The organism is Anaerobiospirillum succiniciproducens DSM 6400 (assembly GCF_000482845.1).
In the GTDB taxonomy this organism is placed as follows: Bacteria; Pseudomonadota; Gammaproteobacteria; order Enterobacterales; family Succinivibrionaceae; genus Anaerobiospirillum; species Anaerobiospirillum succiniciproducens.
The window spans coordinates 1-57671 of the sequence record NZ_AXWV01000001.1 but is presented as its reverse complement, the minus strand read 5'-3'; the positions used below and the strand labels follow the sequence as shown (position 1 = coordinate 57671).

The 57671-nt window shown below is 44.2% G+C and carries 36 protein-coding genes and 2 pseudogenes (1 of these 38 running past the window's edge); 22 read left to right on the top strand and 16 right to left on the bottom strand.

Features of this window, described 5'->3' with window-relative positions:
• Positions 1-245 carry the beginning of a bifunctional folylpolyglutamate synthase/dihydrofolate synthase gene (locus H524_RS0100210; protein ID WP_027938786.1) on the bottom strand. The gene continues 1603 nt to the left of window position 1, outside the view, so the window shows 245 of its 1848 coding nt (coding positions 1-245); its start codon is at positions 243-245; its stop codon lies off the left edge, out of view.
• A gap of 784 nt (positions 246-1029) precedes the next feature.
• Positions 1030-1875 (bottom strand): annotated as a pseudogene (gene accD, locus H524_RS13385) (acetyl-CoA carboxylase, carboxyltransferase subunit beta); the annotation flags it as partial.
• A 531-nt stretch (positions 1876-2406) separates the two neighbouring features.
• Between accD and H524_RS0100200 the strand changes: the two are divergent.
• Positions 2407-3357 (top strand): toxin-antitoxin system YwqK family antitoxin, encoded by a 951-nt coding sequence (locus H524_RS0100200; RefSeq protein ID WP_027938785.1) that lies wholly within the window; start codon positions 2407-2409, stop codon positions 3355-3357.
• A gap of 456 nt (positions 3358-3813) precedes the next feature.
• On the opposite strand, the gene H524_RS0100195 is transcribed toward H524_RS0100200, so the two are convergent.
• On the bottom strand, positions 3814-4746 hold the full coding sequence (locus H524_RS0100195; RefSeq protein ID WP_052338814.1) for an endonuclease/exonuclease/phosphatase family protein: 933 nt from the start codon (positions 4744-4746) through the stop codon (positions 3814-3816).
• A gap of 433 nt (positions 4747-5179) precedes the next feature.
• Here H524_RS0100195 and H524_RS0100190 point away from each other — a divergent pair, with 433 nt between their 5' ends.
• Entirely contained in the window at positions 5180-6181 is a 1002-nt protein-coding gene (locus tag H524_RS0100190) for a GNAT family N-acetyltransferase (RefSeq protein ID WP_027938783.1), read from the top strand.
• Positions 6182-6420: 239 nt separating this feature from the next.
• On the opposite strand, the gene H524_RS13380 is transcribed toward H524_RS0100190, so the two are convergent.
• From H524_RS13380 to prmC, 4 genes are all read right to left on the bottom strand, one after another.
• The gene (locus tag H524_RS13380) at positions 6421-7758 is read right to left on the bottom strand and encodes an MFS transporter (protein WP_084281554.1); all 1338 of its coding nucleotides are present in this window, start codon (positions 7756-7758) and stop codon (positions 6421-6423) included.
• Between the two features lie 333 nt (positions 7759-8091).
• Positions 8092-9051, bottom strand: a complete 960-nt coding sequence (locus H524_RS0100180; protein ID WP_027938782.1) for a hypothetical protein — start codon at positions 9049-9051, stop codon at positions 8092-8094.
• A gap of 569 nt (positions 9052-9620) precedes the next feature.
• Positions 9621-10472: a 3-deoxy-8-phosphooctulonate synthase gene (kdsA, locus tag H524_RS0100175; protein ID WP_027938781.1), complete on the bottom strand. Its 852-nt coding sequence runs from the start codon at positions 10470-10472 to the stop codon at positions 9621-9623.
• A gap of 332 nt (positions 10473-10804) precedes the next feature.
• Entirely contained in the window at positions 10805-11683 is an 879-nt protein-coding gene (prmC, locus tag H524_RS0100170) for a peptide chain release factor N(5)-glutamine methyltransferase (RefSeq protein ID WP_027938780.1), read from the bottom strand.
• Positions 11684-12350: 667 nt separating this feature from the next.
• Here prmC and H524_RS17195 point away from each other — a divergent pair.
• The 7 genes from H524_RS17195 (at position 12351) to H524_RS0100130 (ending at position 20410) form a co-directional block, all read left to right on the top strand.
• Positions 12351-12512, top strand: coding sequence for a hypothetical protein (locus tag H524_RS17195; RefSeq protein WP_156907489.1), 162 nt, complete (start codon positions 12351-12353; stop codon positions 12510-12512).
• 953 nt (positions 12513-13465) lie between these two features.
• Complete coding sequence (locus H524_RS0100155; protein ID WP_027938779.1) at positions 13466-14434, top strand: flagellin N-terminal helical domain-containing protein; 969 nt, start codon at positions 13466-13468, stop codon at positions 14432-14434.
• A gap of 18 nt (positions 14435-14452) precedes the next feature.
• The gene (locus tag H524_RS0100150; RefSeq protein ID WP_027938778.1) at positions 14453-15442 is read left to right on the top strand and encodes a flagellin N-terminal helical domain-containing protein; all 990 of its coding nucleotides are present in this window, start codon (positions 14453-14455) and stop codon (positions 15440-15442) included.
• A gap of 18 nt (positions 15443-15460) precedes the next feature.
• Entirely contained in the window at positions 15461-16447 is a 987-nt protein-coding gene (locus H524_RS0100145) for a flagellin N-terminal helical domain-containing protein (RefSeq protein ID WP_027938777.1), read from the top strand.
• A 17-nt stretch (positions 16448-16464) separates the two neighbouring features.
• Complete coding sequence (locus tag H524_RS0100140; RefSeq protein ID WP_027938776.1) at positions 16465-17412, top strand: flagellin N-terminal helical domain-containing protein; 948 nt, start codon at positions 16465-16467, stop codon at positions 17410-17412.
• 311 nt (positions 17413-17723) lie between these two features.
• Positions 17724-18818 (top strand): peptide chain release factor 1, encoded by a 1095-nt coding sequence (gene prfA / locus H524_RS0100135; protein ID WP_027938775.1) that lies wholly within the window; start codon positions 17724-17726, stop codon positions 18816-18818.
• Positions 18819-19105: 287 nt separating this feature from the next.
• Positions 19106-20410 (top strand): ATP-grasp domain-containing protein, encoded by a 1305-nt coding sequence (locus H524_RS0100130; protein WP_169726104.1) that lies wholly within the window; start codon positions 19106-19108, stop codon positions 20408-20410.
• Positions 20411-20892: 482 nt separating this feature from the next.
• On the opposite strand, the gene nhaA is transcribed toward H524_RS0100130, so the two are convergent.
• Positions 20893-24906 (bottom strand): Na+/H+ antiporter NhaA, encoded by a 4014-nt coding sequence (gene nhaA / locus H524_RS16955; protein WP_084281553.1) that lies wholly within the window; start codon positions 24904-24906, stop codon positions 20893-20895.
• 1798 nt (positions 24907-26704) lie between these two features.
• Here nhaA and H524_RS16130 point away from each other — a divergent pair.
• Together H524_RS16130 and H524_RS17395 are read left to right on the top strand one after the other, a co-directional pair.
• Positions 26705-28432: a DUF4910 domain-containing protein gene (locus tag H524_RS16130; protein WP_052338813.1), complete on the top strand. Its 1728-nt coding sequence runs from the start codon at positions 26705-26707 to the stop codon at positions 28430-28432.
• A 429-nt stretch (positions 28433-28861) separates the two neighbouring features.
• Complete coding sequence (locus H524_RS17395; RefSeq protein ID WP_052338812.1) at positions 28862-30583, top strand: DUF4910 domain-containing protein; 1722 nt, start codon at positions 28862-28864, stop codon at positions 30581-30583.
• Between the two features lie 465 nt (positions 30584-31048).
• On the opposite strand, the gene phoA is transcribed toward H524_RS17395, so the two are convergent.
• The 3 genes from phoA to H524_RS0100090 all read right to left on the bottom strand — a co-directional run bounded on the left by phoA (position 31049) and on the right by H524_RS0100090 (position 35570).
• On the bottom strand, positions 31049-32500 hold the full coding sequence (gene phoA / locus H524_RS0100100) for an alkaline phosphatase (RefSeq protein WP_027938772.1): 1452 nt from the start codon (positions 32498-32500) through the stop codon (positions 31049-31051).
• A 725-nt stretch (positions 32501-33225) separates the two neighbouring features.
• On the bottom strand, positions 33226-34242 hold the full coding sequence (locus tag H524_RS0100095) for a ribokinase (RefSeq protein ID WP_084281552.1): 1017 nt from the start codon (positions 34240-34242) through the stop codon (positions 33226-33228).
• Positions 34243-34472: 230 nt separating this feature from the next.
• Positions 34473-35570 carry a flagellar hook-basal body complex protein gene (locus tag H524_RS0100090; RefSeq protein ID WP_027938770.1) on the bottom strand — a complete coding sequence of 366 codons (1098 nt, stop codon included), beginning with the start codon at positions 35568-35570 and terminating at the stop codon, positions 34473-34475.
• Positions 35571-36169: 599 nt separating this feature from the next.
• Here H524_RS0100090 and H524_RS16120 point away from each other — a divergent pair.
• Positions 36170-36889, top strand: a complete 720-nt coding sequence (locus H524_RS16120; RefSeq protein ID WP_052338811.1) for a tetratricopeptide repeat protein — start codon at positions 36170-36172, stop codon at positions 36887-36889.
• Positions 36890-36966: 77 nt separating this feature from the next.
• Here H524_RS16120 and H524_RS0100080 read toward each other — a convergent pair whose 3' ends face one another.
• The gene (locus tag H524_RS0100080; RefSeq protein WP_084281551.1) at positions 36967-37446 is read right to left on the bottom strand and encodes a DUF412 family protein; all 480 of its coding nucleotides are present in this window, start codon (positions 37444-37446) and stop codon (positions 36967-36969) included.
• Positions 37447-38264: 818 nt separating this feature from the next.
• On the opposite strand from H524_RS0100080, the gene pta reads away from it, so the two are divergent.
• Positions 38265-40289 (top strand): phosphate acetyltransferase, encoded by a 2025-nt coding sequence (gene pta, locus H524_RS0100075; protein ID WP_027938768.1) that lies wholly within the window; start codon positions 38265-38267, stop codon positions 40287-40289.
• Positions 40290-41110: 821 nt separating this feature from the next.
• The gene (locus tag H524_RS0100070) at positions 41111-41983 is read left to right on the top strand and encodes an NAD-dependent epimerase/dehydratase family protein (protein WP_027938767.1); all 873 of its coding nucleotides are present in this window, start codon (positions 41111-41113) and stop codon (positions 41981-41983) included.
• Between the two features lie 284 nt (positions 41984-42267).
• Here the strand turns inward: H524_RS0100070 and H524_RS16115 are convergent, their stop codons facing one another.
• Positions 42268-43578 carry an SDR family NAD(P)-dependent oxidoreductase gene (locus tag H524_RS16115; protein WP_052338810.1) on the bottom strand — a complete coding sequence of 437 codons (1311 nt, stop codon included), beginning with the start codon at positions 43576-43578 and terminating at the stop codon, positions 42268-42270.
• 821 nt (positions 43579-44399) lie between these two features.
• On the opposite strand from H524_RS16115, the gene H524_RS0100060 reads away from it, so the two are divergent.
• From H524_RS0100060 to H524_RS0100050, 3 genes are all read left to right on the top strand, one after another.
• Entirely contained in the window at positions 44400-44708 is a 309-nt protein-coding gene (locus H524_RS0100060) for a hypothetical protein (protein WP_027938765.1), read from the top strand.
• Between the two features lie 103 nt (positions 44709-44811).
• The gene (locus tag H524_RS16110; RefSeq protein WP_027938764.1) at positions 44812-46428 is read left to right on the top strand and encodes a threonine/serine exporter family protein; all 1617 of its coding nucleotides are present in this window, start codon (positions 44812-44814) and stop codon (positions 46426-46428) included.
• Positions 46429-46606: 178 nt separating this feature from the next.
• A complete protein-coding gene (locus H524_RS0100050; RefSeq protein ID WP_027938763.1) occupies positions 46607-47107 on the top strand; it encodes a threonine/serine exporter family protein in 501 nt (166 codons plus the stop codon).
• An 89-nt stretch (positions 47108-47196) separates the two neighbouring features.
• Here H524_RS0100050 and H524_RS16105 read toward each other — a convergent pair whose 3' ends face one another.
• The 3 genes from H524_RS16105 to hpt all read right to left on the bottom strand — a co-directional run bounded on the left by H524_RS16105 (position 47197) and on the right by hpt (position 50941).
• On the bottom strand, positions 47197-48027 hold the full coding sequence (locus tag H524_RS16105) for a formyltransferase family protein (RefSeq protein WP_052338809.1): 831 nt from the start codon (positions 48025-48027) through the stop codon (positions 47197-47199).
• A gap of 234 nt (positions 48028-48261) precedes the next feature.
• Positions 48262-50406 carry a S16 family serine protease gene (locus H524_RS16100; RefSeq protein ID WP_052338808.1) on the bottom strand — a complete coding sequence of 715 codons (2145 nt, stop codon included), beginning with the start codon at positions 50404-50406 and terminating at the stop codon, positions 48262-48264.
• On the bottom strand, positions 50393-50941 hold the full coding sequence (gene hpt / locus H524_RS0100035; protein ID WP_027938762.1) for a hypoxanthine phosphoribosyltransferase: 549 nt from the start codon (positions 50939-50941) through the stop codon (positions 50393-50395). Before hpt ends, H524_RS16100 begins: the two co-directional genes overlap by 14 nt.
• Positions 50942-51727: 786 nt before the next feature.
• Between hpt and H524_RS16095 the strand changes: the two genes are divergently transcribed.
• From H524_RS16095 to H524_RS0100005, 5 genes and pseudogenes are all read left to right on the top strand, one after another.
• Positions 51728-52867, top strand: coding sequence for an alpha/beta hydrolase (locus H524_RS16095; protein ID WP_052338807.1), 1140 nt, complete (start codon positions 51728-51730; stop codon positions 52865-52867).
• Between the two features lie 441 nt (positions 52868-53308).
• Positions 53309-54274, top strand: a complete 966-nt coding sequence (locus H524_RS0100020; RefSeq protein ID WP_027938761.1) for a flagellin N-terminal helical domain-containing protein — start codon at positions 53309-53311, stop codon at positions 54272-54274.
• A gap of 200 nt (positions 54275-54474) precedes the next feature.
• Complete coding sequence (locus tag H524_RS0100015; RefSeq protein ID WP_027938760.1) at positions 54475-55467, top strand: flagellin N-terminal helical domain-containing protein; 993 nt, start codon at positions 54475-54477, stop codon at positions 55465-55467.
• Positions 55468-55667: 200 nt separating this feature from the next.
• The gene (locus tag H524_RS0100010) at positions 55668-56669 is read left to right on the top strand and encodes a flagellin N-terminal helical domain-containing protein (protein ID WP_027938759.1); all 1002 of its coding nucleotides are present in this window, start codon (positions 55668-55670) and stop codon (positions 56667-56669) included.
• Positions 56670-56864: 195 nt separating this feature from the next.
• Positions 56865-57273 (top strand): annotated as a pseudogene (locus H524_RS0100005) (flagellin N-terminal helical domain-containing protein); the annotation flags it as partial.
• Positions 57274-57671: the final 398 nt, after the last annotated feature.

The following is a 57671-nucleotide window of genomic DNA, read 5'->3' as shown; positions in this document are numbered from 1 at the left end:
CCGCCTACAGTAACAATTGAGGTCTCGCTAACGATTAAGTCCTCAAAGAGGTGCATACGCATGGCCACTTCACGAATACGATCATGGCCTAAGCTCATGCAATTTGGATCAATGGCATTAAGGTAGTCTTCCCATGCCTTGATATCCCAGTTGCTACAGGTGCTATGAGCTTGCTTTAGTGCATCGAGCAATGCTTTGGCATCACGCTGAGCGACATCACCACCGATAGTTTCATACTGAATCATACGCAACCCCTAAAAAATGACATAAATGCCGGCAAGCAAAAATAAACACCATGTGCCCAATGTTGGTAGCCATCAAGCACGTACCTAAACCTATACTTGTAGGCTGAGCACACCCAGCCAATTAAACAGCAAACATCTGTCCTAGTGCGTTATAGACTACGCATTTGGGACTATGCAAACGCGCTACTTTACGCGTAAGCGGTCATAACGCATTGCGTGCTGCGCGTGGTCAGCCATGCTAATGCATGGCGTCCTTAGCAATACGCATTGTGCGCTGCTCGTTATCAGCTGTGATAACGCATTTCGCGCTGATCATGGTCAGCTGTGATAACGCATGGCGTGCTGTTCTCTGTGCATTAGCACTGCTATCTGCGCGTTGTGGGAATTTAGCCTAAAAAAAGCAGTGTTAACTCATTGAGGATAACACTATTTAAGCCATTAGAACTTAACTATGGCCATAGCTCTATTGTGCCGTGACTTTGTTAAGTTTTGTAGGCTAAAACAAAAAGAGCCGCATAATCTGCAGCTCCTTAGTGACTGCACTGTCGCAGTCTAATGATAATTAGTTTAAGAACAAATTATCTTAGTCTTTCTTGCTTTCACGACGACGTGACTTGCTTGGCTTGTCATCAGACTTTTGTGCATCGTCTGCATCAGCCTTAGCTACAGCGTTACTCTTCTTGTCGCTCTTCTTAGCATCAACACTCTCAACGCTTAAAGCTGCAGGAGCTTCAGTAATCTGAGAGTCGGCCTTAACAAAATTAGAGCCATTTAAGGTGTAGCCCATCATCTTAGCGATGAGATCAGAGATTTGATCACGCATGTCCTTACGGGCAACAATCATATCGATAGCACCCTTTTCAAGTAAGAACTCAGCGCGTTGGAAGCCCTCTGGTAACTTCTCACGTACGGTCTGCTCAATTACTCGAGGACCAGCAAAGCCGATAAGAGCATTAGGCTCAGCGATATTTACATCGCCTAACATAGCTAAGGAAGCTGATACACCACCCATGGTTGGGTCAGACATTACAGAGATGAATGGCAGATGTGCATCGTTCATCTTAGCGATAACAGCAGAGGTCTTTGCCATTTGCATTAAGGAGAGTAAGGACTCCTGCATACGAGCACCACCGGAGGTGGAGAAGCAGATAAGAGCACGGTTCTCATTAATACACTCATGAGCTGCTTGGCAAAAACGTGCACCAACAACTGAGCCCATGGAGCCTGCCATGAAGTTGAACTCAAAGGCACAAACAATAACAGGGATACCCTTTAAAGTGCCTTTCTCAACAACAATAGCATCCTTCTCGCCAGTGGCTTTCTGAGCTGAGGTATAACGCTCCTTGTAACGCTTTAAATCCTTGAAGTGTAAAACGTCATGCGGCTCAAAGTTTGCGCCGATCTCTTCACGATTACCCTCGTCCAGGAATGCATTAATGCGAGCACGAGCCTTAAAGCGCATGTGATGACCGCACTTTGGGCACACATTGAGATTACGCTCCAGCTCTGAGCGATACAGCACTTGTTCACAGGAGTCACACTTAGTCCAAACTCCTTCAGGGATCTCGTGCTTGCTATTGCTGTTAAATAACCCCTTGGCACCTTTGGCAATTTCATCCATCCAGCCCATAAAAAGCTACCCTCTTTTCTGACCTAAGATCTGGTCTACATGCAACCTAGATAGTCTAAAAGTAATTGAGACACTTAATTAAGCTTCTACTTGTGCTTAACTTTGTCTTTTAGACAGCAAATAGTTTGCAAGGTGAATTGAGTTACCGACGTACTGTGGTAACAGAATACTTTAAGACAGCCACATAAATACCGTCTTTAAGGTGCTCTATCTTCTGATTTACATCAGGACTTACCTAATTTAGGCACTAGCACCTAACAAATTGCAAACACTGATTATATACAAAACCGAGTAAAAGCGCACCTATTGTGCAACATGCACGACAAAAGCTGATAAACAAGCCATTTTGACAAGGCCTTTCAACCAAGGACAGGCAAGACGGCATCTGGCGCACAAATTCAACACATATCACTCAAGGTTGCGCTGTGATTGTGACAAACTAAGTGTCATTATCATCCATTTTTTACAAGTTTAGGCAAAGCTCTTATGTGGCTGTGTCAGTAACAACTCATTTTTTGTAAGGTTGAGACTATGCAAAAACTCTATTTAGCAGGCGCTGCTGCACTATTAGTCATTGGTATTAGCTCAACTGTGGCCTATAACTATCGCTATCATCTGTACGACTTATTACCCTCAACTGATGAAAGTGAGCTTACTAATACTGATGGGATCATCTACGATAAAAATGGCAAGTTGTTCACTGGCCGTGTTAAGGACTCTACCGACACAGGTTATAGCATCTACAGCTACAAGGATGGCGATTTAGATGGCCTCAATGTCGTGTTTAGCGAGGGTAAACTCCGTGAAATTGGCCATTGGGTGGATGGTAAGCAAAATGGCCTGTTTGAATCATGGAATCAAGAAGGCATCCTCATTGACCATGGTACATTCAAAGACGGTGAGCGTGATGGCCAAACCGTGCAGTACTATCCTGATAGTGGCACTTTAAGAGTTAAAGCTCAGTACAAGGCTGGCAAACTAAATGGTATGGTTGAGCAATACTATCCATCTGGCAAATTGCAGTTTAAGCACAACTTTGTCGACAATCAGCTGCACGGCACCGCTCTTGATTATTACGAAAACGGAGTGCTCAAAAGTAAGGTTAACTTTGAGCTTGGAGTGCAAAATGGCCCGTACCAAACTTTCTCTGAAAGTGGCAAGCCACTTGAAGAAGGCTCCATTCAAGATGGTAAGCGTCATGGCCACTATAAGACATACTTCCCTGACTCAGACAAGGTTGCTATGGAAGCAAACTTTAAGCTTGGTAACTTGGACGGACAGATGATTAGGTACCGTCCTGATGGCGCTAAGGTCGTACAAAACTACGTCAATGGCAAGCCTGATGGATATCAAAAAAACTACAGTCCTGATGGCAGACTCATGGGCGAAGTTGAGATGAAAGATGGTCGACCAACAGGCAGATTTAAACTCTATGACCAACAGGGCAATCTTGTAGAAGAATCAGAAGGCATCAAGAACTAAGATAGAGACCTTTTAGAGAATACCGAATACGAAATCATCATCGATGATGCTCCGAGTGAGCGCTCGATTAGTAGCATCTAGTGAGAGCACGATTAGTATCGATGACGCATCGAGCGACAGCTCGATTAGTAACGATGATGCTTCGAGTGACAGCTCAATTAGTATTCATGAGCTTGATGAGGGTAAGTGACTTATCGCTAGATGTGCTATTAGATGCAAGAGCCCTGATTGTCGCCAATGCTGCAGCATAAATGCGAGCACGTCATTATGCCCGTTCTGATGATGGATGATCTTCAAGTTTAGAGTACGCTGATGGGCGCGGGGAGCGTTTATTTGTTTGTTATTTTTGTGGGTGTATGAAGTAAGAAGGCAGCCGAAGCTGCCTTAAATCGTCTAAGGGAAAAGATATTAAGGGTGAGGCACATAAGTCCCTTGTGCTTATGTGCCTGTGAAGTATTACCTCTCGATGAGCTGTAAATCGGCAACTACAGGGCGATGGTCAGAGATGGAGGCCCAGTTAATCTTGTTTTCTTTTGAGGTAGGCACGTGTACAGTGCGAATATGCCATCTTTGACCGCGCGAGGTGAAGATATGGTCCAGATCAGCCATTGGATTTAAGGCTGGCCAAGTGCGCATCTTGTAGGCCTCTTTATCCACCACCGGATCCCAGTAACGCTGCAGTTCAGCGATGTTTTCTGAGTTGTAAGTATCGTTGAAGTCGCCAGCTAAAATCTTAACTTTGGTAGTGAAGCTTTCGATATTCTTTAAGGTGATATTCGCAACAGCTAAGTCATTAAGTCTGGTGATTTGGCGACGCTGCAGTACGTGATCTTCCTTGTAGTCAAGATGAGTATTCATCATCACTACAGGGCTATCAAAACGTGGATGGTCAATTTCACAAATCAGCACAATACGTGGCTCATCTACACCCTCTTGGCCGTTAGGTAGATTAACTACCTCAAAATTCTTAATCGGGTGCTTAGATAGAATAGCCATACCATACTCGCCACCATCAAAATCCATGGTCTTGGCAAAGGCATATTCCATATTTAATTCTTTGGCGATAAATGCAGCCTGATCTAAATTGCCTGAGCGTACAGTGTTTCTATCCACTTCATTAAGGCATATCACATCTGCCTTTAAGGACTTAACGGCCTTAACTACATCCTCAACTGAAGAGAGCATAGCTGCGCCAATATTGTATGTAGCTACACGAATACTTGGCTTTTTCGAGGTGTAGATCTTATCGGTAATGCCCATCTTGGCTGATGCAATTACAGGAGCTGCCGCCTGGCTATCACCAATATCCTGAGCAAAAGCACTAGCAGAGCATAACGATGCCGCCACGAATGTTGATACTAAAAGTTTTGAAAGCTTGCTAAGTTTCATACCACACAACCTTGAAGTCTTTTTAGCTCGACAAAGCAACACCCATGTCGCTTTAGCTTAGCTATAACCACCTTTAGGCAAATGGACTACACAAAGAAGATCGTTAAGTGCTTTTGCAGTATCGCCTTGCAATATTAATTTGCTCTTTAGCTACCTGCTTTTGCCTAAGTAATGGCATCAGGTTAGGTCTATAGGCGCTTTATGTCCTTGGCTCTCATCACAGATTTGTATTGAGCTAACTTACATCTGTGGCAAAACTGTATACTAGGTCACAACAAGCAGTGCCGCCAAAGGCCCATGTATCTAGGGCTGAAAGCTCTTTTGCACTGAAAATGTACACGCATTGCTAATAGCTATGTACAAGGTAGAAAATTACTCACAGTAACTTAGAATTTATGAGCTGTTATTAAGATTTCACACAGTTAGGTATCACATGTCTGAACTAGATCTAGATAAGTTTCTAGTATCCATCGAGCACTATGATCACTCACGTCATTTTGACAAGGTGTTCTGTTTAGCTTGTGAATACCTCTCATCTTTTCGCATCTACAGCTCCTCAAGCCTCTACTACAATGGCGCAAGTTCATGTAAGCACCCACATAACACCTGCGTACAAGCGAACAGCTCACGGCAGCAAACTGATAGCTCATACAGGCAAGACAGTCTCTTAAGCTGCAGCAACTGTGATGCACCTCTTGAGCAAGCTAGCACGTGTCTGCAATTGTGTGAGCAGTGCTTTGACTCTGAGCAAGCTTACTTAGTCATCAAACAGTCTCAAGAAATCTGTGAGCGCTTGGTTAAGCATTGCACGGCAATGCCAGTAGCATCTGAGATCTCAGACAACGCCAAGCTTAATGCGCTCATTGATGCCGAGCTTAAGCCTCTCTATTGTCAAGAGAGCAGTGATAAGCGCATCCCTCGCAAGCTGCTGCGCGAAATCCTTGCTCACATCATCCATTTACTCACTGCTGGCCATTGTCTTCTGGCCACTGTAAGTCCTTTAGCAAAGTCTACAAACGGCACCGCCGAGCATTTATCAAGCTCAGTAGTTGGTCTACTGCACTATGAGACAGGCAATTACAGCAAAAACCCTGCATTGCTTTTAGATCAAAGTGGTAGTGATTTTGATTGCAGCTCTCCTCATATAAACAGCTATTGCTATATATCTAAGGTCTTCGTGCGCCCCGTATGCCGCCGCCAAGGTATTGCAACTGAGCTCATCCATGCCGCTGGCGACTATTGTGCACAGCAAAACTCAAGAGAATCCCAAAATCCTAGGCAAGCAAAAACACTGCTCTTCCTCGATACCATCCGTACTTTTGCCCCTGCTATCAGTCTCTACGCATCGCTATCTTTTAAGCACTTGCCTGCCACGCTGCTTCCTGACAACTTTGCATTTGACTCGAGCAAAATGTACCTCTACACCCTACGCTAGCCCATGACATGCTATGGCATAGCATGGCATGGCAAGGCGATGCAAGGCACGATTAGGCATAGCATTGAAATGTATGCAAAAGATCTAGCTGTCATTGCAATGCATGGGGTGTTCTAGAGCAATTAACAACAGCATAATGCAAAAGAGCGTGGCATTAAGACCAACTGTGTCCAAACTGCCACGCTCTTGAAGTGAGCTAAACTGCCTGCATAGTTGAGCAAGCAAGTAAGTGTCTCAAACTAACTTTTATCATGCTTACTGAGCTTTTCTTGCTCGGCAAGTTCGGCATATTCAGCGGCACGTGCTGCATGGTACTCACTGAGCGCCTGATTGGACATACCAAAATCATGAGAAGGTGCTGCAGTTGATGGAGCCATGGAGATACCGTCTTGATTGTTCTCGTCATCTTCTACCTCTTTGAGGTCAGCAAAGTAGCTCTCGTGCTTTGTGAAATATAAGAACAGAGCATAAGCACCAATGGCGGCTAATACGGCACCGAAAATGGTGACATAAGCAATGCTCATATCGTAATCAAAAGGCACACCACCGACATAAGCGCCCATAGCATTGCCAAGATTAAAGGCTGCCTGAACCATAGATGCGCCTAAGAGGAGACCGCCTGGCGCACAGCGTAAGATCGATACCTGCTCTGGTGATGAAATCGCAAAGAGCATACCTGCAGCTAAGCACACCAAGATAATACAGGCCACTGGATTGGTACCAAAGGCGCTGATAGCGAGCAAAATGAAAATGGTCATAAACTGGCAGACAAAAGCTACCTTGCCTGGAGTATAGCGATCGCACAGACGACCAGAGACTAAGTTAGCAATCACCATGGATACACCCATAGCCGCCATAATCACAGACACACTTTGTAGTGGCAGCATAGCATAGTCAGTTAAGATTGGGCTGATGTATGAGTGCATACAGAAGATACCGGCATTACCAAACATGGTTGCTGCCAGCACTAACCACGGAGCAGGATGTCTTAAGAACAAAAACTGTCCTTTAAGTCCGGTATCTTTAACCTTGCCTACATCTCGAATCCACAGTATGGCTGAGAGTAATACGAGAAGACCCCATACAGTCACGATGTAGAAGATGCTGCGCCAAGACATGGAATGAGCTAAGGCTGTTCCTAATGGCACACCAAAGATATTTGCCACCGTCATACCTGCCACCATGATGGCTACTGCTGAGGTTCCTTTACCCTTAGCTGCAAGGCGCTGCGCAATGATAGAGCCCACTCCAAAATATGCACCATGAGGCAGGCCAGCAATAAAACGAGCACCGAGCATAGTCTCAAAGGTTGGAGCAAAGGCTGTGAGCACATTGCCTAAGATATGCACCAAGATAAGAGAAATTAAGATGCTCTTAAGCTTCATCTTGCGCATCACAATAGTGACAAAAGCACCCACCGCCACGCCCACAGCATAGGCTGAGATAGCATGACCACTTTGCGCAATTGAGACATCAAAGTCTTTAGCCCAATAAGGTAACAATCCCATAGCTACATATTCGGCAATACCTAAACCTAAAGTGCCGAACGACAAAGCAATTAAGCCTTTGATGACCATAGCGCCTCTCCATTACTAAACAAGGCAACAAGCATAGACCAAAGCCATACAGAAACTACTTAGCTAGTCCATGTGAAAGACTAATGCGGCCTATTGTACATGAGTGCTGGACTCAAATTATCTACTCAAATGCTAGCGTTATTAACAATCTGAGCCTTGCTAACACACTTGTTTACTATCAAAAAGCGCTTGGGGCTCTATCCAATCACGTTTTAAGCAATACCTCTAGCAAGCGCTCGTGCAAGTGATTTTTGTTCCTGCCAAAACGAACAACGCCCCAAGAGTTAGACCCTTGAGGCGCTGCTTTAAAATTTGCTATGCCTTCGTCAAATGCTATTTCTTAGCCTTAGACTCAGTAGCTGCTTCAGTGTTCTGCGGCTGCTCAACAATGGCTGGGCCTACAGAGCGTACTGAAACTTCCCAGATGTATGGCTGACCAAACTCTAAAGAAGAAGTACGCCATAATGGCTGCTCATCTTGTAAGTTGGTATCAAATACGAGCTTAACGTGATCGCCCTCAACGAGGCCTGCAGTTAAGATCTTCATCTGAGGATTTAAGTTCTCGAAGTTCAGCTCCTCGTGGTAGAAGCCTAAAACATTACCATCACGGTCAATGCGCTTAGTCAGGATACGAGCAGAGGTGTTATCACCAATCTTCATGCCGTCCTTCTTAGCACCGTGCTCTAAGAAAATACGATAGCCGCCGTGAGTACCGAAAGCTGGATCAGTAAACTTCTCTACACCTTCAACTGCAGCAACTTCCTTAAAGAACTCCTCAGAGTCAATTAAGTTCATTTGATACTGAGTAGCCTCAGCAACAGCACCGGCATCGTATAAAGCGTGTGGCTTAAAGGTACAAGCAACACCTTCCTTAGAGTAAACAACAGGACGCTCCATGTCGCAGTACTTAGCAACAAAGACTAAGGAACGGGCTTCGTTTAAGGCATTCTGGTTAGCCAGTAACTGAGCCTGAGCCTCTTTTTCCTTAGCAGAAGTCTTTTTCTTATCTTTGCTGTTGTTCTGTGGAGCCTCATCTAAGATTGGCTGTGGCACATAAGCAACAGTATCACCAAGTACGCACTTTACATTGTTAACGTCCATGGTGAAGCAAACGTGGTTACGATCTTTGATATCGGAGGCGGTGGTTACTAACTTAGTAGAATCCTGAGCCTCAACAGCAGTTACAGCGGCTGCACCTGATGCGTTGGAATCATTGCAGGCGGTTAACATTAAAGTAGCGCATAATGCTGAGAAGAGTGCTGTTTTGCTAAAAGGACTGTGGTTAGTAAGCATATTGATGCTCCGATTGTTCAATATTGTATTGTAGCTTTGACACCACACACATGGTTGAAAGCTTATAAATTACGGCTTATAGCGTTATGCTCAGTGCTTAGATAACTACGTAAGTTAGCACTTGGCAACGTATAGCAAGGTCTGTTTGATGAACTTGCGATTTAGCTATAGCAAAAAAAATTGGTTACTTAAGTAAGGTGCAATGCCTTTACCTGTGAGCTAAAAACTCTCAAGCATATGGCAATTTTATGGGCACCTAAAATTGTAGAGTGTGCATTATAGCTACATTTTGTATGCTATGCACTTAGTAACTAAACATGATCCACAATGATCAGCTCAATGACCAAGGACACTAATGCCACAAGGTGCAAAGCATGTCCTTGCCCAGGTGAGCAGGCATTATTAGTGTGAGTTGGCATGATTAGTGTGAGCAGGCATGATTAGTGTGAACGATGCCTTTTGGCAGGTGCTCATACTATCAAAACTTAGATAGTGAAAAATTAGGATATATCCTTAAGTTGAGAGCACCTGCGCTCTTAAGCTATTGCGGCTTAAGCTAAAGAGCTTGCTTATTCAATTACTAAATTAGCTTGAGACTTAATGAGCTTATCGAGCTCAGCAATTTGAGCAATGAATGGCTCAAGTAAATCTAATGGCAGAGCGCTTGGGCCATCGCACTTAGCCTGAGCAGGATCTGGATGAGCCTCTAAGAATAAAGCTGCAATCTTAAGAGCAACACCAGACTTGGCAAGCTCTAAAGACTGAGAACGACGACCGCCAGAGGCTTTAGCATCAGCTGCACGGCACTGCAGTGAGTGGGTAACATCAAACACTAAAGGAGCGTTGTTGCTGACCTTCTTCATCACGCCAAAACCGAGCATGTCAACTACGAGATTGTCATAACCAAACTGGCTACCACGCTCGCAGATCATGATTTGATTGTTATTGGCCTCTTCAAACTTTTCAATAACATTGGCAACTTGTGCTGGAGCCATAAACTGTGGCTTCTTTACATTAATTGGCTTGCCAGTTACTGCCATGGCGTTAACTAAGTCAGTTTGACGAGCTAAGAAAGCAGGAAGCTGCAGAATATCAACGTAAGAAGCAACCTCTTTGCACTGATATGGCTCGTGAACATCGGTAATGATTGGGACATTAAATTCCTGCTTTAAACGCTTGAAGATCAACATACCCGCATCAAGACCAGGACCACGGTAAGAGTGGTTAGAAGAACGATTAGCCTTATCAAAGCTTGCCTTGAAGACATAGTTGAGACCGTACTTTTCACACACTTGCATGAACTTTTCGCAAGTACGAGCTGCTAAGTCGTAGTCCTCAAGTACATTAAGACCGCCAATGATAGTCAATGGAAGCTCATTACCGATCTCAAAAGAACCAACCTTAATCTTCTCAAGTGTCATATCAAACCACCAAATTGCTCAATCTTACGCATGACTCTAGCCTCAAGCTCATAAATAGCAAAAGGCACTCAAGCGCAGGCTAAGAATTTTTAGCCACTGCCACAGAGGCGTATTAACTAGTTTTCAGTATCTATGCTGAAAGCTAAAACAGCTATTTTAACCTAAACTCTCACCATTTTCCTGATCTTTTGCCTATTGAGTTCACCTCATCCTAAATACTCGTAACTAGACCGCATAAAATGCTCAAATTATCAGCCATATAGCCATATCCATACAGACCATTTAGGCCAACTACCGCCTAAGATACTGCAGTTATCAGTAACTACTTAATCTTATGAGGCCCATTTACCAAAGGTTATACGGTCATTACCGCCGTAGTCTTTTGCTGAGGCTACTTCGCTGTAGCCAAGATCTGTCATGATCTTTTGTACTGCTGCAGCTTGATTGTAGCCGTGCTCAAAGATCAAGAAACCGCCTTTATTTAAATGCTCGCGAGCTTCACTTGCAATCAGCCTAATATCATCCAATCCATCTTTGCCTGATACCAAAGCACTCAACGGCTCAAAGCGAACATCGCCCGCACTTAAATGCGGATCATTTTCTTCGATATATGGCGGGTTCGATACAATCAAATCAAAGGAATGGCATACAGCAAAGTTAGTATCCTCAGAGGCAACTTTGTCAGACTTTAAAGCCTCAAACCACGATCCAAGCATGAAGGTAACGCTAAGATCATTAAGCCTAGCATTTTCCATTGCTACCTCAAGAGCAGCGGCACTAAAGTCAACCGCATATGCATCAAGTAGTGGACGCTCTTTCTTTAAAGACAAAATGATTGCTCCAGTACCTGTGCCTAAATCGATGACGCTCTTTAGCTGATGCTCATCAATTAAAGACAATGCCTTTTCTACTAGCACCTCAGTATCTGGTCTTGGGATCAGCGTATCTTTAGTAACTTTTAAAGTAAGCGACCAAAAATCGCGCTCCCCAATCAGATGAGCAATGGGATGTCCTTCCTCACGCTTAGCTACTAAGTCCTTAAAGGCCGCAACTTGCTCATCAGTTAGCTCTTTATCATCGTAGACAGTGAGCATGGTAAAGGACAGACCTGTCACATGCATCATTAACAGCTTGGCATCAAGCTTGGCTGACTCGATACCTTGTGCCTCAAAAGACTGTATCGCCTCTTTTAATAACTCTCTTAATTGCACGTGCCTATCCTCATCTACTTAGACCATGATCCGGTATTGCGGTATTGATTGTAGCCCAGTCGCATATTGTACTGACTAAGCACTAGCAATCAGCAAAATTCGGGAACAAAGTTATCAAACGGGCTATATATGCTCTTCGTATCAGCCACACAGTCCGTGCAAAACATACAAAAGCGCCACCAGCATAAACCATCAGCGCTTCAAGGATCATAAGCATCTACACAGCAAATTGTGATTAACAAAGCCCATCACTCATAAGCGTTCGCATTATTATGAGGCAGTAAAACTAAGGCAAAACCCATCCAAGAACGGCTTATTCATCGCAAACAGTTGTAACTGAAAATTTGAAGCAAAATTTGATCCACATCACATAAAATTTGTGATATAGTTCACATAAATTAAGACTACCTAGTACTGATGATTCAATTAGTTTTCAGATAGTTGCTTCTTTAGGTTCGTAAGCTCCATAGCAATCAATCTTGCTATCAACTAAGTCTCACAAGAGACTCGAGCATATAGTGCTATCACTGCACTAACCTAGCCTTTGACAGAATTTAGCTTAAGCACATAGTCACACCATTAAAAGAATAGACGCCTATGGGACTCAAACGGCGCAGATGGTTGTGCTTAAGAAACTAACTAACAAAAGATTTAAACAGGTAATATTATGACTAACATTATGTACAGCATCCTTATGAGCTTATCTTCTTCAATCGCTGCTCCATACACTGCTAAGACCACTGCAGTTGCAGCTAATGTAAGCTCCAACAATAAGACCAATGAGCAGGTTGAGCAATCAAATCCTGCCAACGTAGTAGCCTCTCACTAATTGAGAGACCACCAGAGCGCACCTCTGAAATAAGTGTATCGTGTTATGGCCAAGCAATTGGCCATGTAGAAAAGCAGCTTCGGTTGCTTTTCTGCTATCTACCCTCCTCAAATCTCACCCACCACACATAAACAACCTCTAGCCTCTCTACAGCAGCGATCTTAGCCAAGATTTTATCCGCAACCTCAGCCACGCCCATCAGTCAGGCCTATGTGCAATACCAGCACAAAACAATCAAGCACCATCGAAAGTTACTTTGTAGAGCCTATATTTACTGGCATTTGAATAATAACGAACCATTGATAAAGCGCATGGCGTTGCTGGCTAAAAGAACAAAACATTTAGTTTCTCAAAGCAATTTTCCGCAAGCGTATAGATTTAGTGCATTTGCCTGACAATAGATATAACTAATGTATCTAGGTTACATAAAGCCACAGCACTGCTTTGTTTTAGCAACTAAAACGACCATTCCTATATTTAAGCCGGCCTCTACCCAACTTAAAGCTAATTCGTTATACCAACACCTTGTCTAATAAGTGCTAATAACGAGTTTCATTATGCTTTACACCCATTTTCACTTAATACTCAACAATCCGCATTAAATACGCTTTTGAAAGACTACAGCATCCGTTGAACAGAAAAGTCTATTAAACAAAACCTTACGGGTCTTACACATTTATGCTTATTGTTTTGTGTAAAATACGATTAGGTATATGTACCGGATCTGTTTTATGAATTTAGCCAAAGCAATACAGCCTTTTGCAAAATCATTACTCACATTAGACCGCATCTAATGTGATCAGCTACCTAGTTGTTTTGATCGCTCATAATTCAGGCAACTATTAAGATTACATTTGGCCAGAAACGCTCAGCCACCAACCTCATGGTGCAGATATCCGGATACTACTTCACTCATCAATAGATTTTGAAGCATCAAATCATAGGATTGCACTATGGCAGTATATGTGAATACAAATTACAGCGCTCTTCAAGGCCAACGCTACTTAGGCAACGTCCAGAACTCTCTGACGACAACATATCAGCGTCTATCTAGCGGAATGAGGATCAATAGCGCCAAAGACGATGCTGCTGGTCTCCAGATCGCTGATCGCTTAACAAGCCAGATAAATGGCTTAAATCAGGGAAATCGTAACGCATCAGACGGTATCGCACTTGCCCAGACAGCTGAATCTGCAATGGATGAGATCTCTGGCATGATGCAGAAGATCCGTACCTTAGCAGTACAAGCTAATAATGGTACTAACACTATAGATGACAAGAAGGCTCTGTCAAAAGAAGCTACTGCTTTAGCTACAGAAATCAATCGTATCGTAAAGCAGACAACCTTTGCTGGAAAGACTATCCTGAATGGTCAGCAAGATAACTCTATTGCCCCTCCAACAGGAGCAAACGCTACACAGAACAAAGGTAAAGCGCAAGCAATTAGTCTTCAGGTTGGCTCAAACAAGGGAGATACAATCTCATTTGATCTACAAAATATGATCTTTTCAAAGTTGGCTGAAGCAAATAAGATTCAAGGTACTGGCAATAACGCAGCATTTGACAAGATTTACAAGGATCATACAACTGCAATTGGAAAGGGAGCAGATGACGCTGTAAACATCAACTTCTCTGTCGCAGGAGCACCAGAATCATTGATCGCTGCTATGGATATCATGATTGGTGCTGTCGATGCTGAGCGCGCTAATTTAGGTGCGCTCCAGAATCGTCTTGAGTCATCTATCCGCAACCAGTCTAACGTTGCTGCTAACGAAGCTGATGCTCGCTCACGTATTCGTGATGCTGATTTTGCAGAAGAGTCTGCAAACCTTTCACAGCAGTCTATCATCCAGCAGGCTGCCGCATCCATGCTGATGCAGGCCAACACCCGTCCACAGCTTGGCTTAAGCCTCTTAGGCTAATAGTAAGGAGTAATTCCCATGGCAGTATATGTGAATACAAATTACAGCGCTCTTCAAGGCCAACGCTACTTAGGCAACGTCCAGAACTCTCTGACGACCACATATCAGCGTCTATCTAGCGGAATGAGGATCAATAGCGCCAAAGACGATGCTGCTGGTCTCCAGATCGCTGATCGTTTAACCAGCCAGATAAATGGCTTAAATCAGGGAAATCGTAACGCTTCTGACGGTATCGCCCTTGCTCAGACTATTGAGTCAGGCATGGATGAGATCTCAGGTATGCTTCAGAAGATGCGTACCTTAGCAGTCCAATCAGCAAACGGAACCAATACTACTGAAGATCGCACTGCTCTTTTTAAAGAGATGGGGGCCTTAGCAACCGAGATCAACCGAATCTCAACCCAAACCACCTTTGCGGGCAAGTCAGTCTTAAACGGCAAAGTAGCTGGTTCTATCTACGGCGATCCTGCAGCCGGTGGTGCTCCTGGTCCAGGCGCTAATCCTGCTGGTGATAAAGGCACTCTAACTTTACAAGTAGGTTCGAATAAGGGCGACACCATCTCTTTTGATGTTGAATCTGTGTACTTCTCGAAGATTGCAAATGATAACAATCTCATTGGCACAAATGCTGATAAATTCTTCAAGGTTGCCAACGGAGAAGTAACCATTAACATCAATAAGATTAGCTTTACACCACCAGCAGGCAATCAAGGTGGCAATAATCTAAAGTATATTGGTGATGTTATCAACCTGATGGATAGCGCTATTGCCAAGGTCGATGGCATGCGTGCCGACCTTGGTGCTTTACAAAATCGTTTAGAGTCATCTATCCGCAACCAGTCTAATGTTGCTGCTAATGAGGCCGACGCTCGCAGCCGTATTCGCGATGCTGACTTTGCTGAAGAATCAGCCAACCTATCACAGCAATCAATCATTCAGCAGGCTGCCGCATCGATGCTGATGCAGGCTAATACTCGTCCACAGCTTGGTCTAAGTCTATTAGGTTAATATGAGGGGTACGCTTCAATGGCAGTTTATGTGAATACAAATTACAGCGCTCTTCAAGGCCAACGCTACTTAGGCAACGTCCAGAACTCTCTGACGACCACATATCAGCGTCTATCTAGCGGAATGAGGATCAATAGCGCCAAAGACGATGCTGCCGGTCTCCAGATCGCAGATCGCTTAACAAGCCAGATAAATGGTTTAAATCAGGGAAATCGTAACGCCTCAGACGGTATCGCACTTGCCCAGACTATTGAGTCTGGCATGGACGAAATCTCAGGAATGCTTCAGAAGATGCGTACTTTAGCTGTCCAATCAGCTAATGGCACCAACACAACTGAAGATCGCTCCGCTCTCTTTAAGGAAATGTCCGCCTTAGCTACAGAGATCAACCGCATCTCCACCCAAACCACCTTTGCTGGAAAGTCAGTCTTAAATGGCAAAGTAGCTGGTTCTATCTACGGCGATCCTGCTGCCGGTGGTGGCCCAGGTGCTGGCGGTAATAACCCAGCAGGTGATAAAGGCACTCTCACTTTACAAGTAGGTTCGAATAAGGGCGACACCATCTCATTTGATGTTGAGTCGGTTTACTTCTCTAAGATCGCAGCTAATGGCGATCTTATTGGTAATGACAAATTCTTTAAAGTTACCAACGGTGAAGTAACCATTAACATCAATAAGATCAGCTTTGCTCCTCCAACAGGTCAGGGCCAACAAGGTCAGTTGAAGTATATTGGTGAAGTTATCGACCTGATGGATACCGCAATTGCCAAGGTTGATGGCATGCGTGCCGACCTTGGTGCTTTACAAAATCGTTTAGAGTCATCTATCCGCAACCAGTCTAATGTTGCTGCTAATGAGGCCGACGCTCGCAGCCGTATTCGCGATGCTGACTTTGCTGAAGAATCAGCTAACTTATCTCAGCAGTCAATCATCCAGCAAGCTGCCGCTTCCATGCTGATGCAAGCAAACACCCGTCCACAGCTTGGCTTGAGTCTGTTAGGTTAATGTGAGGAGTATCTACCATGGCAGTATATGTTAATACCAATTACTCAGCTCTTCAGGGCCAGCGCTACTTAGGCAACGTCCAGAACTCCCTGACCACGACATACCAAAGATTATCCTCAGGTCTTCGTATAAACAGCGCTAAAGATGACGCTGCAGGCCTCCAAATTGCTGACCGTCTAACATCCCAGATTAATGGTCTCAACCAGGGTAACCGCAACGCATCTGACGGTATCGCTTTAGCTCAGACAGCAGAAGCAGGCATGGACGAAATCGCTGGCATGCTCCAAAAGATTCGTACTTTAGCAGTTCAGGCAAACAACGGTACTAACACTGAAAAAGACAGAGAGTCTTTATCAAAAGAAGCTTCTGCACTAGCAACAGAGATAACACGAATTGCCAAGCAAACAACTTTTGCAGGCAAAACAATTCTCAATGGCAAGCAGACAAACTCAATCGATCCTATTGCAGGTAATGCACAACCTCCAGCAGCTGCAGGTGCTACTCAAAATATTACTTTGCAGGTCGGCTCAAATAAGGGCGATACCATCAGCTTTAACTTAGTGAATCTTCAGTTTTCCGTAGCGGGTAAGGCTGCTGATGCTAATTTTGATACAAACATCAAAGATAAACTTGTAGCGATTGATAATGGCAAAAGCACGGTTACATTCAAGTTCTCAGCTGCATCCGTAGCCAAATTAACTATTGAGCTTATGGATAAGATGATTGGTCACGTAGATGCACAACGTGCCGATCTTGGTGCGATCCAGAACAGACTTGAGTCATCTATCCGCAACCAGTCTAACGTTGCTGCTAATGAGGCTGATGCTCGCTCACGTATTCGCGATGCTGATTTTGCTGAGGAGTCTGCAAACCTTTCACAGCAGTCCATCATTCAGCAGGCTGCAGCTTCCATGCTGATGCAGGCAAACACCCGTCCACAGCTAGGCTTAAGCCTGCTTGGCTAAGAATTTTTGGCTTTGCTTGTGAGCGTTTTGCTCATTTAGAAAACCCTGCTTATGCGGGGTTTTCTGCTTTTTATGCTAGCTGTTTGAAAGGCCTTGGCTTTAGCTTGTTGTATGTTTGATGATTTGAGCGGTGCCTGAGTTTTAGGGGATTTTGGGCTTGTTTAGAGGCGATTTTGGCAAAAGATTACGGTTGATGGTGCATTAGATGTGGTCGTATTGGCGATAAACTGTTAAAATACGCGATTGATTTGCCGGCCGCTTATATTTGACACTAAGGTCGGTACAGAATCTTAGATAGATTGGGTTTGCTAATGCAAGAAAGTATTCTTAGAAGACTAGATTCCATCGTAGAGCGTCACCAGGAAGTTGAGCAGTTATTAGCTCAGCCTGATGTGATTGCAGACCAGGAAAAGTTCCGTGAGCTTAACCGCGAGTACTCACGTCTGCAGGTAATGGTTGATACTTACAAAGAGTTCAAGACCTGCTCATCAGATCTCGAAGAAATGGAAATGATGCTCAGCGGTGATGACGAAGAAATGCGTGCTATGGCCGAAGAGGAAGTTGGCCCAACACGTGAACGTCTTGAGAAGCTTGAGCACGACTTACAGATCTTACTGCTGCCTCACGACGAGCGCGACGATTGCAACTGCTTCCTTGAAATCCGTGCTGGTACTGGTGGCGATGAAGCTGCTTTATTTGCTGGCGAGCTGTTTAGACTGTACACCAAGTACTGCGAGCAAAAGCACTGGACTTTAGATGTAGTATCCATTTCTGAAGGTGAAATGGGCGGCTGCAAAGAAGTTATTGCCAAGCTCTCTGGTGAAGGTGCTTACGGTTACATGAAGTTTGAGTCCGGTGGTCACCGTGTGCAACGTGTGCCTGAAACCGAGTCACAAGGTCGTGTACACACCTCAGCATGTACTGTGATGGTTCTCCCTGAGATCCCTCCATCAAAGGCTCCAGAGATCAATCCAGCTGATCTGCGTATTGATACTTTCCGCGCCTCCGGTGCAGGTGGTCAGCACATTAACAAGACCGACTCTGCTATCCGTATTACCCACATTCCAACTGGCTTAGTAGTTGAGTGTCAAGATCAGCGTTCACAGCACTCTAACCGTGCTCGTGCAATGGAAGTTCTCGTATCACGTTTAGCCAAGCTTGAAGAAGACAAGCGCAATGCTACCTTAGCTGAGCAGCGTCAGTCTGTATTTAGCTCTGGTGATCGTTCTGATCGTATTCGTACTTACAACTTCCCACAAAGCCGTGTAACTGATCACCGTATCAATCTGACTTTATATCGCCTCAACGAAGTTATGGAAGGCAAGTTAGATCTGATCTTACAGCCAGTTATCGAAGAGTACCAAGCAGAGCAGCTTGCAGCTATGGCTCAGCAAGGCGCTCTCTAGCAGCTCTCTTGCAACTACTTAAGGTAGTGGATGCATCCCCAAAGAAACCTTGCTCATATGGGCAAGGTTTTTTATATCTTTGCAGCCACTTTGTCTTTGCTGCAGTGCATTTGCTGGTCTTTCCTGTACCTGACTAATTCTTATCGCTTTAGCTGCATTGCGTTCACTCGTTTTCCTGTGCTTGCCTATTTCTTATCGCTTTAGCTGCACATTATGTTTGCAGTTAAGTGGTAATGCTATACTATAGCTTAGAGCGTATATCTTTTATCTTTGTTGAGTGCAGCGCTATGCAAAACAATCACAGCAAGCAGACTTTAAAGCCTAAAGTATTAGTACTGGGTGCCTCATGGGAAGTAGAAATCTTCTATCGCTTACTGCTTGAGGAAAACCTTGCTGTATTGTCATTTGATAGAGCGCCCGCTCTATCTGAAGAGATAAAGTCTCATCCTGACTTAACTTGCCACCACATCGACTTTTCTCAACAAGATCAGGTCAATGCCATAATTGAAAAAGAGCACCTTGATTACTCCATTGCTGTGCCAGTTGGTCGTGCGTTAACGGCACTTGGTCGTATCAACGATACCTTTAAGCTCAATGGCCCATCATTCCACGCTATCGATACGCTTACTGATAAGCATAAGCTCCACTTACATTTAAACGCTCATCATCTTAATGACCACGACTTTATCTGCCTCCCTGATGAGGCGATTAAGGCTGATGATAGCTCTTGTGCTTTGCCACTGTCACTGCGACAGCTCCATAGCATGGTTAATACCATTGAAGAGCGCTTTAACTATCAACTCATTATCAAGCCTTGCTATGGCTCAGGATCTTTAGGCGTGAGTGTGATTGAAAGCCGTGATGACTTGCTTTCCTATCGTCTACCGGAGCGCTTTAAAGATGATCCTGTACTTGTAGAGCAATACATCTACGCCACTGAGTACTTAGTCAATGCCTTTATTGATGCTGATGGTGTATGCCATAGTTTAGGCATCTATCAAAAGGAGATGACTTTAAAACCTTATCGTCAGGAGCTTGCCTATTTATCTGATGACTATGCTGAGGACTTTAAGCTCATCAAGCCATGCATTGAGGAGCTTGGTAAAAGCCTAAACCTTGTTAACAGCTATGTTCAGGCCGACATGTTTGTGAATAGACAAGATGGCAAGGTCAATATTGTCGACTTCTCCCCACGTCTTACTGGTAATAGCATTATCGATATGCAGCTTACCAATAAGATTAATCCAATTGCAGTATTTAAACGCTGTGTCGTGGATAAGCAGCCATTTGTAGAGTTTGCTAAGCAAGAACCTGCTTGCATGCATTTCTATGACTTTAGAGATTGCCCGGAAGGTTCTTCTTACGCTCATGACGATGCAACTAGTGATACCTTCTTAGATGCTATCTTTACTCCTGAAGAGCGCTCTCATATTGCGCTTATTCGCAACCATCTTAAAAAGGGAGATCCTTTAAAAGCCATGACTTGCGGCACCGACTGTGCACGTGGCTATATCATCACTACAGGAAAAACCTTAGAGCAAGCTACCGAGCTTGCTAAGCGCTATGTACGCGCCCTAGCCTCGCAAGCATAAGCATCTCTTAAAGACATCTTCTAACGTTCAAGCTACACTCCATAATTAGGCCTTGGCGCTTTGCTAAGGCCTTAACCTCTCTCTACTTTACAAGATCTGCTCTTGTGTCCTTGCCTGTCGTTTGTCTCCTTGGCTGCCTCTTGTGTTTTGCATATCTCTTATTTTTGCATATCTCTTGTGCCCTTGGATCTATTTCATGCTTTAGCGCTAGCGTTACAGCGTACTCTTGGATTAGGCGTTGTTACCTTCTTTTCGTCTGTTTATTTGTTGCTTTCAATTTTATGTTCTTTATTGTCTGTGCATCGTTTGTAGACTGTACTTATGGTTGCTAGGCTAGGTCTTTTGCGCATAAATGTGCTCTGTGGATGAGCCTTTGCTGTTGCACATACATATAAAAAGAGCAGTCGTCAGTGAGTACCAACGGCTGCTCTTTGTGGCCAGTGAAGGCCTTTTATGTAGTCCTAGATTTATCTAGGACTTATTTAGTCCTTGCCCTTGCGGATGATGCCAGCAAGCTTACCAACTACTGATTTGACGGCGGAGGAGTCTTCTTTTTGCTCATCCTTGTCCTCAGTATCTGATGACTTTTTATCCTGATAGTCCTCAGCGTTGAGATCGTCGCTAGCATCTGTTGCCGCATTGTCCTTAGCAGTTGGCATGTTGCCAATATCTGCCTGTGCGTTGCTATTAGCTGCTACATCTGATGATGAGCTCTTCATGGCTAAGACGGACTCAACTGTAAGGTCATCATCATCGCTTGCAGCTTGGAGCGTTACCTTAGCCTGCTGCTCATCAAGAGTTGAGATCTTTTGAGACAGCTCTGATGCATTGAGCTCGTTATTGTTTGCAACAGCAAACTCAGGTGCTTCATGTGCCTCTAAGACGCTCTTGACAGTCTCATCATGAGCCTTGGTTAGGTCATCTGCCTTTTCGCTATAGCTATTTTCTTCAGCAAAAGACTTGCTCTCCTTAGCATCTACAGTTTTAGCCTGAGTCTGCTCCTTGATAGCTGCCTTTTGGGTAGTATCTTGAGTAGTTGGCTTTACTGCTGCGCTGTCGGAGACGGCGCTGTCTTTGTCTGCTGCAGCTTTGGCTTTGGCGTCAGCTTTGGTCTCTGTAGCGTTAGAGTCATCTTTAGATCCGTCTTTTGAACTCTCATTGGACTCATTAAAGCGAGGATCTTTTGCTGAGATGACTTCCTTAACAAGAGTGTCTGCTACCTCTTTGGTAGTGTCTTTCTTGTCATCGTTTTGCTCATCTTCAGCCTTGTCCTTGTGCTCTACTACCTTCACTGCGGCCTTAGCTGCAGCTGCGGTTACCGATGCTGTGGCGGTGACGATCTTAACGGCCTTCACTGCAGGGGCAGCCACTACGCTAGCAACAGTTGAAACAGCACTTGCAGCCTTGGCAGTAACTTCACCTAAGGTGTCGCTCTCCTCTTTGCGGTCACCTTCTTCTTCAGCTTTCTTTTGAGCCTCCAAAGCTTGCTGTGCCTTAGCCTTTTGCTTGCCTTCAGCTTTCTTGGCAGCTGCAATCTCTGCAGCAACACGAGCTTCCTGTGCGGCCTTTTCTACAGCCTGCTTAGCCTCTAAAGCCTTAGCCTTAGCAGCCTCTGCCTCAGCAGCAGCCTTAGCTACTTCCTCTTGAGCGGATTGAGCTTCAGCTGCTGCCTTTAAGGCCTCATCATCTGATGATTTAGCACTCTTAGATGCACAAGCTTCGCTAGGATCAGCCTCCTTAGACTCGTCCTTAGAGCTTGCCTCAAGACTTGCCTTTTCTGCATCACCTTCTTGAGCTTGAGCCTTGGTATCAGTACTATCGTTTGCCTTAGCCGCAAAGTCAGCAGCATTAAGCTCATCGCTAGGTGCATTGTCCTTTACGGTCTCCTTAGACTCACTTGCTTTCATGCTAAGCTCAGCTACATCTACAGTAGACTCTTGCAATAAGGTCTCTTGCTCATCTGATACCGCCTTGCTATCAGACTCTGCATTTGTATCAGCTTTGCTCTTGCTCTCTTGAGCAGCTTCCTTCGCTTTAGCCTCTGCAGCCTCTAGCGCAGCTTTAGCCTTCGCCTCAGCCACTGCAGCTTCTGCTAAAGCTTGAGCTTCGATTTCAGCAGCCTTAATGGCAGCAACACGAGCAGCGGCAGCAGCACGCAGCGCAGCCTTTTCTTCATCAGAACGCTCAATGTTTTCGCTTACTTCAACCTTAGCCTTGCCAACGATGTTGCTCAGATATGCAGCCACAGCCTTAGCAGTACCCTGAGCCACTTCCTTGTGCTCAGCGATCTTCTCACTGCTGTGGTCCACTTCTTCAACTGAGAGCTCGTACTTAGTCTTAGCCTTGATCTTCTTAACTGTCTTAGCCTCAGACTCTACACTCTCTTGAACATCGCTTTGAGCCTTGCTTGAAGCACTAGACTCATTGTCATCAGACTGCTCAGAAACATCATCATCGCTGCTCTTAGAGCTCTGATTAGATGCAATCTTCTCTTCTTGAGTCTTTGACTCATCGCTAGCGCTCTTAGCACTTACAGTAGTTGAGGCATAGTCATCAGCATTAAGAGGGCTATCGTCTACTACTGCTGCGCTCTCATCAGTGCTCTTAACTGCGGTCTTCTCAACCTTAGCCAGGCCTTCTGAATCAACAGCAATAACAGTCTTCGCCTCTTGAGATGCCTTGACAGTATCTTGGCTCTTTACCTCGCTCTTGTCAGACTCGCTATCCTTAGCCTCATCTGCAGCACTAACTTTAGAGGTGCTCTTAGACTTGAGCTCTTCAGTCTCATTATTAGCGACCTTGTTATCATTATTTTGCTTGTCTTCATCTGCCAAGGTTGCTTGATTCTCTACAGCCTTGTCCTCAACGATAGCACGCTCAACAGTCTCTTCAGCCTCTTGAGCAACCTCGCTTACGGTCTTTAAGACGGCCTCAGCAGACTGAGTCTTCTGTGCATTGTCCTCACTAGTGTCAATCTTAGTGGCGGTCACTGCAACAGTAGCTGCAGCCTTAGCAGCTTGAGCTGCTGCAAGCTGTACCTCGGCAAGATTTTGCTCATCTTGCTCCTTGTCAGATGCTTTCTTGAGAAGCTCAGCTACCTTAGATGCGGCCTCAGCAGCCTCAATAGCCTTTTGAGCAGCCTCAGCTGCTGCGGCACTACGCTTATTAGCCTCAGCAACAGCTGCTGCAGTTGGAGCTACAGAAGATGGGCCTTGAACTGGGGTTTCTAAGCTGTAGAGGTTTGCAGTACGTGCAGTACCGTGGTAACCAGTTGGTGCTGGCAGCCATGGACGATACTCTATTAAAGCAGTCTTACAAGCAAAGAAACGTAAATAGCAATAACCATGAATACCTGAGAAGGTGGCACCAATCAGAATTGCCAGTGAATCAGCATAACCATAAATACTGCTACCTTCGTATGCCAATGAGTCATAGAACATTGCCATACTAAAGCCGATACCGGTAAGTAAGCTCATGCCATAAAGCTGCTTGGTGTTTACATCTGATGGCAGCTGCACGAGCTTGTAGCGTGAAGCTAAGTAAATAACAGTGAAAATGCCTAAAGGCTTACCAATGATGAGCGCTAAGATAATACCGAGCGATACATTGGAGAACATGGTGGATAAGTTGATATTACCTAAATCCACACCGGCGTTGGCCAAGGTAAAGAGCGGTAAGATCGCAAAAGAGACCCACAGACCAATATTGTCACTGACCTCTTGAACTACAGGCGCACCACTTCTGTCACGCATTGGCATACTAAAGGCGGTGATAATACCTGCAATAGTAGCGTGCACACCTGACTTTAAGATGGAGAACCAAATAATCGCACCCAAGGCAATATATAACGACTTTCTGCCAACTCCAAAGAAGTTAAGGATCATTAAACCAACAATGGAGACTGCTGCAGGAATCAGCGCATAAACATCTAAACCAGAGTTGTAGAAGATAGCAACTACAGCCATAGCGCCCATGTCATCAAACACTGAGATAGAGAGCAGTAAAATCTTCAGTGAATTAGGCACCCTCTTGCCTAAGAGCATGATGAGAGCTACAGCAAAAGCAGTATCTGTCGAGGTTGGAATAGCCCAACCACGCATCGCAAACTCGTCATGGTAGTTAAATAAAATAAAGATGAGCGCTGGCGTACAGATACCTGCAATCGCCGCAATACTTGGGAGCAAGATATTGCGCGGATCTGATAAATGTCCCTCAACGAACTCAATTTTCAGCTGCAGACCGATGGAGAAAAAGAAGATCGTGATAAGACCATCGTTGATCCACAACAGTAACGGCTTCATTAAAATGAAGTCACCAAAGACGATACCTGCCGTAGTATCAAGCCAGTGCCTATAACTAGTTGAGTACGAGCCGTTTTGTAATATCAGAGCTAAAACAATACACAGCAGCATTACAATGCCGCCAGCTGCATCGGAGTGGGTTATCTTGTCAAAGGAGCGCGGAATACGAACTCTGATGTCGGAAAATAATTTCATTGGCTGTAAGCGCCTATAAGAAGAATTGGGGTTAGCGACAAACATGTACTAGTGCAAAGATTTAGTACACGCCACATTCTCTTTGATGAAATTAGAGGGACTTGCTATGAGTAATAGCAATCTATTAGGAACTTAACACCACAAGCTGCCAAACCTTTTAAGTCTTGTTGAACACAAGATGTCAAACAACAAACACACAAAACGTGTATTAACATCATCAATCTTGGCTCTAAAAGCAATCAAGCTTTCTTGCCATCAACTAAAGCTCTAAACACTCCTTAGCTTAAAGCTTAGTGCTCGCACTCCTCATAATGCCTACATCTTTTGAGTACATGTAAAGCTATCTTTTACTAAGCTTCACCAGTTCTCTTCTATAGCTACTCTTAACACATGCAAAGGCTCCGAAACCTTTGATGGGCAGTTATTAAGAGAGCTACAACTCCTTTAATCATCTAACAGCACTTTTAAAGACATCTAAGCATGTTTAAGAGCATGCAATTTACAAAGCGTAGATACGTTTTGAGCAGCTAAAAAGTTAGGCCGATGCTTGAGAGGTGAGTATAACCGTTTGCTCTGTACAAACTGGCTATGTGACATGGCTTAGCTAATGTAATGTAGCTATAACTTTGCATTGCACAAACTTAAAGCTCTCCATCACATAGCATTGCGCTAACAATCCATGTAACCACTTTGCTTAACACACACTATACGAGTAACCATTTAGCATTGCACTAAATGGTCAGACCTCAAGGTTTCGCCTGACTCATAGATGCTTTTAGACGGATGCTCTTGCTAAGAGTATGTTCACACAATATTCATAGTGAATATGCTCTTACTTTGCCTTGTTTGCTTGAGTGGACGTCAAAAGAAGCTATTTGTAGGTTTGTTATGATGTTAATGACAATGAGCCTTCAGACATGGTTCCTTGCAATGTCTTATCTTGAGCAGACTCTAATCACGTGTTCATTGTGCATCATTTTGTGCTCGTGATAAAGCACAAATATCAATAAGTTTTAGCATGTTTGACTTTTATCTCACCGCCTAATCAGTTCACGGTACACTATCTATTCTAATTATCTTTCTCTCAATAAATAATACGTACAACCTCACTCATAGCGAGCATCGCCAACTACCTGCTCTATACGTAAATTTAATGGTGGTACGCCAATCATTAAAACTACAGCAGCATGTGTCATGACAAAGTTTCACGAGCTACGTAAACATATTTATCTTGAGGCCCGTACTCACATGAATAGCTAACTTATAAAAAATCATCATCCAAGCGATAGGCAATATTTGTATAGGCATGCCTCATGTTGAAGCTGACTTTAACAAGTAGCGTCACGCTATCTAAAGCAATCAACTTTCAGATCATTTTGCACCATATTGCATATTTAGCTGCTAAGATCTAACAATTTTTAGATGTAAGAGTATTTGAGTTTTATGTTTTGCTATACTTTTAGGCTGCTTGTGCCGTGTCTAGCTTGATTTCAGATCTGGCGCTTTTTCACGAGTCTATTAGTAGTTAGTGCTTTTACCACCATTTAAATGACTGTAACTTTAGCGAGCAAGTCATAAATTGGGATTGAGACAGCTTACTTAAAGCATCTCTTTTATTTTTAAGCACTTGATGCGACAGTGTGAGTTTGATGCTGTTGTTTTAGTTTGCACTTAATGTATTGAATGCTTGTTTAGTTGTGTGTGATGGCTGATACACACAATAGCTATGGTGCGGTTTAGTAACTCGTGTTGCTAGACTCTTTAGTCCCCATAGACTAACAAGCTAAGGTTGACGTATATGTACGTAGCAGAGCCAAGTGAGTTTAACTTAAAAGAGCTCTATGAAGAGCTTTTTCCACTATGCCGTTCAATCACAGGGCCTGCCTACGAACAGTCCTTAGAAATTCTCAAAAAGTACGTGCCTTTTACCATTGAGTCATTTCCATCTGGAAGCAAGGTCAACGACTGGACTGTGCCAGAGGGATGGAGCTTAAATAGAGCCACCTTAAAAGACTCTCAAGGCAATATCATCTTAGATACACACCAAAATCCATTGCACGTACTTAACTTCTCCGAGCCTTTTACTGGTAAAGTGAGCTTTGAAGATCTAAAAGAGCATCTGTTCTTTGATAAGAACAACCCCGATGCCATTCCGTATACCACCTCATACTACAAGCCTCGCTGGGGCTTAAACATTTCGTACAAGCAGTTTCAGGAACTCAAAGACGATGAGTATGAGGTATGTATAGACACCATTAAAGATACTAACGGCTCGCTAAAAGTTGGCATTTGTGATCTTAAAGGTGATAGTGACAAGATTATTCAAATCTCAAGCTATCTTTGCCATCCAAATATGCTCAACAATGAGCTCTCAGGCCCTCTTGCCCTGGTCTGTCTCTACTTGCTGCTCAAATCGCTGCCAAAGCGTCGTTATAGCTATCGCTTTGTGATTCATCCAGAGAGCATTGGATCAATTGCCTATCTTTCTAGATTCGCCCCTGAATTAAAAGAAAAGCTCGAGTATGGCATCAATCTTACTTGCTTAGCCTCTCCTCGTTCTAAAGACTCTGTAGAAGACCAGATAAGCACCATCTCACTTACGTCTGCATTACTTTCAAGTAGTGAAGAACAAGATCGCATTGAATACCATAAGCAGTTCTACCAAAGCTTCCAAAACAGTTATAACCATAACTTTTTGCAGTTGCCTGTTTCATTCAAGCTAACAAGACAAAGTTACATCGACTCTATCGTTTATGACAAAAAAATGCGTAGCCTAGGCAAAAATATTACTGCCTATGCCAAAGGTAGCTACTTTGAAAAAAGTCTAAACTCAAGTCACTATGTCAGCAAAGCAGTGACCGATATGACTCTTGATGATGAGCAACGCGTAGAAGACTATCTAACTACCTGTGCCTACTACTGTCGCTGCTTCACACTAAACCATCTGCCTAATTGCCACGTGTATACAGATCCACGCAAAGATGGTTTTATGTGCAGCTTTGATATCGATAACATGCTGCGTACTCTTGCTCAGGGCAATTGCGCTCGCTACGCCGTACGTGAGTACGCTCCTAACCATGGCTCGGATGAAAAACAATACTGTAGCCCCAAGCTCAATCTAAAGTATGTCCAAGCAACCCGCACTATGTATGGCAGCTATAACGAATATCACACCTCTTTAGATAACTCGGACACATTCTCTTTATGCAGCATCATGGATAGCGCCTTAGAGATTTTTGATTTCATTCGTTACTATGAAATCGCCAAGCTCAAGCCTACACTACTTAACGAGTGCGACCCGCAACTTGGCCCACGTGGCTTGTATCCAAACTCCAATGATCCCGAGAGCAGAGCTAAACGTAATAATTCTCATGGTGAGCTTGAAGTCATGCTGTATATTCTGTCACTTTGCTCTAGCGGTTTCACCACAGAAGAAATTGCCGAGTTTATTGACGAAAGCCCACTGAGAGTATCAAACATCATCTACAAACTCTATGACACTAAGGTGCTCGACTTTTCAGATTAACAAAGCCACCACGCCTCTTTATTACCACGAGTGAATTTGCTCAACCATATTGCTCTCAATGACTTACTTGCATAGATCTAATCCGTGCATTAGTTTGGTGATTGAGGGCTGTATGCGTGAGATATCAATCACAATGCCACGTAATACCTAGCTTAATCCCTTGGTTTTCATGCAATAGCCATTAGAAATTAAGTAAGCTATAGCCATACATGCTTGCTTCATCAAGCTGTCTAGTGTTTGCAGCATCAAGCTGCCTAGTGATTGCAGCTCCAAGCTGTCTAGTGATTGCAGTATAAGGCTGCCTAGTCTTTGCAGCTCCAAGCTGTCTAGTGATTGCAGTATAAAGCTGCCTAGTCTTTGCAGCTCCAAGCTGTCTAGTGATTGCAGCATAAAGCTGCCTAGTGCTTAGCAACACGGGGGATTGAGTACATGGAATTAAGTGCAACTGAACTTAACTTACAAGAGCTCTATGATGAGCTATTTCCTATCTGTAGATCGATTACTGGTCCAGGCTACGAAAAGTCACTGCAGATTCTACAGCGCTATATCCCTCTGAATATTGAGTCCTTTGATACAGGCACTCGTGTCTTTGACTGGACGGTTCCATCAGAGTGGAAGTTTATGAGTGCCACTTTAAAAGACCCTGATGGCAATGTCATTATTGATGCTGAGAAAAACAGCCTGCATATACTCAATTTCTCGGAGCCTTTTACTGGTCAGGTAAGCTTAGAGGAGCTCAAAGAGCACATTGTTTACGATGAGAACTTGCCTGATGCTATTCCTTACCGCACAGCCTACTACACCTCACGCTGGGGCTTTTGCATGTCTTACAATCAGTTTAAGCAACTGAAAGATGGCATGTATGAAGTTGATATTCAAACTAAGAAAAGAAAGCGTGGCTCGCTTAAGGTTGGCGTGTGTGAGCTCAAAGGTGAAAGCTCTCGCGTCGTGTTAATCTCAGCACCTTTATGCCATCCAAGCATGCTCAACAATGAGCTCTCTGGCCCACTTGCCTTAGTGTGTCTGTATCACTTGATTAAGGCCATGCCACAGCGTCGTTTTACTTATCGCTTTGTCCTTAATCCTGAAACTATTGGCTCAATTTCATATCTGTCTGATCATCATCAGGATCTTAAAAAGCGTCTTGAATATGGCATGGTGCTCACTTGCCTTGCCGCCCCACGTACAAAAGGTGCGCCCAAGGATGAAATCAAGACCATCTCAATTGAGGAGCCAAATTCCTTATGGATGGAAGATGATGAGCAGCTTGCTTTCCACGAGAAGCTGCTTAAAGACTTTAAAGACAGCTTCAACCACAACTTCCTTGAGTTGCCAATCTCCTTCAAGCTCTCTCGTCAAAGCTACATGGATGCTTTAGAGTTTGACTTTAGCAAGGAACAAGATAATCACATCAAGGGTTATAGAGAGGGTGGTTACTTTGAAAAGAGCTTGTCTTTAGATACCTCTTGCTACAAAGAGCTTACCGATACTACGCTCAACGACTCCACTCGTATTGAGATGTACAAAACCCACTTAGCTTACTTTGATCGTGCAGTTAATCCAAACCATCTGCTTGGTTACCATATCTACAGCGATCCTGCTAAGAGTGCGTTTAAGTGTAAGTACACGATTGATAATCGTCTGAGAAATATTGCCTTTGCAGAACCTGAGCGCTACTCACTGCGTACTTTTTGTCCAACAACTGGCTCTGATGAAAGACAGTACTGCAGCCCAGTGCTCAACTTGCCTTGCGTACAGGCTTGTCGTACTCAATATGCAATCTACGACTCTTATCATTCATCGCTTGATAATCAAGATCAGTTCTCTCTTTGCAGTATCATCGATAGTGCCATCAAGCTATATGAGGTGATTCGTTACTATGAGATCGCTGACTTAAAGCCATCCGTGCTGCTCCCTGGTGAGCCACAGCTTGGCTATCATGGTCTCTATCCAAACAACAATGATCCAGCCAACCTCGTGAAAAAAGGTTTAGCCTCAGATCAGCTCATCTTAACCATGTATCTAATCAGCTTATCTTCAGGAACCTACACGACCAAACAGATCATGACCTTCTTGAAGACCTCGCCACTGCGCATCTCCAGGCTCATCTACAAGCTCAGAGATAAAGGCATCATCGAGCTCGTCAAATAGACTTAAACCCTCTCATCCATGGGCAGCTGCGCCATCGCGCGTAGCTGTGCCGTACTGTGCAGCTACGCCAGCGTGTGTAGCTGCTCATGCCATCGCGCGTAGCTGTGCCATCGTGGGCTGCTACGCCATACTGCGTTGCTGCGACATCGTGCGTAGCTGCGTTATCGTGGGCAGCTGCTCATGCCATCAAACTCAAAGTTCCATGTCGTAGAGCATCAACAGCGCTTGTAGCGCATGCTGCATTAGCCCCTGCCATGCTCCATGCTCCATTTTATCCGTCGATCAGGACAATCGCCTTCTCTTGAGGTGATGGCGTCACCACCACAGCCGGTCGCTATGGTGCTTTTGCTGTAGCACATACGCAAAAAGGCCCCAAGATTTCTCAAGGGGCCTTAGCTTTTAGGACAAAAGTATTAGTGGAGCTATTGTTTACTGTACTATGTCCTTACTCTTCTACTTAGGTTATTACTTAAGCTGAAGAGCATTACGGATGGTAAAGAACAGATCGGTCTGGTCGGTTAAGCCAGTTACATTTAATGCAGCTGGGCCGTATGCAGCAACGCGCAGCTGAGCACCGGTGTGACCAGTATCATCAACATCCTCAGAGTTGCCGTAAGTAATGGACATGGTGGTGCCATCAGCAGTTACCACAGCCTGTGAGAAGCCAGGAGCCTGAGCATCTGGGTAAACAATCTGAGTGGAGTGTGCGTGGTCAGCAGTTACGATAACTAAGGTGTTGCCGTCCTTCTTTGCAAAGTCCATAGCTACCTTTACAGCCTCGTCTAAGTCCATGGTCTCACCAAACTGGCCGCATGGGTTTGATGCGTGAGCCTGCTTATCGATAGATGCACCTTCAACTTGTAAGAAGAAGCCCTTCTCGTTCTTAGATAAGAGCTCGATAGCCTTTGAGGTCATGTCAGCTAATACTGGAACCTGTGCACCACGCTCAGCGTTAACTTCGCACTTAACGGCTGGCTTGTTAAGGTTGCCATGCAGTGATGCCTGTGGGCCCTTTAAGCGGATTGGCATATTGCCCTCAGCAAAGAGGCCTAACAGAGGCTGCTTTTGATCTGCAACGTTAACATTCTTGAGATCATCTAAGTTATCAACAAACTTGAAGCCGCGCTTTTGTGCCTGCTCAAGTAAGGTCATGCCCTTGTAATCACCAGCCTTAGCTGCCTCACGGAAGGAAGCTGCACCGCCACCTAAAACCACATCAGGACGCAGAGCTAAAATCTGCTCGCTGATAGAACCTGGGCCGCCGTTCTCAAGAGCGTTAGCTGGGCAAAGCTTGGTTACTGAGTTAGGGCCATAGCACTTTCTGTGAACTACGTGAGCAATCTGAGCTGCAGGAGTAGCATCCTGGATTTCAGCGGTTGAAACAACACCAGTAGCTAAACCTTTAGCCTTGGCCATTTCAACTAAGGTCTGATGTGGCTGACCGTATACGTCAACGCCGATAGCGCCGTTGTAAGACTTAACACCAGTTGACCAAGCAGTTGCAGAAGCAGCTGAGTCAGTTACGTAGTCTGGCTTCTGAGTGTTCTTTGATAAAGAGTAATGAGTATACTGGCCAGTAAATGGCAGAGCGTCGATACCCTCAAAGTAGCCGCCAGCACCCTTAGCAAAGTTACGCGCTGCAGTGATTTCTGAATCACCCATGCCGTCGCCAATGAGTAAGATTACGTTTTTGGCATGCTGAACCTTTGCTAAAGCTAATGCCTGCTCGTAAAGTTCTACCTGATTGTCATGAATACGACGAGCCCCTGCAAACTGAGTGATATCACCCTGAGCTGAGCGAACATACAGTGCGCTGTCATCAATCTTGCTCTGAGTTGAGTTACAAGCTGATACAGTTGCACAAGCTACAGCGATGGTCACAGCTTTGGCTAATAATGAGCAGTCGAACTTTAACATGTAATTTTCCTTTAGTACTATCCCAAATTCACCGATGCCACTGAGCAATTAAAAGCTTGTAGATGCCTACTTATTTTTTTGCTTACCTGTTAAGTAGCCTATGCTTTGTTGTTTTTGCCAATGAGTAATTTAATGATCTCTTCTTGGCGCTCCATACCGCTTTAGACTCAATATGTTTGTCTGATTTGGTATTGCTTAGTGATAAAGGTGGACAGATAAGCAGCCTACTTGACGCCGTTTTATTTTCTTGAGCTTTCCCATACGGTGTTGCTGCTTAATCTGACGCTTTGCATGATAGAGGGCCTTTGTTAAGGCTGTTACGTCCGATCGTAAATCTAAAGTTAAACTTTCAAGATCTTTGTTAAGAAACCCACACTATACTTAACACCGCCATCAAAACCCGATAAATAAGAGAAAAGATCCCACAACAACCATCATTGCAACTTACAAAAAATCGCCGATCGTAAGTCCTGCACACTCCCCATAAAATTTAAAAAACTCAATTGCAACTTACATTGCCCGCTAGTTACTAGCGCAAAAGCTGCATTTGCGCCACTTAACAAACCACCTGACTATCTAACAAAGGGCAAACAAATACCAAGATCAGCATAAGTAACATGCTGATCAATTAGCCATTTAACTTGACCATTAACAGCTCGGCGGATTTGGGCTTTCGTTACAGATTTAATTTGACCATTAGTTTGTTCGGCGGATTTGGGCTTTAGTTACAGGGAGTAACCTTGAGCTTTAAGGTATTCCTCGACCTCGTGTACATACGGGATGGATGGAGCAGCGCCATGACGGGTAACAGCAAGGGCTGCTGCAGCTGAGGCATAAGTCATGGCCATGCTAGGCTCATGACCCTTGCTTAGCATGGTAATGAAGTAGCCAAGTAAAGTATCACCTGCAGCTGTAGTATCCACAGGCTCAACTTTAAAGGCTGAACATGCAATTGGCTCTTGCTTGCCACGCTCTAAAAAGAGCGAGCCTGATGAGCCTAAGGTTAATAAGATGGAGGAGTCTTTATAGATTTCTGCAAGGCGCTGCAGCATCAGCTTTGGAGCAGTATCCGCGCTTAAGGATGACAGAGCGGCACCTTCAATCTCGTTAACAATGAGTAAGCTGCACTTATGCAGTGGCAACTTAGTAAGCTTTTCATCTACTGGCGAAGTGTTCATGCATATGTAAAGACCTTTAGCACTGGCCTTGTCGATGATCTCATCTAAAGCATTAGTCTCGTTTTGAATGACTAAGCAATCGCCTGCGCTAAATGATTTAAGCGCCGCATCAATATCATTGCTCGTAATGGTCTGATTAGCGCCGCCATAGAGCAAAATACAGTTTTGGCCATGGGCATCTACTTGAATAAAAGTATGGCCACTTGGTACATCAGTTAGCTGCTTAACGTTTTGTGAGTTGATGTTATTACTTTCGAGAGTCTCGAGCAAAATGGCTCCATCTACGGTACCAATGGCTCCTGAAAAGCTAACATCACCACCCGCTTTAGATAAAGCTACCGCCTGATTAAGACCCTTGCCGCCAGCATAGACATGACGACTTGTAGACGAGAGCGTTTCGCCAGGCTGTAAAAAGTGTGGCACCTCGTAGACATAGTCAACATTGAGTGAGCCAAAAACTAAGATCTTAGGACTAGAGTGCTGTGCAGCTGCAGCATGAGCAGCAGTTTTAGAGCAGTGTTCAGACTGCGGTGCCGAAATCAGATTTGATTCTGAAGATGACATTTTTTAGAACCTTTTGACTAATCGTTACACAAATGGCTAATCTTGAACATATCTAATAAAGCTTAGCTAATCAAGATAGATTGTTTAAAGCAATCAGTGGATTTACCTGGTACGTTCTTCACCTGCGAGCTAATACGACAAGCTTCTTCATGAACCATGTTAGAAACGCCCAACAAAAACGTCGAGACAAGCTCGACGTTAAATAGTGGTTTTGATTATTCAAATGAATCTTATCTAATGTTCAAAATAGAATCCATTACAGTATTCTGTGTCTGTAATGACTGCGAGTTGGCTTGATAGTTACGCTGAGCAGTAATTAGTTCAACTAGCTCAGTGGTCAAATCAACATTTGACAGCTCTAAGTTTGATCCCTTTATCGAGCCGCAAGATCCTGAGTTAGCTTCCTTAGCAATGGCCTCACCTGACGAGTTAGACTGTTTCCATTGAGTATCGCCAATCTTGATCAATCCTTGCTGATTAGCAAAATCAGCCATGGCCACCTTAGCAATATTCTTTACCTGGCCATTAGAGTACTCACACTGAATAATGCCGTTCTCATCAACAGACATGCCAATTAAGATACCAGTTGCGTAGCCATCATTAGTTGGAGCCTGACTTACAGAGAAGTTTGAAGAGCCATACTGACTTGCCGCAAACTGAATATTGAGCATCTGAGTTGGCTCAATACCCTGACCCAATGCAGTATGTAAAGAGCCGTCACAACCAGCCTGACCATCTTTCTTAAAAGTTTGGTCTTTAGCTTTAGGTGCAAATCCATCCAACTCACCAACGTTATCTGGGGCAGCCTGTGCATTTGGATTACCAAAGAGGGCATGACGTAAGCTGCCTGGAATCTTCTTATTGGCATTAGCGGCATCAGCTGGATTTACTAGCTCTACCTTGCCTGGGTACTGTTCTAAAACTTCGCCGTTTGGACCGAACTTAACCTGGAATCCAAAGAGATTTGAACTTGCAATAGTAGACTTGCTGCCTGAAGGCACGCTCATACATACTGGATTGTCTTTATAAGAAACACCAGGGCCTAATCCTTTACCCTTAACATCAGCAGGATGACCATCTACGTATGGGATAACGGTCCAATTGGTATTGTTTGATCCCTTTGCATCTGGACCTGTCTTGATCATGTAGTAAGTAAGAGTATGAGCACGACCTAGAGAATCATGGATAGTCTGTGAAGTGGAAGCTGTATATGTAGATGCATCATTTGGATCAAAATCGGTGTAGTACTGGATAAAGTTTCCTTGTCCAGGCTGGTCATTAGGTCCACCCTTTTGACCTCTGATTATATGTAGGGCATTAATTGCCATTTAGTCTGTCATTGTTGTCAATAAGCTAATTTACTATCTCACCATCTTGCTTGCTAATAGTTGTAAGCAAAGGCCCAACTAGTCTTTCTTGCGGTTACAAGTAATCAACAACAAAACAACAGCTAGTTGCAGCACAGAACAATTAACAATAGCATTTTGTTCAACTGTAATAGCGCGTAAGATGGGTTTGTAGCTGCTTAAGATAAGACCTAGATAACATTACTGAAAAAGGGCCGCCAGTTTAGATGCATTTTTGCAAGATTTGGCTTATAGTTTTGCGCAAACTTATATACAACACGTGCGCAAGATGTTGCTTATGTCTAAAAACGGACATAACAAACACTATTTGGTTAAAAACACTGTCATACTAGTTAACAAGTATTAGCGATCTAAGCGTGCAAGCTTATAATCATGAGCTACTACTGCGTTTTAGCTGTAGCTGTTACAGTTGGCTAGTTAACAAACAATTGGCGCTAGCTAAAGATTTTTTTGCACCTGTTGTATGTTTTCTGCAAAAACTGCCGTTACTTAGATCAAATGCAATGCCTTTTGAGTGTTGAAAAGCATTCTTGATCGAGTTTGACAGAAAAGAGAATTTTATGAACCCATTAAGCTTTATCAAATCTGGTCTGCGCCCTTTTAGATCCGCAGCTACTATTGCATGCATCATGGCTGCTGCTTCATTAGTGAGCCTCACCTCAACTGCTCAGGCAAACACCGAAGTTGAATGGGCAAAAGAAAACTTCAAAGGCGAACAAGACGCTATCATCAAGTGCGAAACTGGTTCCATGGCAGAGTGCAACTTCTTAGCTCAACAATACTTAGAGCGTAAGGAGTTCCAGCACGCAGCTAAGTACTTAACCAAGATCTGCTACTCCGATGATCCTGCTGCTTTAAAGACCTGTACAGCTGTAGCAACCTTGTTCACTGACAGCACTTACAACCTCAACGACTATGCTCGTGGTACTCAGATTGCTGATTACTTATGTGAAAAGGGTGACGCTTACGGCTGCTTACTCTTATCTAATCTCTACTTCTTAGGCGAGCATGTAGATCAGGACTTAGTTAAGGCTGGTGAGTATGGTCAGAAGGCTTGCAACCTTAAAGACCCAACTGGCTGCCGTCAGCTTGCTGTAATTACTTTCTCTGAGGCTTATGTGCTTAAGGATATCAAGATCGCTAAGCTTTCTTTTGAGTACCATAAGCGTGCTTGTGACCTTGGCAACCAGGACTCATGTGATGATGTTGCCGACTACGACCTCAAGATTAAGCAGTTTGAAAGCTTCGTTGAGCAAGAAGCTAAGAAGAACGCTCCATAAGCTTATTTTATTTTAGCTATAACAAAAAGGCCTCTATGTGTAGAGGCCTTTTTGTTTTTGATAGCTCTAAACTTTGCTTAGAGCTCGTTTAAAAATTCTTTATCCTCAAGATTCTTAATACCGTCATTGATGATACTGATAAGATCAAACATCACCGGATCTGATTTAGGCTCACGGCCTAGCTTGGAGCAAACATTACGATAGAACAAAGTTTGGCGCTTGTTTAGTTTTTTATCAGCCTGATAGCCAAACCAAATAATGCCGTGGATTGGTAAATAGATGAGGATGGGAATGATGATAATCAGGCTAGTTACTGCCATGTAGAAAGTCATCGATCCGGCCTGTGGAGCGGTAAAAAGTCGATAGAGGCCATGAAAGCCGCCACAGATGTAATAAATCCAAAAGACGAGCAGCGCAACTGCAGGTGGCACAAACTTCTTAGAGGTAGCGAGCATGGCTTTTACGCGCATCTCTGGAAAGATAGCCATCAATATCGGCTCATCAGGCCAAGCGTTCATATAATCATTACCGCGTTTAATTACCTGAATCAACGACATGCGCCATCTCCTTGAACATTTATCTTTAGCCACAACTTTCTTTGAGTGCGGTATTTTAACAGCTCAAGCTCTATTGTGACCTAATTTAGTTAGACCAAACTTTGCAACTAGCCCATCTACGCCAACTGTAAACAAATATTTTCCACCGTTGAATAAGATATTCTTATAAATACTTGCTATCACTTAGTGCAATCTCACCCATCAAACTCTATAAAAACGGGCTTTACGCTCAAAAAATCCGACTACTATACAGCCTCACATTTTTTGTAAAGAGACTTAATAAAGTCATTGTAATAATTGACCATGCATTTCGTACCAAGCTTGGATCCATGGTATTGCGTGGGACTATCCCAAGGCTGCGGGCTTTGTAAGCACGTCTTTTAAAAAACGGCAACATGCAGCGCACAAAGATTTTACTTGAGGCTTAGTTGCCTTTAGCGCAACTAACCTTGTTAGTATCTAAGGTAGACATCTTTACCATCTAAGCTAATAACTGTTGTGGCTTAATATGGCCTAAAGCCAATTTTTTGAGCAAAAGCAAAGCACTCTTACATCATTTGCGCTATCCTTTATAGAATCAACTTGCATCTGTCAGTTTAATTGGGCTCTTTTATGAGTGCTTAATGAGTTAATCTTAAAAGTTAACAGCCCTGATAGATGATGCTAATGTGCTCAAGGACTAAGACTTGTGCCAAAGTGCCTTATGTAAGTCATCTCAAGCCTTACATAAGGCTCTTTAATGCAGCCTGCAAGTACGTGGATCTGTTATTACCTCTCTTGCGTTCTTAGTTTGGCACCTAAATAATTTGGAGATTGATGTGTCACGTTCATTAATGCTTTTACCAACCGGCAAAGCTGACGGTTTATTTGTTGCTGCTAACGGTCTTGTTAAGGCTTTACAGGATAAGGGTGCCAAGGCTACCGTCTTCCGTCCATTTGACGTTTGCAAGAACGCCAAGGGTGCATGCAGCTGCAGCACTTACTCAATGTCAAAGTGCGAAGCTGTTAAGTACATCGCCAATGGCCAGAAGAGCGAGCTCATCGAGGCTGTTTTAGCTAACTACAACCGTCTGTTAAAGGACACTGGTGCTGATGTTGTAGTTGTTGAGGGTGTTGTTGCTGATCGTTTTGATCAGAACGAGATCAACGCTGCTATCTGCCTTGCTTTAGATGCTGACCTGATTCCTGTATCCATCGGTGCCTGCAAGAAGGCTCACTCTATGGTACGCATCGCTATGGGTTACTTCGGTGATTCAGGCAAGGATCGCGTAGTTGGCGGTATCTTATTAAACGAAGACGCTCCACGTGACGCTACTGGCCGCAAGAAGCTCGTATTAGCTGGCAAGAGCGAGTGTGGCTGCAACTCTTCATGCGGTTGCTCAGGTTCTAAGGCTCCAGAGGCTGGTACTTCATGCTCAGCTGAGGGCAAGTGCCCAGTTACCATGCTGGCTAACATCCCATACAACTGCAAGAACTACGCTTTACGCGCTTCTGACTTAGCTTCCTTCTTAGAGGGTGCTTTAGTTGGCGACGAGAACGTACGTGTTTGCGGTGTATCTTTTGACGCAGCTTCTGCTCAAGAGCACGAGGTATTAATTACCGCTACTGTTCCAGCTTCAACCAATGCTGCAGTTGTTGTACTGTGTGATGGCGTTGAGGGTCAGGCAGGCAAGGCTACTATCTGCACCAAGTCCTCAGTATGGGCTGTAGCAGAGACCTTCTCCATGCTCCCAGCTGTTATCTACTCAGACGATAACGAGCGTGCTCAATCATCAGGCGAGTTTGCTGCTCAATTCTTCAATGGCGAGTTAGTTGCTTCCTTAGCTAAGGTATGTGCAAAAGAGTTCCCACTCATGAGCCCAGCAGCTTTCCGTTACAAGCTCACCGAGCTTGCTCGTGCTGCTAACAAGCGCATTGCTCTTCCTGAGGGTGATGAGCCACGTACTGTATGTGCAGCTGCTCGTGTTGCTGCTGCTAAGATTGCAGTACCTGTTCTCTACGGTAAGAAGGACGCTATCTTAGCTGTTGCTAAGGAGCAGGGTGTTTCTCTTGACGAGGGCGTTGAGTTCATCGATCCAGAGGATATCCGCGAGAAGTATGTTCCACGTTTAGTTGAGCTGCGTAAGTCCAAGGGCTTAACTGAAGAAGACGCTCGTGCACTTCTCCAGGACAACGTATTCTTAGCCACCATGATGCTTGAGGCTAATGAGGTTCACGGCTTAGTATCTGGCGCTGTTCACACCACCGCTAATACCATCCGTCCAGCTCTTCAGGTTATCAAGACCGCTCCAGGTGCTTCTTTAGTATCCGCTATCTTCTTCATGCTCATGAAGGAGCAGGTATACGTATTTGGTGACTGCGCCTTAAACCTCAACCCAGATGCAGATCAGCTCGCTCAGATCGCTATTCAGTCTGCTGATACCGCTAAGGCATTCGGCATCGATCCACGCGTTGCTATGATCACTTACTCAACTGGCAAGTCAGGTAAGGGTCCAGATGTTGACCTCATGACCGAGGCTACCAAGAAGGCTCAGGAATTACGTCCAGACCTCGTAATCGACGGCCCACTCCAGTACGACGCATCTGTAATGCCTGACGTTGCTGCTCAGAAGGCTCCAGGTTCTAAGGTTGCTGGTAAGGCTACCGTATTCATCTTCCCAAGCCTCTCCACTGGTAACACTGTTTACAAGGCTGTACAGCGTTCAGCTGACGTTGTTGCTATCGGTCCTATGCTGCAGGGCCTCAACAAGCCTGTAAACGACCTCTCCCGTGGTGCTTTAGTTGATGACATCGTTTACACCGTTGCCATCACCGCTATCCAGGCTGGTCAGCAGGACAAGTAATTCATAGTTACACCATAAGTAACTAAACTAGGCCCAAGTTGTGAACACAACTTTAGGCCTTAAAGGGCATCGCTGAGCAATCAACGATGCCCTTTTCATTTGTACTGCATGCAATTGCCTGCAAGTACCAAAACGCACGGCCTTTGCAAGCCATGGGCGTGCTAAAGCTAAATTCTTGTGCTGCAAGTGCGAAACGATTCTATGTGTCTAACGCAAAATACTTTTGTAGCTGCATGATTTTGATCCACGATAAATGCAGCTATCTTATGTCCAATATCCTGCTATGGACAATACTAGTGCACCCTTGCGCCAGTCTTTGTAAAGCTCTCTTCACAATCAGTTGTACGCGCCGATACGCCTAACAGCAAGTTAGCAAAGTGTAACTTTTTCAACAAAACACCAACCTTTCGCATTTACATCGCATTTTCCGTGGTTACGCTTGCACTTATGTGATAATTCGTATCACTTGTAAAGCCTTTTGCAGCTCTTTTTATCGTTGTTCAAATGTGCATCACACAAATGAGCGTTTGTCACGCTAAATGAGTACAAGCTGTGGATTTTTCGCTCAATTTTTGTTCAATGCGCGGCAATGCTCACAAAGCCATAACAAACCTAGCGTGACATGGAACACATTAAAAGAGCGTGCGCTATAATGCAAAACACCTTTTGTGAGCAGTGGTATCACTGCTTAACGGCAATCTAGGCACATACATGTATATTTGCTTGTCTTTGACTGCGATTTTGTGTTTAGAGCCTTTTATGTGTGGTCTATGATGTACCTTAGCAAAGTTGTGCGTAGCTTGTGATAGTTGGAGGAAAAAATGCACGTAGTTATCGCAGGTGGATCTGGCTTCGTCGGCGGATACTTTGCCAAAATGCTGATTGAACAGCGTCACCAGGTTACTGTGCTTACCCATTCCGATATCGCAGTGATCAACGCTCGTCTTGAGAAACACCACGGCCTGTCAGGTAAAGTTAATCTCATCTCTTACGATGATTACAACGGCGAAGGCGATGTATTGTTTAACTTTGCAGGCGAGAGCTTTGGTGCAAAGGCAATTACCACCCGTCGTCTTAACCTGCTCTTATCTAGCCGTTTAGACATCATCAATAAGTTTAAGGCTCTCATCACCCTGCCTCCAATCTATGTACAGGCAAGTGCTGTGGCTATTTATGATGACAAGGGCAATGGTGAGATCGACGAGAACAGCCCAACTAATGGCGACAACGAGATTGCTGAGCTTACTCGTAAGTTAGAAGCTGCAGCTCAAGAATTAAATGAGCGCTTCAACTTCAAGCACTTCTATATTGCACGCTTTGGTATCGTGCTCCACCGCAATGGTGGATTTATCAAGAAGTCAGCTTTCACCCCACCATTTACCATTTTACATGCCGAGAACAAGGTTCCATTCATTGAGCTGCACGACACTCTCAATGCCTTAATGCTGATGACTGAAGGTACTTTACCATCAGGCCCAGTTAACCTCGTTTCTCCTCAGAGCGCTACTTTAAAAGAGCTTTTAGCTTGCTGCTTCAAGCACTCCAAGCTGCCACCAATCCCAATCATGACTGGTTTCTTAAAGCTTGGTGATCGCCGTATGATTCTGTTAAAGGCAGATCAAGACGTTAAGCCAAATGTGCTCTTACAACACGGCTTTAAGTTCTATACGCCAGACATCTCTAAGGTCGAATAGAACTACAGCTAACAGCTACAGAAAACTAAAGCAGCTCCACGTAACACTGGGGCTGTTTTTGTCTTTGCCTCATGCAGATACGAAAAAGCCCATCACAATGGATGGGCCTAATCATGATTGCTTAAGTAGCTCTCACATGCGAGCTACTAGAATTTGTTAGCAAGCAATTTAGCGTTTGCTAAATGCAGTGCTTGTTAACAAGCAATTGAGTGCGAGCCTTAGAGCTACGCTTTGCATGCTAGCGAGCAACGTAGAGCGAGCCTGTGAGAGCTACTCTTTGCTTGTTAGCGAGCACAGATGCCGCCATCTACGAGGTAATGGGAGCCGGTGGTGAAGGTACCCTTCTCGGTTAAGAAGTAGACTACCTCTGCAACCTCGTCGGAGGTACCGCAGCGGCCAGATAAGAATAGCTGTCCCTCTTCAGCCCATGCTTCCTCAGATGAGATACCTACCTTATCAGCATAGCGCTTAATTGCAGCCTCTGACAGAGGAGTGCGGATGGTACCTGGGCACACAGCATTCACACGAATACCCATTGGAGCTAAGTCCACGGCTAAAGAGCGAGTGATTTGACCTAAAGCGCCTTTAGTGAGGCCATATCCAAAGTTATTGCTCTTGCCGATGAAGAACTGATCTGAGCAGTTAATTACGATTGAGCCTTTGTCTGCATCCTTTAGGAAAGGTAAGGCCTCTTGAATAGTAATGATGGTGCCTTTGATGTTGGTATTCATCATGAGATCAAGCTCGTTATCGGTGATGTTCATGATGGTATTGGAGCGGTGAATACCAGCATTGGCAAAGAGAGCGTCAATACGGCCAAAGAAAGTAGCAGCACCACTAATCCAAGTGTTTACCTCGGAGCGCTCTTTAACATCTACTTTAGAAAAGTAGAAAGTAGCATCAGCATAGCCTAAAGATCTAATCTCTTTTTGTAGAGCAACACATGCTTTCTCTTCAATATCGCAAAAAGCCACGCGCCAGCCTTCAGCAAGAAACTTAAGCACGGTGGCACGACCGATACCTGCTGCAGCACCAGTAATGGCGATTACCTTGCTCTTATCACTATCAGTATTGTGAGAGACTTGCTTAGAAGTAGCATCAATAGCATGAGACTCTGCTGCATGCACATGAGCATCATCCTCGATCTCTAATAAGTCATCATCAATATCTGACTCATACTCAGATGCTTTAGCTTTTTTGACATACTTACGAGCTGCCTGACGTACCGCTTCTTTTTGAGCCAAGATACGCTTTGGAGTTGACTCAATTGGCTTTTGAGGAGAAGAGCGGGTACCAAACTCAAAATACACCGCACCGTCTGCATCTTTGCAACGAGTTACAGTGACAAAACGCATCTCTGGATGCTCGTCTAAGTAAGCCTCTGTAAACTCAATTAGACCGAATGGCTCGGAGTTATTGATGATACCAATACGAGCGGTCTTTACTGTATAGCCATTGCTACCATCAGTCTTACGTATATTGTTGTACAGGGATACACCATAAACCTTTTTAGTTGGTGATTCCTTATACGGAGTGATTACAAAACGGATGTTCTTAAACTCACCCCAAGTAGCCTTAAACTTAGCCATATCCATGGTTAGAAAATCTCCATTGGTCTAACACTGTGATTCTAGCAAAGACAAAGCTCGATAGCATCACTAAGCATCTTTTCTTGGGTTACATGCCACATATAAGACCGCAATAACTGTTAAAAGCCATCAGACTAACGTAGTTTCCTTAAGGTACTAATCACTTACATACATAAGTATATGATGTCAGTGCCTTATGTAAATTTTTAAGCATGTGTGCATATTTTTTCTGATAAATGGCATAAATACGCCATTTTATAGAATTGATTGCTTTTTACATATGCAAGTTTTGTCAAGCAATCAATGTTGCATGCGCTAAGTTGCACTAAGCTAACAAGAATTGCAATTCACTCTACAACAAACGCAAAGAACATAAGTGTAAGCAATGTGCGATTGATGAGTTTGTGCACTACATTTTGCAGGTTTTGCGTACGGCTCGTTGGCTTATTTATCTTGTAGACGGGGTAGCACTACGCAAGTGTGCGCTTGAAAGGAGCTTACTAGGTTCAAAATGATGAAAATTGTCCACTCAAATTGCTGCTTGCAAGAAATATCAAAGAGTTGATCTTGCATCGTCGTTGTGCCAAAAAGATTTTTCGACCTGCATTTTAAAGTGATCCACTTCACACAAAGCGGCATATTCACGCCATTTAAAGTGACTTATTTTGATGCAGATCACTTACCAATTTCGATATGTATGTTTGACGGTGTGCATAGCTAGGATAAAAATAGGCTACGTAAACAGTTTTACACAACGTTCTTACTCAACAGTTAAGCGCTTAAACCAAGAGACGAACAAAACTTTTTATCATGCTTTAGAGGCAGATATGTTCACTATCTACAATCGCAACACTGTCAAAACACAACCTAACAAAGACCACCCATCCCACCTTAACTTTTCTTCAGGTGAAGCCTACGAAGATGCTTTAGCACGCCTCAATCATGCTGATGCTCAGGCTTTAGAAGAGCAAAGCTTTGAAGAGGAAAAGGCTGACAGTCTTTTCAAGAGCAGCGCTACTGGCTACAGCAGCATTGACTCACTCGATAGCAACTTCTGCTCACGCATCAAGGATGGTAGTGAGGTTAAGACCACTCCAAAGCGTCACCACATCATCCGACTAATTAAGCGCAAGTAGTGTTTGCTTGCCTTTACTTTGCCTGAGCCATCCAAAATCACGATGGCTCATATAGACATATGATTGTAAGACTTAATTTTCTCTTGCTAAATTAGGAGATATCATGCCTGAAGCAGTCTTGGACGATGAACTGCTAGAGCATAAGCATCATGGCTCAAAGCAATTACATAATGTTAGTCATGGATCATTTAAGCCCTCTCATTACGCTTCTAACGAACAGCCAAGTCCATGTAATGATGAGCAGCAGATGCAAATCCATCGTCATAATGAAAAAGGCATTCTAGGCCGCATTCATGACATCGGCTCCAAGGCAATTTTCCCAGAGCCAATTGAAAGTGTTATCCCTCACATAGCGCGTGCAGGCCATAATAGCTACAGCTCACACAAGCATCATTGCATTGAGCACTACAACGCTACAGACTCCGTTCACATTGATCTGCAATCACATCTAGGCGAGTGTCACAACCTCTTAAACAGAGCAAACTTTAGTAACGACCACGACCAAAGCATACTGCATCCACATGCAAGCATGGCGTACAAATCAGAAACTATAGATGGCGTGAACAGCCATGCCGATGCTTTAGCTAACGGCTATAGAAATGACCATAGCGTCTTTACTAATAACGCATCTGCTGTAAGTAATGAAAACAATATCGCCCACAACTCTGCTATAAGCAATGACAACCGTAGCTGCAACAACTCTGCTATAAGCAATGACAACCGTAGCTGCAATAACTCTGTTATAAGCAATGACAATACAAGCGGCCACAACTCTGTAGCTAAGCAAGGTGAAGCTTATACTCAAGCTTCGCACGCTTTATCTGCAGCTAGCAAGAGCAAATCATCAGCTCATGTTCTCAAGGACGCTAACGGCGTGCACTTAGAGACTGTTGAAGACGAGGCTCTCTTTGCTGATACTTATGTCACTCCAGGATCAGATAATGAAGATTTAGCCCTGAAAGCCAAGCTCTTATCCACATTAGGCTGGCGTATGGCTTCAGTGGGCGCTGAAACTCGACTGATTGTCCAGTCAGTAAAGAAGATGTCTCATGATCTGGGCTGTCGCAATATCGATTTATCTATCTCACGTGATGGCATCATGGTCAAGTTACGCCGTGGCAGTAACATTGCTGTTGACTTTAAAGAGATCAAGCACTTTGCCATCAACATGGATTCGCTTTGTCGGCTCCATCAGATTTGCTTGCGTGTTTCCAATGGCTCACTTAGCGATCCTCACCAGATCTTCTTAGCTATTCGTGCAGTAAGACCACGTCATTATCAACACAAGCAACTCATCTTTATTGAGGCAATTGCTGGTGGTTGCTTTGCCTACCTCAATGGCGGCAATGCAGCCGTTTGCTTAGGAGCTTTAATTGGCTGTTTGTTCTTAATGTATTACCGCTTCTTGTTTATTAGACGAGGCTTCTTTGAATCCTTTACCTTCATGCTATGTGCATGTATTGGATCTTCCATAGCCGCTTTATGTTGCCACTACCTCTTTAATGGCACTCTAAGCAATGTAATGCTTGCAGCAACCGCCTCAACCTTACTCTTAGTACCAGGCTTCCCGCTCATAAATGGCTTTTTGGACATTTTTAAAGGCCATGTACCAATTGGTCTAAACCGTATCGTGATTGCTTTGGTATTGATAGTGTCAGCTGCAGTCGGCTTATTAATGACCTCATTTATCTACTCAAGCGTAACCGCTATATTCGGCTAGCACTAACTATCGATCCTAAGGCCGAAGCTGCACTGTCAATGAGCTCATACTAAATGCGCCCCGTATGCTCAGTGCAGCAGATCTATTTCAAGGCTAGTGTAAGCGACTAGCCGCTTGAACACACAGATTAACTTTTACAAATCCTATGCCTAAAGGCATGGGATCAGGACAGACTCAAATGGATTTACACATCATGCTCTCAAACGAGCAATGGCTCACCGTGATGTACCATGCATTAGCTGCAGCGGTAATTGGACCTGCCTTTGCTATGCTTTTTACTGTTCCAGGACGCTATCTAACTTTAATCGCACTTGTTTCAGCTTTAAGTCGCGGCTCACGTGACATGTTTGTGATGATGAATGTTGAAGTGATCCCAGCTACTTTCATTGCCTGTAGCATCTGCTCTTTGATCTTTATTTACTTTGGCCCACGATTAAAAGTACCACGCCCTATTTTCACGGTACCTTGCATTATCTCCATGATTCCTGGAGTAGATGCATTCAACGCATTAGTTGCACTGATGAACGTAGCTGAGCCAGAGAGCAATGCCGTTTTAAATGATCAAATCTTAGTACTCTTCCACAGCGGCATGCGCAGCATCGGCATTATCTTCTCTATTGCCATTGGCCTTGCTATTCCACCACTGTTCTTCTACAAGTACCGCCACGTTAAGCTTTAATCTTACCGAGATTAAACAAGGTAGTCAGAACATGGCTGCTACAAATGGCTGCCGCATAAGAGCAGCCATGATCACTTAGCTAGTAAAACTTAGTCTTTGTACTCTATAGTTTCACTAATACCATCTACTGTCTTGATAGTAAGTATGTTTTCTTTAAATTTCCATTTTAAGAAAGCATGCTTCTTACCATCAATCTCAATCTCTGGGGCTTTCACCTGATTCATCTTGGCTGCATACATAGCTCTTAAAAAGCGCGATGCCGTTGCTTGATCCCAGGTTCGGTCAAAAACACCATGGTTTGGACGATCTTTTAGTGCATGGTAACCATGCAACTCATCGTCAACCGTGCGTGTTAATGTTGCCCTCTTGCCATGCACTAAGTTTTCAATGGCCTCACTCAAAGATTGCAAAGCAAGACTGTTGATTTGAGCTGAGAGAGTAATGGAGTCTAAATCAGGTGCAACCTCAACAGAGCGTTGTACAAGAACAGCCCCAGTATCGATGCCACGATCAACGATATGCCAGCTCATACCAGCCTCACTATCGCCTGCCCAAACAGCCCATACTGTAGCCATGACACCACGATGCCACGGGAGCAGAGCATTGTGATAGTTGATGATAGTGTTGTTATCGACAGTCTCATCTTTAAAGATGTACAGATTGTAGGCGCTAATGATAAGAGCGTCTTTTACACCCTTTAAAGCGGCTTCAATCCCATCATCCTTACTCTTTTGAGTCGTACTAACAACCTTAACTACTTTTAACTCTGCAGATGCGTTAAAACACTCGTTAAAGCGCTCATAAAACTTAGAGAGCATGGGCTCAATACCCACAAAGTATATGCAGCTAAAAGACTTAAGCTTAGCCATAACCTGATCGTCGGTACAAACTTTCTGATTATCATTGACTGTTGTATTCATCAAAAAATCCTTAGATCAGCTTAGTTCTACAGCCATCGATTATAGCATTTGCAGTCAACAAAACTGTGCTAAGTTTGCCGCGCTGCCTTGATAGAGAGGAGAAGTGCTAAAACAATAAAAGGCAGGGTAGATTGTAGATATAAGCATGTTAACAAGGCTGCAAATGCAGCCTTTTTATAAATGAATGGTAAGAGGCTTATTTTGCAGCCTTTTTATAAATGAATGGTAAGAGGCTTATTTTGCAGCCTTATCATCCTTGTCGTCTTTGCTATCTGACTTACCAGTGAGCTTAGCGAAGACGTCTTTGACCTTCTCGGTTAACTCTTCGTACCAAGTTTGCTCTTGGGCACCAGCAATAACATTATTGAGGCGCTCGCTAATGCGATAGCAAACAGTGTTCTCGGTCTCTGCGTCACCCCAGTCAACAGTAGTAAGCATCTTTACAGCCTCGGTTACATGAGACACAGTAAAGATATGGAACTTACCTTCAGCCACAGCCTTCACAACAGCAGGACGCAATACCAGCTGATTGACGCATGAGCTTGGGATGATAACGCCCTGCTCTCCAGTTAAACCATGGAGACGGCAGACGCGATAGAAGCCCTCAATCTTCTCATTTACGCCACCAACAGCTTGCACATCACCAAACTGATCTACAGCACCAGTTACCGCTAAGCCCTGGCGAATTGGCAGACCTGCAAGTACAGAGATCACCGCACACAGGCCAGTTAAGCTAGCAGAATCGCCATCAACCTCACTGTAGCTTTGCTCAAATACTAGGCTTGCAGATACTGGCAGAGGCTGCTCTGAACCAAACTCTTTGGTGAGGAAGCCGTTAATGATCATCATGGCCTTAGCGTGGATTTGACCAGCAAGCTCGGCCTTACGCTCAATATCAATAACGTCGCCTTCACCACCTGCTCTTAAAGTAGCAGTGATACGTACTGGCTCGCCATACTCATATGAAGTGCCTAAGGTCTCAATCACGGACAGGCCATTGATTTGACCAACTACTGCACCTTGAGTTGAGATCAAGAGCTGACGATCACGGTGTTCACGCAATACCGACTCAGCTAAGAAGTTGTTTCTAAAGTCTAAAGCTGCAATAGCCTTTAACACATGGTAACGACTTACAAATGAGCATGAGACATGATCTTGTGAATCTGCAGCGTTTTCTTTAGCTTCTGGACACTGAACATCTTTTAAGTTGCGCAGAGCAAAACGATTTGCCTCATAAATGAGACTCTTTAAAGAAAGTTCAGTTAAGCCTAAATAACGTCGATCGCCGCTAATACGGCAGCTATAGGCAGCAAGCAGCGCTAAAGCATCGCGTGAAAACGGTAACAGATCAGAGCCTGATCTATCGTTAAGACGGTAGTGGTTAATCAGACCGCCAAGGGTATGTAAAGCCCCCACTACTGGGAACTCTAATACGACGTCAGTATGAATGGCACTATCGAGAGTTGACCACAGCAAGCTTAGCTGAGCTACATCAGTAGCATCACCAACTAAAATGAGCTTTAAGGCATCATTTTCAGCTAAGCAAGCGTCAATCATTCCAAGCCACTTGCTATGCTCAATTAAATGCACACATGGCATGATGATGACGTTGTAGTTTGCTCTGCTCTGAGAACAAGCAGCCTTATCAGCGCACTCAGATGATTTAGCATCCCTCTCGTGGCTGTCATCTTGTCCAGATGCGGCAGCTAAAGTGCCAGCCTCAAACAGACCATCTTGGCAAACTGATGTAAGAGAAGTTAAAGCTACCTTGTGATCGTCTTTGCCCAGTTCTTTTAAATCTTTATTTGGCTCAGAGGTCTCTTCCTCAACTACAGCTGCAGTAACTTGCTTAGTAGTGAATAAACCTTCATCGCAAATACGAGTCACACGATTGCTCTTACGAGCTTGACCAGCGAGCTTAACACTAGCACCGCTTGCTGACATCAGACAGTAGTTAGCGGTTAAAATGCCATCCTCTTTGTCATTGCCAAAGAGCTCAAACTTAGTCGGAGCATAAGCGATCACGGCCTCAATGCCTGAGACCTCTTTGACCATGTCATAGGCAGTAGCTAAAGGATCGATCAAACGACCAGTGCACATGACCAGCATGCGCTCACGCTTGAGCGCAAACAAACTGCGCATGGCATTTTTTGCACGCAGCTGTAAAGATGCAAAAGAACGAGGAGCAATCTTGTCAGATAACTGATCGCCCTCAGTAAGCTTTGCATCGCCTTTTGGTAAAGCACTATTTGAGCTGTCTAAATCATGATATAACTGCTCTGGAAAAGCAGGATATAAATCACTTCTTTCAAGCATAGTTACACCTTTGATCTCTTCAGACATGCTGCCGTCTTTAAGCTTGAACTTAATTGCCTTCAAGAACAACCTCGTAAATTCCATCGAGCTGTCTATAACGCTCAGCTAAATCAAGACCGTAGCCTACGATAAAGCCTTGCTCAAGCTCATATGCATAGTAATCAACATTAATATCGATCTCACGACGCTCGTGCTTATCGATACATACTGCAATCTTAACACTAGCAGCACCGAGCTCATACATATGAGCCACGATCTCTTTCATGGTTAAACCAGTATCTACCACGTCTTCGATTAACAGTACGTCTTTACCTTTAACATCCTGTTCAACATCTTTGATGAATTTAACTACACCTGAAGAACCAGTGCCTGAACCATATGAAGATGCACGTAAAGTATCGATGGTCATATCCATGTTGTCGATCTGACGAATCAGATCAGAGAAAAATGGAATAGCGCCTTTTAAGATGCATACAGCACAGAGCTTCTTGTCCTTGTAGTCAGCACTAATCTGTTTGCCCATCTCAACTACACGCTCATGTAGTTGCTCCTTGGTATACAGAGGGATAAGTTCTTTAACTTTTAATTCGCTTGACATAGAAGCCGCTCCAGTTGTGCAAAGACGTACGTTAGAACAGTGAAGTATGTACTTTAGCTTTGATGATACTCGCTAAGGTAATTCAACTACAGCATACGTGATTGTTAATGTGAGCCATGGCAGTTACTTATTGATAAAGCATTAGATAATGCCTAGCTAACCGCCCATCACAAATTATGAGAAATTTGATCGATTATAGCTAACCTACAAGTTAAAGTCATCAGTAAAAAGGCGTATAAGCGCCGTGCTGTCTACCTTTTTGAGAACATAATACTCACGGTTAAGCCAATTTAAGCCCCCCAAAAGATACTCAACACAATTTACAAAGCAACCATCATTTAACCACACGGATTTTCATAAGCTGTGTAAACACTTTCAAACTAGTGACAAATAGGCTGTCGCCCCAAAAAACAAATCACTTACTTCATTTAGAGCCCAGTGCAGCCCATGCCACTACAAAGTAATCAAAGGCTCAACCTCATGCTACTTACATGAAATGTTCTTACGTTAAGATCATTGCGATCATATGAATGAGCATAGTGCTGCAAAAGATCACAGCATCTAAATACGGCTTTAGCTGCTAATATTTCTGTTTGTACACAATGATTATTGCGTTCATAAGACTATACTAAGTATTCTAAGGTATAGTCTATTTGAGGACTAAGCAGTGAAGATAGTCTTACCAAGCGAAGGCTAGCTTTACCCAATGCAGCATTAGCTAAAAATCTTAGCTGTGATTAAGCATGGTCAACTGTGTTTGTGAATTAAGCAAATAAGGAAAACAGAATGATTTTTGGTAGCAAGAAACTGTCTAAGATGGTTGCCATCAGTGCTTTAAGCGCTGCTTTAGGCGCTGTGCTGTTCACCACTAGCGCAACAGCATCAGAGATCAAATACATGGAGCGCATTGCTCCTGCTTATCGTGATGGAGCCTCTGCAAATATGTTAAGCCTGACCAGTCTTGAAGACGTTAAGAACTTTACCAAGAACTTCAAGGAAGAGTTTGGCACCATCAAGCCTGAAATCATCAAGGTTCCAAATGAGTTTGAGCAAGGTGAAGTTGAGGTTTCCTTATACAAGCCACAAGCTTGCACTGAGCCATCTGACAAGTGCCCTGTATATGCAGATGTTGCCGTTAAGCAAGATCGCCGCATGGATCGTCCTTTAGTAGTGTTTCTTCACGGCGGCGGTTTCCTCTTCCGCAATGCCTATTACATGTCTAACTACTATCAGACAATCGCAAACACACTGCAAGCTAACGTAATCGTACCAAAGTACCGTCTATCTACTGAAAAGCCATTCCCTGCACAGCTTCATGATAGCTACAGTGCGCTTACTTACTTCTATCAGAACGCAGATAAATACCGCATTAATACTGATGCTATTGTGTTAATGGGTGAAAGCGCTGGCGGTGGCTTAGCTGCCGGTATGTCTTTATTTAATCGCGATCATTACGACTTCCCAATTGCTGGCCAGGTTCTGACTTATCCAATGCTTGATTACCGCACTGGCACCAACGAAGTTGTTAAGGCCGAGAAGACTGGCGAGGTCTTATGGACTCCTGAGAGCAATGTATTTGCTTGGAGTCAATATGGTGATGCCAAAGAAGTAGCTCATATGGCCCCAGATGCTCGCAAGAAGCTCATCCAGAAGAGTGACTACTTAGGCTACTTCTCACCAACCTTTGCTCAGGACTTAAACAACATGCCTGCTAGCTTCATCTATGTAGGCGACATCGATCTCTTTGTTAATGAGTCCTTAAACTTTGCCAACCAGTTAGTTAATGCTGGTAACGAGGTTGAGCTGCACGTTGAGAACGGCGTCTACCACTGCTTTGACTACATCGTTCCAGAGGCAGATGAGTCTGCAAAGTATCGCAAGGCTCTCTTTAACTTCATGGCTGACCGCATGTACGGCGTCCACTAATCAGCCACTACACCACATCCATAGCTGCTAGCAATAACTTCTAGCACCCCATTAGGCCACCAGCTGCACAGCCGACTTCGGCATGCCCTGATGGCCTTTTTCTTTGCAGATCCAGTCAAACATCCCTGCCACCCTATCATCCGTTAGACAAACATCAACCATAGCGGCAAAAGCTAGTCAAATTGTCAAATTAACTGTCAACGATAAGACAATCTAAACAGTCAAGATCGTGTGTAATGATTAATTGCACAAAAAAGCGGCGCTTAACTCACATAATCAGTTCCATAAACCTAGCAATTCCAAGGCTTAAATAGGCTTATGACAAGAAACTTGCAAAAGTAATTTGGTAAATAGGCACAGCTTATGCACTTTATAGATTACGATTCCAAATGGCCATGATGTCCACAGATAGCTCATGGCAAGTTATGCGAGATAACGACTATGGCTCTGTACGTCAATACCAACGTGAGCTCCATTAATGCTCAACGTAAGCTGGCTAACTCGACCTTAGCCCTGAATACCTCATATCAAAGACTCTCATCCGGTCTTCGTATCAACAGCTCCAAAGACGACGCTGCTGGTCTTCAGATCTCCGATCGCTTAACTGCCCAGATAAATGGCTTAAATCAGGGAAATCGTAACGCCAACGACGGTATCGCCTTAGCCCAAACCATTGAAGGTGCCTTAGACGAAACCACCAACATGCTGCAGCGTATCCGTACCTTAGCTGTTCAGGCCGCTAACGGTACCAATACTCAAAAAGATCGCCAAGCTCTTCAAGAGGAAGTTAACTCTCTCTCAGAGGAAATCACACGTATCGCCAAAAAGACCACTTTTGCTGGTGCCCAAGTTCTCGACGGCGGCGGCAACAACTCCTTAATGCGCAAGATTGGCAATACCCAAAAGTATGAGTACTTCTTCCAAGTAGGAGCGAACTCCAAGGACGAAATCACCCTTGAATGCGGTGCCTTTACCATGCACGCGATAGCAACAACTATTAATGTTGCCAACTTGCCAGTCTTTAGTAATAACAATCAAGGAAATGTTGGTACCGATTGGTCAAAAGCAGGTCTTTCAAAGGCAAATGGTACTAATGAGGTACGTTGGTTGGTAAAGACTCCTCAGGCTGCTCAGAACACCCTGAATACTATTGATAAGTTCATTGAATACGTTGATTCTAAGCGTGCGGCCCTAGGCGCAATACAGAACAGAATGGAAAGTACCATTCGCAATCAGAGCTCAATTTCCGAGAACGAATCTGATGCTCGCAGCCGTATTCGCGATACTGATTTTGCATCAGAAACTGCAGCTTTAACTCAGAACCAGATTATTCAACAGGCCTCTCAGACTATTCTTACACAAGCCAATCAGCGACCTACCGTAGCGCTGAACCTCTTAGGCGGTTAATAGGCCTCATACAAATTACGAATCTCTCATAACGACTAAGGCTGCCGCTTTTGTGGTGGCCTTATTAAAAAAGAGATGAGCTTGCAGACAGTTTATTCGTAAGTGGCAAAGCAGCCCTTTACGAATACATTGACTGCATTATGCAAGGTGGAGATCGAGCCAATGGGCATCTCTACTTACTAAGGAATTAGGAGAGAACTATGGCCCTGTACGTCAATACCAACGTGAGCTCCATTAATGCTCAACGTAAGCTGGCTAACTCCACTTTAGCCCTAAATACCTCTTATCAGAGACTCTCTAGTGGTCTTCGTATCAACAGCTCTAAAGACGACGCTGCTGGTCTGCAGATCTCTGATCGCTTAACAGCCCAGATAAATGGCTTAAATCAGGGAAATCGTAACGCAAATGATGGTATTGCCTTAGCTCAAACCATCGAAGGCGCTCTCGACGAAACCACCAACATGCTGCAGCGCATCCGTACCTTAGCCGTCCAGGCCGCTAACGGTACTAACACAGCAAAAGATCGTCAGGCTCTCCAAGAAGAAGTTAAGTCTCTCTCCCACGAAATCAGCCGTATTGCTAAGAAGACCACTTTTGCAGGCGCACAGGTTCTTGATGGTGGCGGCAACAATACCCTGATGCGTAAGATCGCAGCAGCCCCTGGTGCTGCGGCTGATAAGTATGAGTACTTCTTTCAGGTCGGAGCCAATGCCAAAGACGAGATCACATTGGAGTGTGGTGCTTTCGATATGAATGGCATCATGAAAATGGTAAATGAGGGTCGTCAAGGTGGCCAGCAGTTGCAAATGAAAGCAGATGGTGTTGCAGCTGCCGGCAATGACGGATTTGGTCTTGTAGGCCAAAATAACAAATTATCAGAAGCATACTGGGCTGTTGATACAGCATCAGTAGCTCAGAAGACACTTCAGTACATCGATTTATTCATTGAAACCGTTGATTCTAAGCGTGCGGCCCTAGGCGCAATACAGAACAGAATGGAAAGTACCATTCGCAATCAGAGCTCAATTTCCGAGAACGAATCTGATGCTCGCAGCCGTATTCGTGATACCGACTTTGCATCTGAAACTGCAGCTTTAACTCAGAACCAGATTATTCAGCAGGCCTCTCAGACCATTCTGACACAAGCTAACCAGCGTCCAACTGTTGCGCTGAATCTGTTAGGCGGCAGATAGCCACCTAGCAGTTATCGATTCTCTATATAGCCAAGGCCGCTAACTCTCCATTGCGGCCTTTTTAGAAAAACATCTCTAGCAGACAGTTTATTCGTAAGGGGCATGCATGTCCTTTACGAATACATTGATTGCAACATGCAAGGTGGAGACAGAGCCAAGAGGCATCTCTCTACCGACTAATACATTCGGAGAGATAGATCATGGCTCTATACGTCAATACCAACGTGAGCTCCATTAATGCTCAACGTAAGCTGGCTAACTCTACTTTAGCCCTGAATACCTCTTATCAGAGACTGTCCTCAGGTCTTCGTATCAATAGCTCTAAAGATGACGCTGCAGGTCTGCAGATCTCTGATCGCTTAACATCCCAGATAAATGGCTTAAATCAGGGAAATCGTAACGCTAACGACGGTATCGCATTAGCTCAGACCATTGAAGGTGCACTCGACGAAACCACCAACATGCTGCAGCGTATTCGTACCTTAGCCGTTCAGGCAGCTAACGGTACTAACACACAAAAAGATCGCCAAGCTCTCCAGGAAGAAGTGACTGCTCTATGCCAAGAAGTCACTCGTATAGCCTATAAGACTACTTTTGCAGGAGCAAATGTTTTAATGAGTCTTGGTGCTAAAAAGACTGCTAATGGTACAGGTCAAGCAGGTGATCCTGCTCTTGATACGCTTAAGAATGCTAACGGAGCCTACTACTTTCAAGTTGGCGCGAATGCTAATGACATGATCAACTTAGAAATGAAACAAGGATTCCATATGAAAGGAATCTTTGACATGCTTGGAATTAACAAGGACAAAATTCAAGTTGACAACGGTCAGTCTAAAGCAGCAAATGCAAATAAAATGGGCCTTTACATGTCAAAGGCTGACAAGTGGTCAGCATTGAGATGGGTTGTTGCAACTCCTAGCTGTGCACAGGCTACTCTTGCAGGCATCGATCAGTTTATTGAAAAGATTGATAGTCAGCGTGCCGCCCTAGGCGCCGTGCAAAACCGCATGGAATCAACGATCCGTAACCAAAGTTCTATTGCTGAGAATGAATCTGATGCTCGCAGCCGTATTCGCGATACTGACTTTGCATCTGAGACTGCAGCACTGACCCAAAATCAGATCATCCAGCAGGCATCTCAGACTATTTTAAGTCAGGCTAACCAACGTCCTACTGTCGCTCTTAGCCTGTTAGGCCGCTAAACAAGGTTTCGTTTCTCATATCATCTCAAGGCCGTTTACTAACATTTGCGGCCTTTCTTAGGATGAACTTATCGCAGACAGTTTATTCGTAAGTGGCATGCATGCCCTTTACAAATACATTGATTGCAACATGCAAGGTGGAGACAGAGCCAAGAGGTATCTCTCTACCGACTAATACAATCGGAGAGATAGATCATGGCTCTATACGTCAATACCAACGTGAGCTCAATTAATGCTCAACGTAAGCTGGCTAACTCTACTTTGGCCCTCAATACCTCTTATCAGAGACTGTCCTCAGGTCTTCGTATCAATAGCTCTAAAGATGATGCAGCAGGTCTGCAGATCGCTGATCGCTTAACATCCCAGATAAATGGCTTAAATCAGGGAAATCGTAACGCTAATGACGGTATTGCCTTAGCTCAGACCATTGAAGGTGCTCTCGACGAAACCACCAACATGCTGCAGCGTATCCGTACCTTAGCAGTCCAGGCAGCAAACGGTACCAACACTGAAAAGGATCGTAAGGCCCTCCAAGAAGAAGTAGATTCACTTTGCCAAGAAATTACTCGTATTGGTTATAAAACTACTTTTGCCGGTGCGCATGTTCTTATGAGTAAAGGAGCAACCTCAGCTCCTAATGGCGTTGGTAATGCCAATGGCGCAAAAGCTTTAGATACTCTCAAAAATGCTGATGGAGAGTATTACTTTCAAGTGGAATTTAGTGAAACACCTCTGAAAGACTTTTTGGTGCTGCAATCTCGCAAACTTGTCTTTTCCCGCGACTTAGTTTGCCACTAATTCTTTTCGTTCTTACACTAAATTTATTGCTTTTACCAAGATAACCGAGTCCAATCTCGGAAGATACTATGATCAGTGTGTTAAGATGTGCGTTCACAGCGAAAGACTGCAAACGCCACCACCAATAAAACACTGGGGCTAGTATAGCAGTCTTTCAGGCTTTTGTTAAATTCTTCACTTGCGAGAAAAAACATGTCTGCAAAG

What these genes read in the sequence shown, in the direction of transcription:
- hpt (WP_027938762.1), bottom strand. Translation starts at nt 50,941, where the DNA reads ATGTCAAGCGAATTAAAAGTTAAAGAACTTATCCCTCTGTATACCAAG.
- H524_RS0100195 (WP_052338814.1), bottom strand. Translation starts at nt 4,746, where the DNA reads ATGAAACTTAGCAAGCTTTCAAAACTTTTAGTATCAACATTCGTGGCG.
- H524_RS13380 (WP_084281554.1), bottom strand. Translation starts at nt 7,758, where the DNA reads ATGGTCATCAAAGGCTTAATTGCTTTGTCGTTCGGCACTTTAGGTTTA.
- H524_RS16105 (WP_052338809.1), bottom strand. Translation starts at nt 48,027, where the DNA reads ATGAATACAACAGTCAATGATAATCAGAAAGTTTGTACCGACGATCAG.
- H524_RS0100020 (WP_027938761.1), top strand. Translation starts at nt 53,309, where the DNA reads ATGGCTCTGTACGTCAATACCAACGTGAGCTCCATTAATGCTCAACGT.
- phoA (WP_027938772.1), bottom strand. Translation starts at nt 32,500, where the DNA reads ATGTTAAAGTTCGACTGCTCATTATTAGCCAAAGCTGTGACCATCGCT.
- H524_RS0100060 (WP_027938765.1), top strand. Translation starts at nt 44,400, where the DNA reads ATGTTCACTATCTACAATCGCAACACTGTCAAAACACAACCTAACAAA.
- H524_RS0100010 (WP_027938759.1), top strand. Translation starts at nt 55,668, where the DNA reads ATGGCTCTATACGTCAATACCAACGTGAGCTCCATTAATGCTCAACGT.
- kdsA (WP_027938781.1), bottom strand. Translation starts at nt 10,472, where the DNA reads ATGACACTTGAGAAGATTAAGGTTGGTTCTTTTGAGATCGGTAATGAG.
- H524_RS0100155 (WP_027938779.1), top strand. Translation starts at nt 13,466, where the DNA reads ATGGCAGTATATGTGAATACAAATTACAGCGCTCTTCAAGGCCAACGC.
- H524_RS17195 (WP_156907489.1), top strand. Translation starts at nt 12,351, where the DNA reads ATGACTAACATTATGTACAGCATCCTTATGAGCTTATCTTCTTCAATC.
- H524_RS16110 (WP_027938764.1), top strand. Translation starts at nt 44,812, where the DNA reads ATGCCTGAAGCAGTCTTGGACGATGAACTGCTAGAGCATAAGCATCAT.
- H524_RS16115 (WP_052338810.1), bottom strand. Translation starts at nt 43,578, where the DNA reads ATGGATATGGCTAAGTTTAAGGCTACTTGGGGTGAGTTTAAGAACATC.
- H524_RS0100150 (WP_027938778.1), top strand. Translation starts at nt 14,453, where the DNA reads ATGGCAGTATATGTGAATACAAATTACAGCGCTCTTCAAGGCCAACGC.
- H524_RS0100130 (WP_169726104.1), top strand. Translation starts at nt 19,106, where the DNA reads ATGCAAAACAATCACAGCAAGCAGACTTTAAAGCCTAAAGTATTAGTA.
- H524_RS0100080 (WP_084281551.1), bottom strand. Translation starts at nt 37,446, where the DNA reads ATGTCGTTGATTCAGGTAATTAAACGCGGTAATGATTATATGAACGCT.
- H524_RS16130 (WP_052338813.1), top strand. Translation starts at nt 26,705, where the DNA reads ATGTACGTAGCAGAGCCAAGTGAGTTTAACTTAAAAGAGCTCTATGAA.
- H524_RS0100200 (WP_027938785.1), top strand. Translation starts at nt 2,407, where the DNA reads ATGCAAAAACTCTATTTAGCAGGCGCTGCTGCACTATTAGTCATTGGT.
- H524_RS0100190 (WP_027938783.1), top strand. Translation starts at nt 5,180, where the DNA reads ATGTCTGAACTAGATCTAGATAAGTTTCTAGTATCCATCGAGCACTAT.
- H524_RS0100140 (WP_027938776.1), top strand. Translation starts at nt 16,465, where the DNA reads ATGGCAGTATATGTTAATACCAATTACTCAGCTCTTCAGGGCCAGCGC.
- H524_RS0100095 (WP_084281552.1), bottom strand. Translation starts at nt 34,242, where the DNA reads ATGTCATCTTCAGAATCAAATCTGATTTCGGCACCGCAGTCTGAACAC.
- H524_RS16120 (WP_052338811.1), top strand. Translation starts at nt 36,170, where the DNA reads ATGAACCCATTAAGCTTTATCAAATCTGGTCTGCGCCCTTTTAGATCC.
- H524_RS0100180 (WP_027938782.1), bottom strand. Translation starts at nt 9,051, where the DNA reads ATGCTTACTAACCACAGTCCTTTTAGCAAAACAGCACTCTTCTCAGCA.
- H524_RS0100090 (WP_027938770.1), bottom strand. Translation starts at nt 35,570, where the DNA reads ATGGCAATTAATGCCCTACATATAATCAGAGGTCAAAAGGGTGGACCT.
- H524_RS0100050 (WP_027938763.1), top strand. Translation starts at nt 46,607, where the DNA reads ATGGATTTACACATCATGCTCTCAAACGAGCAATGGCTCACCGTGATG.
- prfA (WP_027938775.1), top strand. Translation starts at nt 17,724, where the DNA reads ATGCAAGAAAGTATTCTTAGAAGACTAGATTCCATCGTAGAGCGTCAC.
- H524_RS16095 (WP_052338807.1), top strand. Translation starts at nt 51,728, where the DNA reads ATGATTTTTGGTAGCAAGAAACTGTCTAAGATGGTTGCCATCAGTGCT.
- H524_RS0100070 (WP_027938767.1), top strand. Translation starts at nt 41,111, where the DNA reads ATGCACGTAGTTATCGCAGGTGGATCTGGCTTCGTCGGCGGATACTTT.
- H524_RS0100015 (WP_027938760.1), top strand. Translation starts at nt 54,475, where the DNA reads ATGGCCCTGTACGTCAATACCAACGTGAGCTCCATTAATGCTCAACGT.
- H524_RS17395 (WP_052338812.1), top strand. Translation starts at nt 28,862, where the DNA reads ATGGAATTAAGTGCAACTGAACTTAACTTACAAGAGCTCTATGATGAG.
- nhaA (WP_084281553.1), bottom strand. Translation starts at nt 24,906, where the DNA reads ATGAAATTATTTTCCGACATCAGAGTTCGTATTCCGCGCTCCTTTGAC.
- H524_RS0100145 (WP_027938777.1), top strand. Translation starts at nt 15,461, where the DNA reads ATGGCAGTTTATGTGAATACAAATTACAGCGCTCTTCAAGGCCAACGC.